Annotated in this window: 58 protein-coding genes and 1 pseudogene (2 of these 59 only partly in view); 35 read left to right on the forward strand and 24 right to left on the reverse strand. The window is 73.0% G+C overall.

The features are described 5' to 3' along the window. Together BM051_RS22785 and mptB are read left to right on the forward strand one after the other, a co-directional pair. Positions 1-1,284 carry the 3' portion of an ATP-binding cassette domain-containing protein gene (locus tag BM051_RS22785; protein WP_424923306.1) on the forward strand. 417 nt of this gene lie to the left of the window's left edge, so 1,284 of the gene's 1,701 nt are visible here — the last part of the coding sequence; its start codon lies beyond the left edge, outside the window; it ends in the stop codon at positions 1,282-1,284. 78 nt (positions 1,285-1,362) lie between these two features. Further along, a complete protein-coding gene (gene mptB / locus BM051_RS22790) occupies positions 1,363-2,940 on the forward strand; it encodes a polyprenol phosphomannose-dependent alpha 1,6 mannosyltransferase MptB (protein ID WP_092534128.1) in 1,578 nt (525 codons plus the stop codon). A 10-nt stretch (positions 2,941-2,950) separates the two neighbouring features. Here mptB and BM051_RS22795 read toward each other — a convergent pair whose 3' ends face one another. Further along, positions 2,951-3,370, reverse strand: coding sequence for a TIGR03668 family PPOX class F420-dependent oxidoreductase (locus tag BM051_RS22795; protein ID WP_092534131.1), 420 nt, complete (start codon positions 3,368-3,370; stop codon positions 2,951-2,953). A gap of 158 nt (positions 3,371-3,528) precedes the next feature. Between BM051_RS22795 and BM051_RS22800 the strand changes: the two genes are divergently transcribed. The 3 genes from BM051_RS22800 to BM051_RS22810 all read left to right on the forward strand — a co-directional run bounded on the left by BM051_RS22800 (position 3,529) and on the right by BM051_RS22810 (position 6,874). Beyond that, positions 3,529-4,341, forward strand: a complete 813-nt coding sequence (locus BM051_RS22800; RefSeq protein ID WP_092534134.1) for an SAM-dependent methyltransferase — start codon at positions 3,529-3,531, stop codon at positions 4,339-4,341. 168 nt (positions 4,342-4,509) lie between these two features. Further along, the gene (locus BM051_RS22805) at positions 4,510-5,649 is read left to right on the forward strand and encodes an MAB_1171c family putative transporter (protein ID WP_092534137.1); all 1,140 of its coding nucleotides are present in this window, start codon (positions 4,510-4,512) and stop codon (positions 5,647-5,649) included. A gap of 22 nt (positions 5,650-5,671) precedes the next feature. Next, positions 5,672-6,874 carry an amidohydrolase family protein gene (locus tag BM051_RS22810; protein ID WP_208326005.1) on the forward strand — a complete coding sequence of 401 codons (1,203 nt, stop codon included), beginning with the start codon at positions 5,672-5,674 and terminating at the stop codon, positions 6,872-6,874. Positions 6,875-7,195: 321 nt separating this feature from the next. On the opposite strand, the gene BM051_RS22815 is transcribed toward BM051_RS22810, so the two are convergent. Next, positions 7,196-8,128, reverse strand: coding sequence for a S66 peptidase family protein (locus BM051_RS22815; protein ID WP_243859729.1), 933 nt, complete (start codon positions 8,126-8,128; stop codon positions 7,196-7,198). Continuing rightward, positions 8,125-10,068, reverse strand: coding sequence for a prolyl oligopeptidase family serine peptidase (locus BM051_RS22820; RefSeq protein WP_092534140.1), 1,944 nt, complete (start codon positions 10,066-10,068; stop codon positions 8,125-8,127). The genes BM051_RS22815 and BM051_RS22820 overlap by 4 nt, the downstream gene beginning before the upstream one ends. 162 nt (positions 10,069-10,230) lie before the next feature. On the opposite strand from BM051_RS22820, the gene BM051_RS22825 reads away from it, so the two are divergent. The 5 genes from BM051_RS22825 (at position 10,231) to BM051_RS22845 (ending at position 14,127) form a co-directional block, all read left to right on the forward strand. Then, positions 10,231-10,806 carry a DUF3090 domain-containing protein gene (locus BM051_RS22825; RefSeq protein WP_092534143.1) on the forward strand — a complete coding sequence of 192 codons (576 nt, stop codon included), beginning with the start codon at positions 10,231-10,233 and terminating at the stop codon, positions 10,804-10,806. Then, a complete protein-coding gene (locus BM051_RS22830) occupies positions 10,803-11,621 on the forward strand; it encodes an SCO1664 family protein (protein ID WP_092534146.1) in 819 nt (272 codons plus the stop codon). Before BM051_RS22825 ends, BM051_RS22830 begins: the two co-directional genes overlap by 4 nt. A 124-nt stretch (positions 11,622-11,745) precedes the next feature. Beyond that, on the forward strand, positions 11,746-12,717 hold the full coding sequence (locus tag BM051_RS22835) for a zinc-binding dehydrogenase (RefSeq protein ID WP_092534514.1): 972 nt from the start codon (positions 11,746-11,748) through the stop codon (positions 12,715-12,717). A 24-nt stretch (positions 12,718-12,741) separates the two neighbouring features. Next, positions 12,742-13,653, forward strand: coding sequence for an aminoglycoside phosphotransferase family protein (locus tag BM051_RS22840; RefSeq protein ID WP_243859730.1), 912 nt, complete (start codon positions 12,742-12,744; stop codon positions 13,651-13,653). A gap of 117 nt (positions 13,654-13,770) precedes the next feature. After that, positions 13,771-14,127 carry a cupin domain-containing protein gene (locus tag BM051_RS22845; protein WP_092534152.1) on the forward strand — a complete coding sequence of 119 codons (357 nt, stop codon included), beginning with the start codon at positions 13,771-13,773 and terminating at the stop codon, positions 14,125-14,127. Between the two features lie 24 nt (positions 14,128-14,151). Here BM051_RS22845 and BM051_RS22850 read toward each other — a convergent pair whose 3' ends face one another. Continuing rightward, on the reverse strand, positions 14,152-14,997 hold the full coding sequence (locus BM051_RS22850) for an NmrA family NAD(P)-binding protein (protein WP_092534155.1): 846 nt from the start codon (positions 14,995-14,997) through the stop codon (positions 14,152-14,154). Positions 14,998-15,203: 206 nt separating this feature from the next. Here BM051_RS22850 and BM051_RS22855 point away from each other — a divergent pair, with 206 nt between their 5' ends. The 7 genes from BM051_RS22855 to BM051_RS22885 all read left to right on the forward strand — a co-directional run bounded on the left by BM051_RS22855 (position 15,204) and on the right by BM051_RS22885 (position 21,842). Further along, positions 15,204-16,016 carry an NAD(P)-binding domain-containing protein gene (locus tag BM051_RS22855; RefSeq protein ID WP_092534158.1) on the forward strand — a complete coding sequence of 271 codons (813 nt, stop codon included), beginning with the start codon at positions 15,204-15,206 and terminating at the stop codon, positions 16,014-16,016. A gap of 107 nt (positions 16,017-16,123) precedes the next feature. After that, complete coding sequence (locus BM051_RS22860; RefSeq protein ID WP_166677820.1) at positions 16,124-16,849, forward strand: TetR/AcrR family transcriptional regulator; 726 nt, start codon at positions 16,124-16,126, stop codon at positions 16,847-16,849. Positions 16,850-16,887: 38 nt separating this feature from the next. Then, complete coding sequence (locus BM051_RS22865; protein WP_092534164.1) at positions 16,888-17,697, forward strand: DUF3097 domain-containing protein; 810 nt, start codon at positions 16,888-16,890, stop codon at positions 17,695-17,697. Positions 17,698-17,779: 82 nt separating this feature from the next. Beyond that, positions 17,780-18,211 (forward strand): NfeD family protein, encoded by a 432-nt coding sequence (locus BM051_RS22870; RefSeq protein ID WP_092534167.1) that lies wholly within the window; start codon positions 17,780-17,782, stop codon positions 18,209-18,211. Positions 18,212-18,332: 121 nt separating this feature from the next. After that, on the forward strand, positions 18,333-19,658 hold the full coding sequence (locus BM051_RS22875) for an SPFH domain-containing protein (protein WP_092534518.1): 1,326 nt from the start codon (positions 18,333-18,335) through the stop codon (positions 19,656-19,658). Positions 19,659-20,065: 407 nt separating this feature from the next. Beyond that, positions 20,066-20,896: a VOC family protein gene (locus BM051_RS22880; protein ID WP_341770830.1), complete on the forward strand. Its 831-nt coding sequence runs from the start codon at positions 20,066-20,068 to the stop codon at positions 20,894-20,896. A gap of 460 nt (positions 20,897-21,356) precedes the next feature. After that, a complete protein-coding gene (locus BM051_RS22885; protein WP_208326006.1) occupies positions 21,357-21,842 on the forward strand; it encodes a DUF1062 domain-containing protein in 486 nt (161 codons plus the stop codon). Here the strand turns inward: BM051_RS22885 and BM051_RS22890 are convergent. The 3 genes from BM051_RS22890 to BM051_RS22900 form a co-directional block, all read right to left on the reverse strand. After that, positions 21,820-22,002: a DUF4158 domain-containing protein gene (locus BM051_RS22890; protein ID WP_279587066.1), complete on the reverse strand. Its 183-nt coding sequence runs from the start codon at positions 22,000-22,002 to the stop codon at positions 21,820-21,822. The two genes, BM051_RS22885 and BM051_RS22890, sit on opposite strands and share 23 nt — an antisense overlap. A 93-nt stretch (positions 22,003-22,095) precedes the next feature. Continuing rightward, entirely contained in the window at positions 22,096-22,911 is an 816-nt protein-coding gene (locus BM051_RS22895) for an SGNH/GDSL hydrolase family protein (protein WP_092534177.1), read from the reverse strand. 29 nt (positions 22,912-22,940) lie between these two features. Then, positions 22,941-23,465 carry a CGNR zinc finger domain-containing protein gene (locus BM051_RS22900; RefSeq protein WP_092534180.1) on the reverse strand — a complete coding sequence of 175 codons (525 nt, stop codon included), beginning with the start codon at positions 23,463-23,465 and terminating at the stop codon, positions 22,941-22,943. A gap of 25 nt (positions 23,466-23,490) precedes the next feature. Here BM051_RS22900 and BM051_RS22905 point away from each other — a divergent pair, with 25 nt between their 5' ends. Next, on the forward strand, positions 23,491-23,670 hold the full coding sequence (locus BM051_RS22905) for a hypothetical protein (RefSeq protein WP_092534183.1): 180 nt from the start codon (positions 23,491-23,493) through the stop codon (positions 23,668-23,670). Between the two features lie 5 nt (positions 23,671-23,675). Here BM051_RS22905 and BM051_RS22910 read toward each other — a convergent pair whose 3' ends face one another. After that, a complete protein-coding gene (locus BM051_RS22910; RefSeq protein WP_092534186.1) occupies positions 23,676-24,770 on the reverse strand; it encodes a tyrosine-type recombinase/integrase in 1,095 nt (364 codons plus the stop codon). Positions 24,771-24,907: 137 nt separating this feature from the next. Here BM051_RS22910 and BM051_RS22915 point away from each other — a divergent pair, with 137 nt between their 5' ends. After that, positions 24,908-25,330: a YciI family protein gene (locus tag BM051_RS22915; RefSeq protein WP_092534189.1), complete on the forward strand. Its 423-nt coding sequence runs from the start codon at positions 24,908-24,910 to the stop codon at positions 25,328-25,330. Between the two features lie 65 nt (positions 25,331-25,395). Beyond that, complete coding sequence (locus BM051_RS22920) at positions 25,396-26,652, forward strand: RNA polymerase sigma factor (protein WP_092534192.1); 1,257 nt, start codon at positions 25,396-25,398, stop codon at positions 26,650-26,652. Between the two features lie 6 nt (positions 26,653-26,658). On the opposite strand, the gene BM051_RS22925 is transcribed toward BM051_RS22920, so the two are convergent. Then, the gene (locus tag BM051_RS22925; RefSeq protein ID WP_092534195.1) at positions 26,659-27,129 is read right to left on the reverse strand and encodes a MarR family transcriptional regulator; all 471 of its coding nucleotides are present in this window, start codon (positions 27,127-27,129) and stop codon (positions 26,659-26,661) included. Positions 27,130-27,200: 71 nt separating this feature from the next. Here BM051_RS22925 and pip point away from each other — a divergent pair, with 71 nt between their 5' ends. Next, positions 27,201-28,157, forward strand: a complete 957-nt coding sequence (gene pip / locus BM051_RS22930; RefSeq protein ID WP_092534199.1) for a prolyl aminopeptidase — start codon at positions 27,201-27,203, stop codon at positions 28,155-28,157. A gap of 18 nt (positions 28,158-28,175) precedes the next feature. Here pip and BM051_RS22935 read toward each other — a convergent pair whose 3' ends face one another. The 3 genes from BM051_RS22935 to BM051_RS22945 form a co-directional block, all read right to left on the reverse strand. Beyond that, the gene (locus BM051_RS22935; protein ID WP_243859733.1) at positions 28,176-28,673 is read right to left on the reverse strand and encodes a hypothetical protein; all 498 of its coding nucleotides are present in this window, start codon (positions 28,671-28,673) and stop codon (positions 28,176-28,178) included. A 298-nt stretch (positions 28,674-28,971) separates the two neighbouring features. Beyond that, on the reverse strand, positions 28,972-29,370 hold the full coding sequence (locus tag BM051_RS29450; RefSeq protein ID WP_208326013.1) for an FAD-dependent oxidoreductase: 399 nt from the start codon (positions 29,368-29,370) through the stop codon (positions 28,972-28,974). After that, positions 29,261-30,217 (reverse strand): NAD(P)-binding protein, encoded by a 957-nt coding sequence (locus BM051_RS22945; protein WP_208326007.1) that lies wholly within the window; start codon positions 30,215-30,217, stop codon positions 29,261-29,263. The genes BM051_RS29450 and BM051_RS22945 overlap by 110 nt, the downstream gene beginning before the upstream one ends. A gap of 60 nt (positions 30,218-30,277) precedes the next feature. Between BM051_RS22945 and BM051_RS22950 the strand changes: the two genes are divergently transcribed. From BM051_RS22950 to BM051_RS22965, 4 genes are all read left to right on the forward strand, one after another. Continuing rightward, entirely contained in the window at positions 30,278-31,099 is an 822-nt protein-coding gene (locus BM051_RS22950) for a helix-turn-helix transcriptional regulator (protein ID WP_243859734.1), read from the forward strand. A 168-nt stretch (positions 31,100-31,267) separates the two neighbouring features. Beyond that, a complete protein-coding gene (locus tag BM051_RS22955) occupies positions 31,268-31,876 on the forward strand; it encodes a TetR/AcrR family transcriptional regulator (protein ID WP_243859735.1) in 609 nt (202 codons plus the stop codon). Continuing rightward, complete coding sequence (locus BM051_RS22960; protein ID WP_092534205.1) at positions 31,873-33,054, forward strand: FAD-dependent monooxygenase; 1,182 nt, start codon at positions 31,873-31,875, stop codon at positions 33,052-33,054. Before BM051_RS22955 ends, BM051_RS22960 begins: the two co-directional genes overlap by 4 nt. 56 nt (positions 33,055-33,110) lie before the next feature. After that, positions 33,111-33,731: a LysE family translocator gene (locus tag BM051_RS22965; RefSeq protein ID WP_092534527.1), complete on the forward strand. Its 621-nt coding sequence runs from the start codon at positions 33,111-33,113 to the stop codon at positions 33,729-33,731. A gap of 114 nt (positions 33,732-33,845) precedes the next feature. On the opposite strand, the gene BM051_RS22970 is transcribed toward BM051_RS22965, so the two are convergent. From BM051_RS22970 to BM051_RS22980, 3 genes are all read right to left on the reverse strand, one after another. Continuing rightward, positions 33,846-34,991, reverse strand: coding sequence for an RNA polymerase sigma factor (locus tag BM051_RS22970; RefSeq protein WP_092534208.1), 1,146 nt, complete (start codon positions 34,989-34,991; stop codon positions 33,846-33,848). Positions 34,992-34,997: 6 nt separating this feature from the next. Further along, positions 34,998-35,405: a YciI family protein gene (locus tag BM051_RS22975; RefSeq protein WP_092534211.1), complete on the reverse strand. Its 408-nt coding sequence runs from the start codon at positions 35,403-35,405 to the stop codon at positions 34,998-35,000. 217 nt (positions 35,406-35,622) lie between these two features. Beyond that, the gene (locus BM051_RS22980; RefSeq protein WP_243859737.1) at positions 35,623-36,174 is read right to left on the reverse strand and encodes a DinB family protein; all 552 of its coding nucleotides are present in this window, start codon (positions 36,172-36,174) and stop codon (positions 35,623-35,625) included. A gap of 275 nt (positions 36,175-36,449) precedes the next feature. Here BM051_RS22980 and BM051_RS22985 point away from each other — a divergent pair, with 275 nt between their 5' ends. From BM051_RS22985 to BM051_RS22995, 3 genes are all read left to right on the forward strand, one after another. Then, a complete protein-coding gene (locus tag BM051_RS22985) occupies positions 36,450-37,598 on the forward strand; it encodes a hypothetical protein (protein ID WP_092534217.1) in 1,149 nt (382 codons plus the stop codon). Positions 37,599-37,722: 124 nt separating this feature from the next. After that, the gene (locus tag BM051_RS22990; protein ID WP_092534220.1) at positions 37,723-38,382 is read left to right on the forward strand and encodes a YdcF family protein; all 660 of its coding nucleotides are present in this window, start codon (positions 37,723-37,725) and stop codon (positions 38,380-38,382) included. Between the two features lie 27 nt (positions 38,383-38,409). Then, a complete protein-coding gene (locus BM051_RS22995; RefSeq protein ID WP_092534223.1) occupies positions 38,410-38,742 on the forward strand; it encodes a YnfA family protein in 333 nt (110 codons plus the stop codon). Between the two features lie 226 nt (positions 38,743-38,968). On the opposite strand, the gene BM051_RS30060 is transcribed toward BM051_RS22995, so the two are convergent. After that, the gene (locus tag BM051_RS30060; RefSeq protein ID WP_243859739.1) at positions 38,969-39,544 is read right to left on the reverse strand and encodes a YdeI/OmpD-associated family protein; all 576 of its coding nucleotides are present in this window, start codon (positions 39,542-39,544) and stop codon (positions 38,969-38,971) included. A 55-nt stretch (positions 39,545-39,599) separates the two neighbouring features. Next, the gene (locus BM051_RS23005) at positions 39,600-40,388 is read right to left on the reverse strand and encodes an NAD(P)H-dependent oxidoreductase (protein WP_092534226.1); all 789 of its coding nucleotides are present in this window, start codon (positions 40,386-40,388) and stop codon (positions 39,600-39,602) included. 698 nt (positions 40,389-41,086) lie between these two features. On the opposite strand from BM051_RS23005, the gene BM051_RS23010 reads away from it, so the two are divergent. The 4 genes from BM051_RS23010 to BM051_RS23025 all read left to right on the forward strand — a co-directional run bounded on the left by BM051_RS23010 (position 41,087) and on the right by BM051_RS23025 (position 44,043). After that, positions 41,087-41,983: an NAD(P)-dependent oxidoreductase gene (locus BM051_RS23010; protein WP_092534530.1), complete on the forward strand. Its 897-nt coding sequence runs from the start codon at positions 41,087-41,089 to the stop codon at positions 41,981-41,983. After that, positions 41,980-42,873, forward strand: a complete 894-nt coding sequence (locus BM051_RS23015; protein ID WP_279587067.1) for an NAD(P)-dependent oxidoreductase — start codon at positions 41,980-41,982, stop codon at positions 42,871-42,873. The genes BM051_RS23010 and BM051_RS23015 overlap by 4 nt, the downstream gene beginning before the upstream one ends. A 97-nt stretch (positions 42,874-42,970) precedes the next feature. After that, entirely contained in the window at positions 42,971-43,561 is a 591-nt protein-coding gene (locus BM051_RS23020) for a dihydrofolate reductase family protein (RefSeq protein ID WP_092534229.1), read from the forward strand. A gap of 56 nt (positions 43,562-43,617) precedes the next feature. Further along, positions 43,618-44,043, forward strand: a complete 426-nt coding sequence (locus BM051_RS23025) for a pyridoxamine 5'-phosphate oxidase family protein (RefSeq protein WP_092534232.1) — start codon at positions 43,618-43,620, stop codon at positions 44,041-44,043. A gap of 205 nt (positions 44,044-44,248) precedes the next feature. On the opposite strand, the gene BM051_RS23030 is transcribed toward BM051_RS23025, so the two are convergent. The 4 genes and pseudogenes from BM051_RS23030 to BM051_RS23045 form a co-directional block, all read right to left on the reverse strand. Then, complete coding sequence (locus BM051_RS23030) at positions 44,249-46,633, reverse strand: ATP-binding cassette domain-containing protein (protein WP_092534235.1); 2,385 nt, start codon at positions 46,631-46,633, stop codon at positions 44,249-44,251. A 143-nt stretch (positions 46,634-46,776) separates the two neighbouring features. After that, positions 46,777-47,113, reverse strand: a pseudogene (locus BM051_RS30720) (VOC family protein); the annotation flags it as partial. A 9-nt stretch (positions 47,114-47,122) separates the two neighbouring features. Then, positions 47,123-47,566 (reverse strand): helix-turn-helix transcriptional regulator, encoded by a 444-nt coding sequence (locus tag BM051_RS23040; RefSeq protein WP_092534238.1) that lies wholly within the window; start codon positions 47,564-47,566, stop codon positions 47,123-47,125. Positions 47,567-47,816: 250 nt separating this feature from the next. Continuing rightward, a complete protein-coding gene (locus tag BM051_RS23045) occupies positions 47,817-48,212 on the reverse strand; it encodes a hypothetical protein (protein ID WP_424923307.1) in 396 nt (131 codons plus the stop codon). Between the two features lie 58 nt (positions 48,213-48,270). On the opposite strand from BM051_RS23045, the gene BM051_RS23050 reads away from it, so the two are divergent. The 3 genes from BM051_RS23050 to BM051_RS23060 all read left to right on the forward strand — a co-directional run bounded on the left by BM051_RS23050 (position 48,271) and on the right by BM051_RS23060 (position 51,471). Next, positions 48,271-49,053, forward strand: coding sequence for a glycerophosphodiester phosphodiesterase family protein (locus tag BM051_RS23050; protein WP_092534244.1), 783 nt, complete (start codon positions 48,271-48,273; stop codon positions 49,051-49,053). Between the two features lie 253 nt (positions 49,054-49,306). Continuing rightward, on the forward strand, positions 49,307-50,731 hold the full coding sequence (locus tag BM051_RS23055; protein WP_092534247.1) for an MFS transporter: 1,425 nt from the start codon (positions 49,307-49,309) through the stop codon (positions 50,729-50,731). 395 nt (positions 50,732-51,126) lie between these two features. Further along, entirely contained in the window at positions 51,127-51,471 is a 345-nt protein-coding gene (locus tag BM051_RS23060; protein ID WP_092534250.1) for an RNA polymerase-binding protein RbpA, read from the forward strand. A gap of 71 nt (positions 51,472-51,542) precedes the next feature. On the opposite strand, the gene BM051_RS23065 is transcribed toward BM051_RS23060, so the two are convergent. The 3 genes in view from BM051_RS23065 to BM051_RS23075 are tightly spaced (at most 12 nt apart) and all read right to left on the reverse strand, a layout consistent with a single transcriptional unit that may run on beyond the window. Further along, positions 51,543-52,322: a polyprenol monophosphomannose synthase gene (locus BM051_RS23065; protein WP_092534253.1), complete on the reverse strand. Its 780-nt coding sequence runs from the start codon at positions 52,320-52,322 to the stop codon at positions 51,543-51,545. 12 nt (positions 52,323-52,334) lie between these two features. Further along, a complete protein-coding gene (gene lnt / locus BM051_RS23070) occupies positions 52,335-53,942 on the reverse strand; it encodes an apolipoprotein N-acyltransferase (RefSeq protein ID WP_092534256.1) in 1,608 nt (535 codons plus the stop codon). A gap of 9 nt (positions 53,943-53,951) precedes the next feature. Continuing rightward, on the reverse strand, positions 53,952-55,290 hold the 3' portion of the coding sequence (locus tag BM051_RS23075; protein ID WP_243859742.1) for an amidohydrolase. It continues 296 nt past the right edge of the window; 1,339 of the gene's 1,635 nt are visible here — the last part of the coding sequence; the start codon falls outside the window, past its right edge; it ends in the stop codon at positions 53,952-53,954.

Raw genomic sequence — 55,290 nt, forward strand, 5'->3', positions numbered from 1 at the left:
GCGCGGGTGGCGGAGCTGCTGCGGCAGGTGGACCTTCCGGCGTCGAAGGCGAGGTCGTATCCGCACGAGCTGTCCGGTGGGCAGAAGCAGCGGGTGATGATCGCGATGGCGTTGGCCTGCCGGCCGCGGCTGATCCTCGCCGACGAGCCGACCACGGCGCTGGACGTGATCGTGCAGAAGCAGGTGCTCGACCTGCTCTCCCGGCTGGTGGCCGAGCACGGCATCGGGTTGATGATGATCAGCCACGACCTGTCGGTGCTGGCCGCGACGTGCGCGCGGATCGCGGTGATGTACCGCGGCGAGATCGTGGAGCTCGGTCCCTCACGCGAGGTGATGCGCGAGCCGCGGCACGAGCACACCAGGGCGCTCGCGGCGGCGTTCCCGACGGTCGGCGACCCGGTGTCGCGGTTCGCGCCGGCCACCAGCACGCCGCTGCCGCCCGAGCCCGAGGTCACCGCCGAGGGCGAGACGGTCGAGCCGCCGCTGCTGGCCGCGCGCAACCTGCGGGTGGTGTTCCGGGACCGGACGGGGGAGCGGGTGCCCGCCGTGGCCGGGGTGGACCTGGAGGTGCGGCGCAGGGAGATCGTGGCGCTGGTCGGCCAGTCGGGTTCCGGTAAGACGACGCTGGCCAGGACGTTGCTCGGGCTGCAACGGCCGACGTCGGGCTCGGTGCTGTTCCGTGATGAGCCGCTGCCGACGTCGACGGCGGGGCTTCGAGCCTACCGGCGGCAGGTGCAGCTGGTGTTGCAGGACCCGACGAGCGCGCTCAACCCGCGGCACAGCGTGTACGAGGCGGTGGCCGAGGGGCCGCGGATCCACGGCATCGCCGGCGCCGACGGTGAGGGGCGCGACGAGCGGGAGATCGTGACGGCCGCGCTGGAGGCGGCCGAGCTGCGACCGCCGGAGTTGTTCATGCCGCGGCTGCCGCACGAGCTGTCCGGCGGACAGCGGCAGCGGGTGGTGATCGCCGGCGCGCTCGCGCTGCGGCCGAGCGTGCTGGTGGCCGACGAGCCGGTGGCGTCGCTGGACGCGTCGGTGCGCGGCGAGATCCTCGCGTTGCTGCTGCGGTTGCGCCGCGAGCTGGGCCTGGCCGCGCTGGTGATCACTCACGACCTGGGGCTGGCGTGGAACATCGCCGACCGGGTGGCGGTGATGTACCGGGGTGAGCTGGTGGAGGTGGGCAGCGTGGAGAAGGTCCTGCTCGACCCGCGGCACGAGTACACGAAGTCGCTGCTGGCCGCGCTGCCCGGCGGCACCGCGGTGCGCGCGGAGACCACGAGCTGAGCACGAGCTGGCTCCGGCCAGACGACCGCTGACCGGCGGCGGCCGTGGCCGCCGCGGTGTGTAGTGTCGTTGCCCGACATGGTGACCAGCACAGACTCCGGGACGGGTGCCGCGGCCCCGAACGCCAGCGGCGCACCGCCGGGCCAGCCGCCGTCCCGCTTCCCGTACCGCACGATCGCGCTGGGCACGGTCGGCAGCACGCTGCTCATGCTGGCCGCGCTCGGCGCCGGCGGGATCCTCATCCGGGACCCGGTGCTCGGGCACGGTCCGCTGTCGTGGATCCGGTACGGCCACGGCCAGGCGCTGGCCACCGCGCTGCTGTACCTGGGGTTCGCGTTGGTGGTGTGGGCGTGGGTGCGGCTGGGCCGGTACGTGCTCGCCGGGCGGGTCGGCACCCGACCGGTGCTGGTCGCCGCGGCGTGCTGGATGGCGCCGCTGCTGGTGTCGCCGCCGCTGTTCACCCGCGACGTGTTCTCCTACCTCGGCCAGGGTGCGCAGCTGCTGCACGGGCTGGACCCGTACGCCGACGGGCCGACCGAGTTGGACGTGCTGCCGGACGTGGTGCTGAACGTGCACTCGCTGTGGCAGACCACTCCGGCGCCCTACGGCCCGCTGTTCCTGTTCGTCGCGCAGGGCGTCGTGGCGGTGACCGGCAACAACGTCATCGCCGGGGTGATCGGGACCCGGCTGGTGCTGCTGGTCGGGTTGGCGATGATGCTGTGGGCGTTGCCCCGGCTGACGCGGCACCTCGGCGGGCGGCTGCCGGTGACGACGTGGCTGGCGGTGGCCAGCCCGATGACGGTGATCCACCTGGTCGGCGGGCCGCACAACGACCTGCTGATGCTCGGTTTCCTCACCGTCGGCGTGGTGGCCGCGCTGGAGCGGTGGCACGCGGTGGCGATCGCGCTGGTCACCGTCGGAATGCTGATCAAGCCGACGGCGGCCGTGGCGTTGCCGTTCCTGGTGTGGGTGTGGGCCAACCACCTGCCCGCCGAGCGGAGCCTGACCCGCCGGTTCTGGCGGGCCGTGCTGCCCGCGCTGGGGATCTTCGCGGTGGTGTTCGTCGCCGGCACCTGGTTGTCGCTGCGCTCGTTCAACCTGGGGTGGATCACCGGGCTGCAGGCGCCGACGCTGATCGCGAACTGGCTGAACTTCCCGACCGGGATCGGCGACATCGTCTACAACGTGGTGCACCTGGTGGTCGACGTCCCGTCGTCGCCGTTCGTGACGGTGGCCCGGTTCCTGGCGTTCGGGCTGCTGGCGGTGGTCGCGGTACGGCAGTGGTGGCTGTCCCGGCACGGCGGCAACGAGGCGATCTTCCGGATGGCGGTGACGTTGTTGGCCGTGGCCCTGCTCGCGCCGCCGACCCTGCCGTGGTACCTCACCTGGGGGTTCGTGATCGCCTCGGCGTTCCCGTGGCGGCGCGCCCACCTGGCGGTGGTGGTCGCGGTGTCGGTGTTCCTGGTGCTGGTCTACTACCCGACCGGCGAGCAGGCGATGTACGACTGGTGGTTCATCGCCGGGGTGGTCGCGGCCAGCGCGTACGCGGCGGCGGCGTTCCTCCGGCCCGACCCGCTGGGTCTGGTCGCCGCGTGGCGCGGGCCCGCCGAGGCGGCGGCCGGGAAGCCCACCGAGGAGTCCACCGAGCGCGCGTGACGGGCACGGGTCAGCCGCCAGCGGTCCAGCCGCTCCAGTGGGTGACGTCGGTGCGGACCACCGCGCCGGTGGGCGGCCGCGCGGCGTACTGGGGGTAGCGGGCGGCCAGCGCGTCGACCGCCGCGCGCCGCCGCTCCGGGTCGTGCACGGTGGTAGCGGTGCCATCGGCGCGGGTCCACCACAGCCGGGTCCAGTCGTCGTCGTAGTGGTCGACCAGGAACGACACCGCGGGATTGGCCGCGATGTTGCGCAGCCGGCGCAGCTCGACGCTGCTCTTGGGCTTGTGGTCGACCGCGAAGACGATCGCGTCGTCCAGCACGGCGAACGTCACCGGGACCAGGTGCGGGACGCCGCCGGGGCCAACGGTGGCCAGCCGGGCGACACGGGCCGCGGCGAAGCGGCGCCGGGCCTCCCGCGGATGCAGTCGCATGCGCCCAGGCTACGGCCGTCCTTCCCGGCCGCGCGCCTTCCGCGGCGGTGCTGCCTCCGGTTCGGCGGAAACGGCGGGCACCGGGGCCTATCGCCGCCCGTGTCGATGTCGCTACAGTTCGGAGCTCGGGCCCCACCGAGCAGAGGAGGATCACCGTTGTGAACCAGCTGTCCGACGAACGGCTGCTCGACACCACCCAACCCTCCATCGCCCGCACCTACGACGCCATCCTCGGCGGCAAGGACAACTACGAGGCCGACCGCGCCGTGGTGCGCGAGCTGGTCAAGGCCGTCCCGACCGCGCCGATGATCGCGAAGGAGAACCGGGCCTGGCTGGTCAGGGCGGTGCGCTGGATGGCGACCGCCGGGATCGACCAGTTCCTCGACTGCGGCGCCGGGCTGCCGACCATGGAGAACACGCACGACGTGGTGAAACGGGTCAACCCCGACGCGACGGTGCTCTACGTCGACAACGACCCGGCCTGCCAGGTGTACGGGCGGGCGTTGCTGGAGAACACCGAGACCAAGACGTTCCTCATCGACGCGGACCTCACCGAGGTGGACGCGCTGTTCGAGCACCATGCCGTCGCGCGGCACCTCGACCTGTCCCGCCCGGTGGCGCTGATCCACTGCGGTGTGCTGCACCACGTGCCGGACGCCGGCGACCCCTGGGGCATCGTGGCGCGCTATCGCGAGCGGCTGCCCTCCGGCAGCGCGCTGGCGCTGACGCACTTCCACGCGCCGGAGGACGAGCGGCTGCACCGGGTGGCGAAGGACCTGGAGATGGCGATGGCCAACCTCGGGTCGGGGTGGTTCCGCAGCCGGGAGGAGATCCAGGCGTTCTTCGGCGACTGGGAGATGGTTCCCCCGGGTCTGGTGTACCTGCACGAGTGGTGGCCCACCGGTCCCCGGGTGACGGGCACCGGCGACGCCGACTACCTGATCCTCGGCGGCGTGGCCCGCAAACCCTGACCCACGCACCTGTGTCCGAGCTCTGTGCACACGTATCGGCTGTCGGTGCGCGTTCGTCCGCGTCGCGCGGCGCGAGCACGTGATCGTGGCGCGCGGACACGGCGACGGTCGGCCGTGTCGTACAGTATCGTCCGCTGCGGCCGGACGAGCGTCAGCGAGGAGTAGGGCATGGGCTTGCTGTCCATGGTGCTCGGGGTGGTGCTGATCGCGGCGTTGGGCTGGAAACTGCACCAGCTCGCCGGGTCGCCGCACGACCGGCCGCTGCGGGCGGTCACGTCCTGCCTCGCCTGCGCGGCCGTGGCGTTCCCGTTCGGGCTGCCGTTCGGGGCGGCGTGGCTGGACGGGCTGACCGTGCCGGGCACCGCGAAGCTGCTGCAGAACGTGCTGCTGCTGTGCACCGTGTACTTCCTGATGTGCTTCTACCTGTACTCGGCGGCCGACCTCGAGCAGGGCAGCCGGCGGGCCCGGTGGGAGCTCGTCCCGCTGGTCGCGGTGATCGTCGTGATCTCGGTGGCGATGTACAGCACGCCCACCGAGCTGCGCGGCCTCAGCTACGGCACCGCGGACATGACCATCACCAGCGTCGCCACGTTCTACTTCGTCGCCGGCTGCTACCTGATCTACGCGCTGGTCGCCGCGCTGTACTGGACGTTGCGCCGGGCCAGCGCGACCCGGCCTCCGGTGTCGGTGGGCCTGCGGCTGGCCGCAGCGGGCATGGCCGGCATGTCGCTGGGCGCCACCGTGCGCGGCGTCGTCGTCGTGATCCGCTGGCTCGGCGGACGGGTGCCGCCGATCCTGCCGGAGGCCGCGGCGGGATTGTTGGCCGTCGCGATCCCACTGTTCGTGGTCGGCATCGCCTACCCGGCCGCGGCGATGCGGCTGGCCGCGCTGCGGGTCTGGTGGCAGCACCGCCGCATCTACCACCGGCTGCGTCCACTGTGGATGATTTTGCAGTCGGCCTACCCGGAGTTCGTGCTGGGCAGGGTGCCGGCCGGCCGATGGCGGGACGCGGTGAGCCTGCGCGGCGTGCACCGCCGCTACTACCGGCGGGTCATCGAGTGCCGGGACGGGTTGGTGCGGATCAGCCCGTACCTCGAGCAGGTGCGCGCCGAGGCCGGCGTCGAGCCGGCGTCGCCGGCCGAGCTGGCCGCGCTGCTGCGGGAAGCGCTGCGGGCGCAGGCGGAGGGCCGCCCGGTGGGTGAGCACGCCACCCCGGTGGCGGTGCCCGTCGACGGTGGCGGTGGCCTGGACGCCGACGTCCGCGAGTTGGTCACCCTGGCCGAGGCGCTGCAGCGGAAACCGACCTGACGCGAAGGGGAACGAGCACATCGTGGAACTGTTGATCTCGGCGGGACAGCTGCTCACCGGGCCGGCCGGCCGGGGCATCAGTGACGGTGCGGTCCTGGTGCGTGGGCCGGAGATCGTCGCCGTGGGTCCGCGGGCCGAGGTGGCCGCGCTCGCCGCGCCCGACGCGCGCCGCATGGACCTGCCCGGGTCCACCGTGCTGCCCGGGCTGATCGACTGCCACGTGCACCTGGCGTTCAGCGCCGGGCCCGACCCGGTGGGCGACCTGAGCGCGACCGACGACGCGACACTGCTGGAGGACATGGCGCACCGGGCCCGCCTGCTGCTTGACCACGGTGTGACCACGGTGCGCGATCTCGGTGACCGGGGTTTCCTCGCGGTGCGGCTGCGCGACGAGATCGGCGCCGGGCGGCGGCCCGGGCCGCGGATCCTCAGCGCCACCGTGCCGCTCACCCCGCCCGAAGGCCACTGCTGGTTCCTCGGCGGCGTGGTCGAGGGCGAGGAGCAGATCCGGGCCAGGGTGCGGCGTAACGCCGAGGCCGGCGCGGACGTGATCAAGGTGATGGCCACCGGCGGGGGGCTGACCTCGGGTGGCGCGGCGACCTGGGAGTCCCAGTTCACGCCGGAGGAGCTCCGCGCGGTGGTCGACGAGGCGCACCGGCTGGGGCTGCCGGTGGCCGCGCACGCCCACGGCACGGACGGCATCGCCGCCTCCGTGGCCGCCGGGGTGGACACCGTCGAGCACTGCACCTGGATGACCCGCGACGGGTTCCGCGCGCTGGACGACGTGGTGGCCGAGATGGCCGCCAAGAACGTCTACGTCTGCCCGGGAGCCAGCCCGAACTGGCGGGCCTTCGCCGCCCGGTTCGGTGAGGACCGCGCCCGGGACGTGTTCGGCCGGCTCCGCTGGATGGCCGAGCAGGGCGTGCCGCTGATCTCCGGTACCGACGCCGGCGTGCCGGGCGCGGTGTTCGACAACCCCGTCGGCAGCCTGGAGTTCTACGCCTACCTCGGCTTCCCCAACGACCAGATCCTGGACATGGCCACCGGCACCGCGGCCACCGCGCTCGGGCTCGGCGACCGGACCGGACGGCTCGCCCCCGGCCTGCGCGCGGACCTGGTCGTGGTGGACGGCGACCCGCTGGTCGACCTGGCCGCGCTGCGCGACCCGAGGCTGGTCGTCGCCGAGGGCCGCACGCACGTGCCCGGCCCGCAGCCGGAGTGCTGAACCACCTCGACACGGCACACCTCACCGTTCGGGCTGGCCTGCCAAGGTCCCGGCAGGACGCGAGGCCGCTCCAGGGACAACACACCCGCGCCGGGTGCGCCTCACCCGGCGCGGGCACCAGGGCTTCCCACGCCGGCTCAAGGCACGCGCCCATAGACAAGGGGCCATCATCCATTCCCCTCCCCACCCCGATCCGAAGCCGCCTTGCGGGCGGGGGTGGCGTGTCAAGGCACGCTTTCCCGCCCTGACACGACGCCGACGACCGTCAACACAATCAGGGCTTCGGGGTGGGGACCCACCACCCGCGACGCGGTGTGGGAGTCAGGACAGTGCGGGCTCGGTGAGGGTGAGCGTGGCCGCGTCGGCGTCGAGCACCGCGGGCACCCCGAGCGGCACGGTGAGCGCCCCGCCGTGGTGGCCGAAGCCGAGCTCCCACACGATCGGCACGCCCAGCGGGCCGAGCCGGTCCAGCATCAGCGCCCGCACCTCGTCCGGCCGGCCGCACTCGGTCCACGACCCCAGCGCGATCCCGGCCACATCGGCGAACCAGCCGGACCGCAGCAGCTGGGTGAGGATCCGGTCCAACCGGTACACGTCCTCGGTGACGTCCTCCAGCACGGCGATGCCGCCACGGGCGGGGCGGTGCTCGGGTGCGCCGATGCTGGACACCAGCAGGCTGAGGTTCCCGCCGACGACCGGCCCCGCGGCCCGGCCGGGCACCAGCGTGGCCGCGTCCGGGCCGCGCAGCACGCGGGTGCGCTCGGGCTCGAACAGGGTGCGCCGCAGGTGCTCGGCGGCGGGCGGGTCGAAGTGCGCGGTGGCCGGCATGGGGGAGAACAGCGTGGTCAGGCCCAGGTGCACCCCGACCGCCTCGTGCAGGGCCGTGGTGTCGCTGGACCCGGCGAACAGCTTCGGCCCCGCGACGCGCAGCGCCGGCCAGTGGACGAGGTCGAGGATCCGCAGGCAGCCGTACCCGCCGCGGGCGGCGAAGACCGCGCGGATGTCCGGATCGAGCCAGGCGTCCTGGAAGTCCCGCGCCCGCTCGGCGTCACCACCGGCGAGGTAGTCGAACACCGGGTTGTCGGCGTGCACCGAGTCGAACAACCGCACCGACAGTCCCCACGACTCGAGCACCCCGACGGCCGAGTCGAGCAGGTGCCGCGGCACCGGCCCGGCGGGCGCGACGATCGCCACGGTGTCGCCGGCCCGCAGCCGCGACGGCCGCACCAGGGCGGCGGTGTCGGCGCGGGTCATCGGCGCAGCTCGATCCGCGGCACGCCCGGGGTGTCGAACCCGAGCACCTGACCGTAGAAGGACAGCTCGGCGGTCAGCGCCGCGACGATCGTCTCCGCCTTGCGGAACCCGTGCTGCTCGCCGGGGAAGGTGAGGTAGGCGTGCGGCACTCCGCTGCCCTTCAGCGCGTCGACGAACCGGTCGGCCTGCTCCGGCGGGCAGATCTCGTCCTCGAGTCCCTGGAGGAACAGCACCGGTCCGGCGAGGTCGGCGGCGTGGTGGAGGGGGGAGCGGTCCCGGTAGCGTCGCGCGGCCTCCGGCAGCGGGCCGACCAGCCCGTCGAGGTAGTGCGACTCGAAGTCGTGGGTCTCGCCGCCGTCCGCGGTCCACGCGTGCAGGTCGAGGATGGGGAACTTGACGGTGCCCGCTCGATAGGTGCGCACCGTCGTCATCGACGCGGCGGAGGTGAACCCGCCGGCGCTGCCGCCGCGCACGGCGAGCCGGTCGCCGTCGGCGACGCCCTCGGCCACCAGCGCCTCCGCCACGGCCACGCAGTCCCGCACGTCGACCACGCCCCACTGCCCACGCAGCCGTTCCCGGAACCGGCGCCCGTACCCGGTGGAGCCGCCGTAGTTCACCGCCACCACGCCGATGCCGCGGCTGGTGAAGTAGGCGAAGTCGAGGTCGAGCACCGGGTGGTTGCGTCCGGTGGGGCCGCCGTGGACGTGCACCAGGAACGGCGGCCGCTCGCCGTCCGGTGCGGAGTGGTCGGGGTTGGCGGGTGGGTAGACGTAGGCCGGGATCGGCGCGCCGTCGGCGGCGGTGAACACCCGCTCCTCCGGGACGGGCAGGTAGGCCGGTCGCGGCAGCCGGTCGGCGCCGGTGGCGGGGGTGAGTTCGGTGAGCGCACCGGTGGCCAGGTCCACGTGGACGACGCTCGCCTCCTGCCGCGGGCCGGCGGCGATGCCGGCCACCCCGGTGCCGTGCGCGGCGAGCGCCGCCGACCATGCGGTCAGCTCCACCGCCGCGGGGACCTCGCGCACGGTGCGGCTGTGCTCGTCGAGCACGGCCAGGCGGCCGGAGTCCAGCACCGCGTGCCGGCCCCCGCCGAGGGGGGTGAACCAGCGGGAGCCGATCCGCCACAGCGCCCCGCCGAGCTCCGCCTCGACCGGCGCGAGGTTGGTCGGCTCGCCCTCCAGCGGGATCCGGTGCAGGTTCCACCAGCCGTCCGGGTCCAGCAGCGCCAGCAGGGTGTCCGCGGACTCCCACTCCAGCTGGCACACCGCGACGTCGGGGCCGCCGGCGAGCACGCGGTGCGGGCCGAAGGTGCCGTCCGGGGCGACCTCGGCGACGCACAAGGACGTGCCGTCCCACGGCATCGCCGGATGGTCCCACCCCAACCACGCGGCGTGCCGGCCGCCGGGGGACAGCTGCGGCGCCGTGAGGAAGTGGTTCGAGGCGGCCAGCACCCGCGGCTCGCCGCCGGTCGAGGACAGCGACACCAGGTCCCGGGTGACGTCGGCCCGGCGGGGACCGGTGCCGGCCTCGCGCACCGCCCAGACCTCGCCGGTGCGGCCGGGCCGGAGGTCGGCATAGCGGACGCCGTGTGGGGTCGCCGGCTCCGGGGTGATCGGCTCCACCGTGCCGGAGCCGAGGTCCCGCCGGTACACCCGCTGGTCGTCCCAGTGGGTGAAGACCAGCGCGTCGCCGGTCACCAGCCACGGGCGGCCGCCGTACTCGTGCACCCGGTTCCGCGCGTTCCACGGCGCGGGCAGCATCTCCTCGACCGTGTCGGCGCGGGCGCGCAGCAACGCGATCCGGCCGCCCTCGTCCGGCCGGGGCTGGGCCCACCAGACGTCGCCGTCCACGACGTCGAGCCACTGGGGACTGCCACCCGCGGCCGCCACGTCCTCGGCGGTGATGGGTGAGCTCCACGTCCCATAGGGCGCAATCCTCGGCATTCCGCCAGCGTAAGCGGCGCTCTCGCGGTCGGGGCAGTCGACGCACCCAGCGCCGCACGGGCTCACGAAAAGCTGACGAAACCCTCATATCCCGCCGACGAGCAGCGGAAACCGGGGCGGTGGATGCCGCAGTGACGCGGTTGGCCTAGGGTCGTAGTTGCCATGGCACGCGTCATTCATGTCTTCCGTCAGCCCGACCGGTTCGTCGCCGGAACCGTCGGCGAGCCCGGCGATCGCACGTTCTACCTGCAGGCGTCGGAGGACGTCCGCACGATCAGCGTGACGATCGAGAAGCAGCAGGTGGCGGTGCTCGCCGAGCGGCTCAGCTCGCTGCTGGAGGAGGTCGCCACCCGGTTCGGCGCGGACATCCCCGAGGAGGTTCCGGACGAGCTGGTCGACGTCGACCCGCTGGACGTGCCCGTCGAGGAGGAGTTCCGAGTCGGCACCATGGGCCTTGGCTGGGACGCCGAGAGCAGCGCCGTCGTCGTCGAGCTGCTGGCGATCACCGAGGGCGAGGTCGACGAGACGGTCGTGCTCGACGACACCGAGGAGGGCCCGGACGCCGTACGGGTGTTCCTGTCCCCGCTGGCCGCCCGCGCGTTCGCCGAGCGTGCCGAGCGCGTCGTCAACGCCGGTCGCAAGCCCTGCCCGCTCTGCGGGGAGCCGCTCGACCCGGCCGGGCACATCTGCCCGCGGCAGAACGGCTACCGCCGGGCCGCGGACCTCGGCGGGGAATGACCGCGGAGGTGGCCGGGCCCGAGTTCGACCCGGCGGACCCGGCGGCGCGGGACCTGATCGCCAAGGGACGGCTCACCGTGGAGGGGCGGCTGGTCGACGCCTCGAACGTGACCCTGTTCTGCTCCGTCGAGTTGGACGGGGTCACCGCGAACGCCGTCTACAAGCCGGTGGCGGGGGAGCGACCGCTGTGGGACTTCCCGGACGGCACGCTCGCCGGCCGGGAGGTGGCCACCTACCTGATCGCCGCGGACTCCGGCCTCGGCCACGTGCCGCCCACCGTGCTGCGGGATGGACCGTTCGGCGAGGGCATGGTGCAGCTGTGGGTGGAGACCACCGACGAGGAGTTGGTGGACGTCCTTCCGCCGGCGCGGCTGCCGGAGGGCTGGCGGGTGGTGCTGCACGCCCACGACCGGTCCGGGGAGCCCGCCGTGCTGGCGCACGCCGACCATCCGGGGATCCGGGAGTTGGCCGTGCTCGACGTCGTGGTGAACAACACCGACCGCAAGGGTGGGCACGTGCTGGCCGGCGCCGACGGCCGGGTGTACGGCGTGGACCACGGGATCTGCCTGCACGCCGAGCCGAAGCTGCGGACCGTGCTGTGGGGCTGGGCCGGCGACCCGCTGCCCGACGACGTCGTGGCGAAGGTCCACCGGCTGCGCCGCGCCCTGGACGGCCCGCTCGGCGACGAGCTCACGCCGCACCTGACCGCCACGGAGTTGCGGGCCGTGGCCGAGCGCGCTGAGCGACTGCTGGCGCACCCGGTGTTCCCCGAGCCGGGCGACGACTGGCGGGCCATTCCCTGGCCATTGTTCTGATCTCCGCTGTCCGGTTCCCCTCACCGAGCGCTTGGTGACCCCCGGCACACCCGCGTGACCTCGACCTTACTCGATGTTCGAGGGTGGGAAGTGGCTGGTTCACGAGGGACGAGGAGTGGTGGTCATGCGGGCGATCCAGGTGGCGGAGTTCGGTGGCCCGGAGGTGCTGGTGCCCGGCGACGTGCCGGATCCCGTGCCCGGCCCGGGGCAGGCGCTGCTCGCGGTCGCGGCGGTGGACGTGCTGTTCGTCGAGACGCAGATCCGGCGGGGTGGCTTCGGCGAGTACTTCGACGTGCGGCTTCCGTACGTGCCCGGTGGCGGGGTGGGCGGCGAGGTGGTCGCGGTCGGCGACCCCGGCGACGCGGACTGGGTCGGCCGGCGCGTCGTCACCCAGGGCGCGGAGTCCGGTGCCTACGCAGAGCGGGCGGCCGCCCCGGTGGGCGGGCTGGTGCCGGTGCCGGACGGGCTGGGGCTGTCGGAGGCCACCGCGCTGGTGCACGACGGTCACACCGCGATGGTGGTGCTGGAGCAGGCGGCCCTGCGGCCCGGCGAGTGGGTGCTGGTGACCGGCGCCGCGGGCGGCATGGGGGTGTTGCTGGTGCAGCTCGCCGTGGCCGCGGGGGCGCGGGTCGTCGCGGCCGCGCGGGGTGAGCGGAAGCTGGCGCTGGTCCGCGAGTTGGGCGCCGAGGTCGCGGTCGACCACACCGATCCCGGGTGGGTGAAGGTGGTGCGGGACGCGACCGGCGGCCGTGGAGCGGACGTGGTGCTCGACGGCATCGGCGGGGAGGTCGGCCGGGCCGCGTTCGAGGCGACCGCGGATGGCGGCCGGTTCTCCGCGCACGGGGCGCCCAGCGGTGAGTTCGCCAGGGTCGACCCGGCGGAGGTGGCCAGGCGCGGCGTGACCCTGCGCGGGATCGACGACGTGCGGGCCGCGACCGGAACGGACGGCCGGCGGTTGGCCGGCGCGCTGGCGGCGGCCGCGGAAGGGCGGGTCCGGCCGGTCATCGGGCAGACCTTCCCGCTGGAGCGGGCCGCCGACGCGCACGCCGCGATCGAGGCCCGCGCGGTGATCGGCAAAACCCTGCTGCTGCCCTGACCGTGCGCGTGCGAGGCTGGCGGCATGACGGAGGGGATGGCGCCGGGCGTGCCGGTGCTCGACGACGCGGCGCGGGAGCGGTTGGTCGACCGGTTCGGACCGGAGGTGCGCGCCTGGTGCGCCGAGTTGCCCGACCGGCTGGCCCGGCTGACCCACCGGTGGCGGCTGCGGGTCGAGTCCGCCCTGCCCGGCGGCACCGGCCGCACGTTCGGCGGCACCGACGCCGGCGGGCGGTTCGTGGTGCTCAAGCTGACCCCCGATCCGGACATCGCGACCACCGAGGCCACCGCGCTGCGGGCGTGGACCGGCAGTGGCGCCGCGGCCGACCTGCTCGCCGCCGACCCCGCGGAGGGCGCGCTGCTGCTGGCCGGGGTGCGCCCGGGAACACCGCTGGCCGAGCTGCCCGGCCGGGAGCTCCCGTGGCCCGCGGTCGGCGCGCTGCTGACCCGGCTGCGGGCGGTCCGGGCCCCGGCCGGTCTCGGCTCGCTGGTCGAGCGGGTCGACGCGATGTTCGCACTCGCCCGGCGGCGCGGGATCCTCGAGTCCCTCGCGCTCGACCCCGCGTTGCTGGAGGCCTCCGTGGCGGCGGCCCGCGCGCTGGCCGAGGACCACGCCGGCCGGCCGGCCCTCGTGCACGGCGATCTGCACCCCGGCAACGTGCTCGACGCCGGGGCCGGGACCGTGGTGGCGATCGACCCGCGGCCCTGCGCCGGCGACCCGACGTTCGACGCGGTGGACTGGGCGGTGCTGCCGGTGCGGGACGGCGGCACGCTCGCCGACGGCGTGGCCGCGGTGTGTCGGGTGGCGCCGGCCGTCGACCCGAACCGGCTGACCCGGTGGTGCCGGGCGATCGCGGTGCTGGTCGCCGGCGCCGAGCTGCGCAAGCACGGCCGCACGCCCTACGTCGACACCCTGCTCGCCCTCGCGCCACGGTGACGGGTTCCGCCCGACGCGCGCGGACCCTCGGCAATCTCCGCGCCCGGCGGCGGGCAGACTGACCCACACCCGTTCCGGCCCGCCGCGGAGAGCCGTGCCGAGAGCCATGGAGGCCAGATGCACCACGTGATCCGCCAGGTCCACCAGCCCGAGGGGCCGCGCAACGCCCGGTTCGAGGGCGAGCCCTACCGTGCCGGGATCTCATTCTTCCTGGTGGACGCCGAGCCCGGCCAGGGCCCGGCCCTGCACCGGCATCCGTACCCGGAGACGTGGATCGTGCGGTCGGGTCGGGCGGTGTTCACCGCCGACGGCGAGGACGTCACCGCCGGCCCCGGCGACGTCGTCGTGGTCGAGGCGAACAGCCCGCACAAGTTCCGCAACACCGGCACCGACCGGTTGGAGCTGGTCTGCGTCCACGCCGCGGAGCGGTTCGTGACCGAGTGGCTGGACGACCCCGACACGCCGCGGCGCTGACAGCGGGGACGACCGTCACCGCCGTTACAGCTCGCTCAGCCGGACGTGCCGGAAGCGGTCGGCGGTGCGCCTGGCCCACTCGGCGAACGTGGTCGGCGGGTGGCCCATGATCCGCTCGAAGTCGCGCTCCGGGATCATCCGCATCTCGTCGCCCCCGGTGAGCAGCCAGTCCGCGGTCTCCTCGTCCACCCCGTGGTCCAGGAGCTGGGCCCGCCCCTGCTCCCGGGTCAACTCCACGTACCGGACCTCCCGGCCGAGCGCCGCGCCGATCGCCCGCACCTTGTCCGGCACGGTGAGCGCCTCCGGCCCGCTCAGCCGCACCGGCCCCGGCGGGTGCTCGTCGGTGCGCAGCAGCCGGGCGGCGATCGCGGCGATGTCGTCCATCGCGATGGGCGTGTCGGTGGCGTTCGGGAACGGCTCGCGCACCACGCCCTCGTCCCGGATCGCCTCCGCCCAGCCGAGGGTGTTCTCCATGAACGCCCCCGGTCGCAGGTGGTGGCAGGTGAACCCGGCGTCCTCGATCGCCCGCTCGATGACGGCGAACGAGCGCGCGTAGTCGTCCTCGGCGTCGGGGTCGGCGAGGATCGACGACAGCGCCACCACCTTCCGCACGCCCGCCGCCCTGGCCAGCTCAGCGAACTCCCGCACCGTCTCCGGCAGCGGCGCGAGGTACACCCGGTCCACCCCGGCCAGCGCCGGCGGCAGCGTCTCCGGGCGACCCAGGTACCCCCTCACCACCTCGACCTCCGCCGGCAGCGCCGCCTTGGCCGGGTTCGTGGTCAGCGCTCGCACCTTCTCGCCGGTGCCGACGAGGTGGTCGACCACCATTCGGCCGATGTTGCCGGTCGCGCCGGTCACCAGGATCGTCATGCCCAAACCCCCAAAACTCAGTACACCGTACGGTCTTTGCCTCAGTCTACTGACCGGGCGAGGTCCTCGCCAGAACCCGGCAGTGTCCTGGCGTCCCGCCAAGCGCGGGTGCCTGGCCGTTAGGGTTCCGGTGTCCGCGGTCGTGCTCGTGCCAGGTGGTCGACGCCGACCTCGTCGGACGTGGATTCACCTCGGAAAGGCAAGGCATGCAACCGTCGTCGTCCTCGGAGCCGGGCACCCGGCAGCCGTCGCCCACCACCTACGGGTTCGTGGGAACGGGTGAGATCACCGCCGCCATCGTCGAGGGCCTCAGCACACGGGGCGACGAGGCTCCCGCGGTCTTCCTGTCTCCACGCGGTCGCGCCGTCGGGCGCGAGCTGGCCGACCGGTTTCCGAACGTGCGGGTGTGCGGCAGTAACCAGGAGGTGCTCGAGAGCGCGACGTCGATCGTGCTCGCGGTGCGGGCACCGCTGGCTCGGGAGGTACTGGCGGAGCTGTCGTTCCGACCCGAGCACGTGCTGCTGAGTGCGGTGGCCGGAGTGCGGCGGGAACGGTTGCTCGACTGGGCCGCCCCCACCGGGCGCGTCGTCCGGACCATACCGCTGCCGCAGGCGGCACGCGGCCAGAGCCTGACCGTGATGTACCCGGACGACGCCGCCGCCCGTGAGCTGTTCGACCGTGTCGGTGGTGTCCTCGTACCGGACGAGGAAGAGACCCTGGAGGCGTTCAGCGCGGCAACGGCCACCTTCGCCGCGCATCTGGACTACCTCGGCACCATCGCGAGCTGGCTGGCCGACCACGGGGTGGACCACGACGCCGCGACCGCCTACGTCGCGCACGTCTTCGGCCAGCTGGGCCAGTCCCTGTCGCGGCACACCGGATCGCTCGCCACGCTGGCCGGCAAGCACACGACCCCGGGTGGGATCAACGAGCAGCTCATGTCCGACCTGCGCCGCGACGGCGTGCCCGGCGCGGTGCGGCGCGCCCTCGACCGGATCCTGGTTCGCCTGCGCGAGTGACGCGCGTGCCGCCGGCCTGGCCCGCGCGTCGGCGAGCGCGGGGCGGTGCTGCGATGACCCTGCTCGGTGATCCCGGCGCGGGTCGGGTGAGCTCTAGGATCTGCCCGGTGAGCGACACGTCCCCCACGCGCGGACTGCGCCTGCTCTGGCTGGGCGACACGGTCCCGCGCCGCGGCCCCAGGCCGGCCCTGCGCCTCGAGCGCGTCGTGCGGGCCGCGATCGAGATCGCCGACGCCGAGGGCCTTCCCGCGCTGTCCATGCGCAAGGTGGCCGACCGGCTCGCGGTCGGCACGATGTCGCTCTACACCTACGTCCCGGCCAAGACCGACCTCGTCGCCCTGATGCTCGACGCCGTCGACGCCGAGGGCGTCCTGCCACACACCGTCGGCGGCTCCTGGCGGACCAAGGTGGAGACGTGGGCCCGCGAGGACTGGGCGCTCTACCACCGGCACGAGTGGGTCCTGGACGCGTCGGCCCGCCGGCCGCTGGGCCCGCACTCGCTCTGCCGCTACGACTCCGCGCTGCGCTCGCTCACCGGGATCGGCCTGCCCGCGGCCGCGGTGGTCGCCGCCACCGAAGCCATCGACGGCTACATCCGCGGCATGGCCCGCCGCTCGGTCGAGACCCGCCGGCGGGAGCGGAACAGCGGGGTCGGGGAAGCCGAGTGGTGGGCCGAGCACCAGGCGCTGCTGCGCACCTACGCCGGCGCCGAGGAGTTCCCCACGATCCACGCGCTGGACGCCGAGGGAGCCTTCGACGGCGCCGGCGACACCTTCGAGTTCGGCCTGCGGCGGCTGCTCGACGGGATCGCCGGGCAGCTCGGCGCGTCGTGACACCACCGCCGCCGCGGGAGGCGCTAGCGTCGAGCCCCGTGCGCTCCCACTCCTACCACGACGTGCTGACCGGCCGGCGCCGGCGCGCGGCGGTACGCGAGGTCGTCGCCGAACCCGGCCTGGTGCTGGAGGATCCGACCAGCGGCTTCTGCGGCGCGCTCGTGCGCCTCGAGCACGGCGCCGCCGTGCTCGAGGACCGGCACGGCCGACACCGGGTCTTCCCGCTGGCGCCCGCCGCGTTCCTGCTGGAGGGCAAGCCGGTCACCCTGGTTCCACCCCGCGCCCAGCCCGACCCGCGAGGCCGGCGCTCGGCGTCCGGCTCGGTCCGGGTCACCGGGCTGCGGGCACGCACCGCGCGCGACTCCCGGATCTGGGTCGAGGGCAGGCACGACGCCGAGCTGGTGGAGCGGGTCTGGGGACACGACCTGCGGGTCGAGGGGGTCGTGGTGGAGCCGCTGGACGGCGTGGACGAGCTGGCCGACCGGGTCGCCGAGTTCGGCCCCGGCCCCGGCCGGCGGCTCGGCGTGCTGGTCGACCATCTGGTCCCGGGCAGCAAGGAATCCCGCCTGGTCGCCGCGGTCCGCGACGACGACGTCCTCGTCACCGGGCACCCGTACGTCGACGTGTGGCAGGCGGTCCGGCCGGCCGCGGTCGGGATCACCGCATGGCCGACCGTGCCGCGGGACCGCGAGTGGAAGGCGGGGGTGTGCGCGGCGCTCGGCTGGGGCGAGCCCGCGGCGGGCTGGCGGCGCGTTCTCGCCGGCGTGCGCAGCTTCCGTGACCTGGAGACCCCGCTGATCGGCGCGGTCGAACGGTTGATCGACTTCGTCACCACGCAGGGGGAGTGAGTTGGACGGTGGCAAGGTCACGCGTAGGTCACGTCCGGTCGTCGACTTCGTGCGAACGGTCACGATCTGACACGATGTCCGCATGACAGCGGCACTCATTTGGCTCGTCGTCGGGATCGCGCTGATCGTCGCCGAGGTCCTCTCCGGCGACTTCGTGCTGTTGATGCTCGGATTGGGCGCCCTCGCCGGTGCGGGGTCCGCCGCGATCAGCGGCAACCCCGTCGTCGACGTCGCCGTCTTCGCGGTCGCCTCGGTGGGCCTGCTGGTGCTGGCCAGGCCAGCGCTGAAACGGAGGTTCCTCGCCGGGCCGGGGGTGAAGACCAACACCGACGCCCTGGTCGGGGCGCAGGCCGTTGTGTTGTCTACAGTAGACGCTCATGGTGGGCAGGTGAAGCTGGCCGGAGACGTCTGGTCCGCCCGCAGCTTCGCCGATGGCCAGGTGATCCAGCCCGGCACCGCCGTCACCGTCGTGGAGATCTCCGGGGCTACGGCTGTCGTGTCGGCGGAGCCGTGACCCGCACCTCGGGAGCACCACTCGCCGACCATTCGAAGGGGAGAATGTCTTGTCGACCGCAGCGCTCATCGTCGTCGCGATAATCGCGCTCTTCGTCATCGTGACGGTCGCGAAAGCGATCATGGTGGTGCCGCAGGCCCAGTCCGCGGTGATCGAGCGGCTGGGCCGGTTCCGAACCGTGGCCTCGCCGGGGCTGAACTTCCTGGTGCCGTTCCTGGACAAGGTGCGCGCCCGGATCGACCTGCGTGAGCAGGTCGTGTCGTTCCCGCCGCAACCGGTGATCACCCAGGACAACCTGACCGTCTCGATCGACACGGTGGTGTACTTCCAGGTCACCGACTCCCGCGCGGCCGTGTACGAGATCTCCAACTACATCGTCGGTGTCGAGCAGCTCACCACCACCACGCTGCGGAACCTGGTCGGTGGGATGAGCCTGGAGGAGACGCTGACCTCCCGTGACCAGATCAACGGGCAGCTGCGCGGGGTGCTGGACGAGGCGACCGGCCGGTGGGGCATCCGGGTCGCCAGGGTCGAGCTCAAGGCGATCGACCCTCCGCCGTCCATTCAGGACTCCATGGAGAAGCAGATGCGCGCCGACCGGGAGAAGCGCGCGATGATCCTGACCGCGGAGGGTCAGCGCGAGTCGGCGATCAAGACGGCGGAAGGCCAGAAGCAGAGCCAGATCCTCGCGGCGGAGGGTTCCAAGCAGGCCGCGATCCTCGCCGCCGAGGCGGAACGGCAGTCCCGGATCCTGCGGGCCCAGGGTGAGCGGGCCGCGCGGTACCTGCAGGCGCAGGGGCAGGCCAAGGCGATCGAGAAGGTGTTCGCCGCGATCAAGGCCGCCCGCCCGACCCCCGAGGTGCTCGCCTACCAGTACCTGCAGACCCTGCCGCAGGTGGCGCAGGGCGACGCGAACAAGGTGTGGCTGGTGCCCAGCGACTACGGCAAGGCGTTGGAGGGTTTCGCCCGCAGCCTCGGCGCGCCCGGCGACGACGGCGTGTTCCGTTACGAGCCGCCGAAGGAGGAGCAGGTCGAGAAGCCGCCGCTGGAGGACGAGGAGGTCGCCAGCTGGTTCGACACCTCGACCGACCCGAAGGTGGCCGAGGCGGTGCGCGAGGCCGAAGCGGTCGCCCGGCAGGAGGTGCCCGGCCCGCTGGCGCCGCCGCGGACCGTGCCGCCGGCGCTGTCCAGCCTGCGCGGCACGCCCAGCCAGGAGGAGGAGAGCCAGCCGGCGGCGCCGCTGCCGAAGCGGTCGCCGGAGCCGCCCGCGCCGGAGTTCCAGCAGCGCCCCGGTGGCGACCAGCCGCCACAGCCACCACAGCCGCCGCAGCAGCAGGCCCAGCCGCCGGCGCCGCCGCGGCCGCCGGCCGGGCCCTACGGCGGTCAGCAGGGTGGCCCCTACCCGCCGCAGGGTGGCCCGTACGGCGGCCCGCCGCGGCAGCAGTAACGACAGTCAGTACGAACCGGGGCCCCGTCGACGTCCGGCGGGGCCCCGTCTCGTCCCGCGGGGCCGACCTGCGCGTTGGGCGGGTGCGGCTCAACGGGGTCGGCCGGGTGCGTGGCGACTCCGCGCGGTGACTACCCGCGCTGCGCTGGCCCGCCAGGCCGGGTGGCCCGCCGCAGGGCGACCGCGCCCACGGCGAGGCAGTCAGGGCTGCTCCCACCCTCCCCGGCACCTCCCGGATCAGGCTGCCCTCAGCTCCTACCGGCCGCTGCGACGGCCGGGCTCACGGCGCACGAAGCCCGCGCTCAACGCCTTCGTGATCGCCTTCGAGGACCGCATCACCCCGAGCGCGAACCAACCCATGCCAAGGCGGACCCACCGTTTGTGGGACAGTCCCGGTCGATGCAGGGATGCCTGGCACGGGGTTCCGGCTGTCGCGGGACCAGCGTGCGGCAGGCGAACGCGGGCGGTTCCTTGATCCGCGCGGGCATAGGATCGGCGGTGTGGCACTGCGGCTTGTTCAGATTGCGATGAACGCTCGGGATGACTCCGCGGTCGGCCGGTTCTGGGCGGAGGCGCTCGGTTGGAGTGTTTCCAGCGAGGAACCCGGCGTGACCAACGTCGAGCCCGCGGGCTTCGTCTATCCCGACCCCGTCGCCGTCTGCGTCGACGTCCTTGCCGTCCCGGAACCCAAGACGGTGAAGAACCGCGTGCACGTCGACCTCGCCACCACCTCTGCGACCCATCAGGCGGACCTGGTCGTGCGCCTCAAGGATCTCGGCGCGACGCCCGCCGACGTGGGCCAAGGCGACGTCCCATGGACGGTCCTGGCCGACCCGGAGGGCAACGAGTTCTGCGTACTGGAGCCTCGCTCGACCTACCGCGACACCGGGCCGATGGCCGCGGTGGTGGTCGACTGCGCGGTACCGCGGGTCATGGCCCGGTTCTGGGGCGAGGCGATCGACTGGACCCTGCACGAAGTCACCGACGATCACGCCACGCTGCGCTCCACCAAGGGCATCGGCCCGTATCTGGAGTTCCTCCGAACGCCCGATGCGAAGACCGTGAAGAATCGAACCCATCTCGACCTCCGGCCGTACCCCGGTGATGATCGAGCAGCGGAGGTGGCCCGGCTGCGGGCCCTCGGCGCCACCGACATCGACCTCGGCCAAGGCGACGTGTCGTGGACGGTCCTGGCCGACCCGGAGGGCAACGAGTTCTGCGTCCTCACCCCGCGCTGACGCGGAGCCTTGCCGACGCTCACCGTTGACACCGGCGACGGCTACCCACCGAGATCAGCGCCATCGGGAGCCTGCCGATGACGGCCAGTGCGAGGAAGGAGAAGGGGCCTTCCCCCACCATGACAACACCTGGGTTGGACAGGGACCACCGCCGCCGAAAAACCGTTTGAGCCTTTCTTCCGGGTTTCCGTAGGTTGCCTGCGGCCCCGTCACAGTGAGGACAGAGGACAAACCGCGTGACCCCGCCTGCTCTCTAGACCTGACACCTTCTTCCGCTCACCTTCACGCCGACTCTTCCGTCGGCGCTGCCGGGCTGCCCGTGCACGCCCGGTCGTACAGCGTTTGAGGCCGCGTGCCCGGCCTCATGTCAGGTCAGAGAGAGATCATGTCTTCACGACCTCATACCGTGCTGCCCTGGGTCGTTCGTCGGACCAGGCTGCCTCTGCTGTCGTTGCGGTGCGTGGACTGCCGGTCGGAGTCGGCGACCACCGGCGAGGGCAGGTTCCGCGTCAACGCCAACGGCAACCTGCTGGACGTGTGGCTGCTGGTCCGGTGCGTGTCCTGCGATCGGACGAGCAAGCTCACCGTGCACGAGCGAGCGCCGGTCAGATCCTTCGATCCGGCCGAGCTCGACGGCTATCACGCCAACGATCCGGAGCTGGTGGCGTCCAGGCTGTTGGATCCGCTGCTCGCCCGGCGCAACCGCCTCACCCTGAACTGGACGGGGGCTTGGCAACTGGACAGCCCGTCGGCATGGCGCGCCGACGCGTGGCCGGTCCGAGTGGAGGTCGTCTTCGAGGATCCGGTACCGGTGCGCCCGGAGCGGCTCATCGCGCAGGGACTCGGCCTCAGCAGGAACGAGGCGCTGCGCCGGATCAAGTGCGACATTCCGCTGCGCCGTCCGACGAGCGCCGGGTTCACCTTCACCGTGATGGCCGGGGACTAGCGGGGACGAGCTCCTCGATTTCCAGCGTGGTCGGCAGCCACCACCCCAGGTACTTCGCCACCAGTCGCAGATGCTCGGTCCGAGTCCTCGCCCGCCGCCCGTAGGACCGCAGCTCGGCCGGGTCGACGCCGAGCTGGTCGGTCAGCCGGGTCACCGCCACCGGCGGCGTCGAGCGCCGGCATGGCCCAGACGTGCCACGCGGGGTCGTCCACAGCGGACGGCCCGCCGGGAGGCAGGTGCTCGGGCGGTGGGCTCAGCGGGCGGTCGCCGCGTCCTCGGCGGCCGGCCGCGACCACTCGACCGGGAGCGGGGTGGGACGCTTGGGGCGCACGGCGTCCCCGGAGGACTGGCCGCGCAGCCGCCGGCCGATCCACGGCGCCGCGTGCTCCCGGGCCCACCGCAGGTTCCGCGCCCGGCGCTCGGCCGCGCTCAGCTCCGACCGGGGACCCAGCTCGACGCCCGGGATCCGGTGCTCGGCACCGAGCACCGCCAGCACGGCCCGCGCGACCGTTGCGTGGCCGTGCGCGTTGAGGTGGATCCGGTCGGCCGCCCACATCCGCCGGTCCCGCAGCTCCCGCATCGCCCACATGTCCACCAGCAGCGCGCCGTGCCGGGCCGCGATCACCCGGGTGTGCTCGTTGTAGATCGCCGTGCGGCCGCGCATCCGCCGGAACAGGGGGTCCGCCACGCCGTCGACGCCGGTGAACAGCACCACGGTGGCGCCGGCGGCGGCCAGCTCGGCCACTGCCGCGTCGAGCAGCTCGGCCAGCGCGTCCACATCCACCCGGGGACGCATCAGGTCGTTGCCGCCCGCGTACAGCGTGACCAGGTCGGGCCGCGCGGCGACGGCCGGCGCCAGCTGCTCGGCCACCACATCCCGTAGCAGCCGGCCGCGGACGGCGAGGTTGGCGTAGCGGAGCTCCGGCTCGTGCCGGGCGAGCTCCTCGGCCACCCGGTCGGCCCACCCGCGCACGCCGTTTGGGTAGGTTGGGTGGTCGTCGCCGACCCCCTCGGTGAACGAGTCGCCCAGCGCGACGAACCGGCGTGGGGCCGGGACGGGTGTGCTCATGACCCCGCACTCTAGGCCGCCGGGGCACCTCACCCCGCCGGCACCCGCCGCCGGCCGCGGTGCTCGGCGACGTGCACCCGGGTCGCACAGCGGGTCGAGCAGAACCGCCGGCGGCCATTGCGCGAACTGTCCACGAACACCGCGGGGCAGCCGGGGCGAGCGCACCGGCCCATCCGGTCCGGCGCGTCGCACACCAGATGGGCCAGGCCGCCCGCGGTGTAGGCGCGTACCCGGGTCACCGCGCCGTCCCGCTCGTCGGCGTAGTGCAGGTGCGGCGGCTTGCCGTCGTGCCGGGAGATGTGCGGCCGGCACGCCGAGTCGGCGAGCAGCCCGTTCACCGCCGCCACCCTGCGGTCGGTGTCGGTCTCCTCGAACACCGCCCGCAACCGACCGGCCCACGCCACCACCTCCTCGGCCTCGGCCGCCGTCAGCCGGGACAGCGACATGCCGTGCGCGCGCATCACGCCGAGCAACTCCGCCGCGGGCGCCGGGCCGAGGGTGACCAGGTCTGCGGCGACCTGGGCGGCCGCCCCACCGTAAGGGTTGAAGTGCATTGACCCATTACACCACGATGACCCCATGGTCGATGGGGATGGCGGAGGCTGCCCGCGCTGCGGATGCCCGGTGCGGGAGCTGTGCCCGGTCGAGCCGGGACACCGGATGTCCCAGGGCAGGCTGACCTACCTGCGGTGTGTGTGCGGCAGTTGGCTGGTGCGGCTCGACGGCACGGTGGTCGCGGCGACGCGGTCGCCCCGGTAGCGGGATCAGCCCCGACGCCGCGCCGCGAGGATCTGCGCGAGGGTGTGCGCCGGCGAGCTGTCCAGCTTGTGCCGGTGCGCGTCGTACCGGTCCCGGGTGGTCCGGATGTCGGCGTGCCCGAGCAGGTCCTGCACCTTCTGCACGGGCACGTCGTGGGCGAGCAGCACGGTGCCCGCGGTCCGCCGGGCGGTGTGCGGGGAGATCGACCCCGCCGCGGGCAGCCCCGCCTGCCGGGCCAGCCGGCGCAGCGTCTCCCAGACGTCTCGTTGCCGCAGCGGCTTTCCCCCTGGCCTGGCCGGGTCGTGCGGGTGCGGCGCGGTCGCCAGCAGCGGACCGGACAGCCGCGCCGGTTCGACGCCGGCGCGGGCGGCGCGCACGGCGAGGTACTCGCCCAGCGGGCGCAGCGCGGGCGCCACCAAGGGCACGACGTCGCGCTGGCCGCCCTTGCCGGTGTAGCGCAGGATCGTGTGCCCGGAGTCGACGTCCAGGTCGGACACCAGGGCTCCGGTCACCCCGGACACCCGCAGGCCGGTGTAGAACAGCAGCGCCACCAGCGCGGCGTCCCGCCACGACGCCTCGGTGCCGTTGCGCCGGGCGCGGGCCTCGGCGTGGTCGAGCAGCGCCGCGGTCGACGCCTCGTCCAGTGCCGGCAGCGGTGACGCCTTCGGCCGTTTGGGCCGGGTGACCGCGCCGATCGGGTTGGTGTCGGTGACGTCGTTGGACTGCAGGTAGCGGTACCAGCTGGACACGCCGGCCAGGGTCCTGGCCACGGTGGCCGGGGCCGCCGGACGCGGGCGGCCGTCGCGACCGGTGACCGTGAGGGTCGCCTTCCAGGCGTCGACGTCGGCGCGGCGGGCCCGCAGCGGGTCGAGCCCGGTGCGGTCGCACCAGGACAGCCACGCGGCGAGGTCGGCGTAGTAGGCCCGGCGGGTGTGCTCGCTCTTGTCCGCGGCCAGCCACAGTGCGGTCACGTGTCGCACCGCGTAGCGGTCGGTCGGGTCGGCCGGCGGCAGCGCGGGCAGCAGCGCGACGGCTTCCACCAGGGCGTCCCGGCCCGCGCCGGACGTGACGAGCGTTCCGGGGAACGGCGAGTTGGTCATCGGCTCCGGATTGTGCCCTGTCCCCGGAGAAAAAGTGGGAAAAGAAGTCGCGGTCGTGTCGATCCGCGTGCTCCCCGCTCGACGCGTTGGTGTCCGACCGCTCGCAGCGAGCGGCACCGAACGGGAAGGAACCCACGATGCGCTACATGATGATCGTCAAGGCCAACGCCGACTCCGAGTCGGGCAGGATGCCCAAGGAGCAGGAGCTGGCCGAGATGGGCACGTACAACGAGGAGCTGGCCAACGCCGGGGTGCTCGTCGACGGGAACGGCCTGCTGCCCAGCTCGAACGGCGCGCGGGTCCAGTTCACCGGCAAGGGCCAGACGACCGTGGTGGACGGGCCGTTCACCGAGACCAAGGAGTTGGTCGCCGGCTACTGGATCATCGACGTCGCCTCGCGGGAGGAGGCGATCGAGTGGGCCAGGAAGGTGCCGTTCGGCCCCGGTGGCGAGATCGAGGTCCGCAAGGTGGCCGAGGCCGAGGACTTCGGCGAGGAGTTCACCCCCGAGCTGCGGGAGCGGGAGGAGCGGCTCCGCGAGCGGATCGGCGGCACGAACTGACCGGCCTACCGGCAGGACCGCGGGTACCGTGTGCCGGCGGGGCCGAGGGTGTTTGATGGGGAGCCGTGACGGCTTCCGAGGCACATCGCACGGTCGAGGCGGTCTGGCGGATCGAGTCCGCACGGCTCATCGCCGGACTGGCCCGGATGGTCCGCGACGTCGGCCTCGCCGAGGAGTTGGCGCAGGAGGCGCTGGTCGCCGCGCTGGAGCAGTGGCCGGAGTCGGACGTCCCACGTAACCCGGGCGCCTGGCTCATGGCCATCGCCAAACGCCGCGGCATCGACCACTTCCGTCGGCAGGAACGGCTCGAGCGCAAGGTCACCGAGCTGGGGCACGAGCTGGACCGGCAGGAGGTGGTCACCCCCGACTTCGTCGAGGAGCCCGACCACATCGGCGACGACCTGCTGCGCCTGGTGTTCACCGCCTGCCACCCGGTGCTGTCGACCGACGCCAGGGTGGCGCTCACCCTCCGCCTGCTCGGCGGCCTGACCACCGAGGAGATCGCCAGGGCGTTCCTCGTGGCCGAGCCGACCGTCGCGCAGCGAATCGTCCGGGCCAAACGGACGCTGGCGAAGAAGAAGGTGCCGTTCGAGGTGCCGCGGGGCGATCAGCTGGCCGAGCGGCTGTCGTCGGTGCTCGAGGTGATCTACCTCATCTTCAACGAGGGCTACTCGGCCACCGCCGGCGACGACTGGATGCGGCCGGGGCTGTGCGAGGACGCGCTGCGTCTCGGCCGCATCCTGGCCGAGCTCGCCCCGAAGGAGCCCGAGGTGCACGGGCTGGTCGCGCTGATGGAGATCCAGGCGTCCCGGATGGCGGCGCGCAGCGGGCCCGACGGCGAGCCGGTTCTGCTGCTGGAGCAGAACCGGGGCCGTTGGGACCGGCTGCTCATCACCCGTGGCCTGGCGGCGCTGGACCGGGCGGAGAGCCTCCCCGGCCCGCCCGGCCCGTACGTGCTGCAGGCCGCGATCGCCGCCTGCCACGCCCGTGCCCGCACCGCCGAGGAGACCGACTGGGCGCGGATCGCCGAGCTGTACCGGGCGTTGGCCGAGCTCACCCCGTCACCGGTGGTGGAGCTCAACCGCGCGGTCGCGGTGTCCATGGCGCACGGGCCGGCGGCCGGCCTGGAGCTGGTGGACGCGCTGACCGCCGATCCGGCGCTGGAGGGCTACCACCTGCTGCCCAGCGTCCGGGGTGACCTGCTGGTCAAGCTCGGCCGACCGGCCGAGGCCAGGGCGGAGTTCGAGCGGGCGGCCGCGTTGACCCGCAACGAGCGGGAGCGGGCGTTGCTGCGCGACCGGGCCGCGGCCTGTGCCGGCTGAACGGTCTCAGCCGGCGGCCAGCCGCGCGGCGATCCGGTCGCGCATCGGGCGCCGGCGCAGGGCGCGCAGTGCCGCGTCCACCACGTCGCTGAGCGGGTAGGGCAGCTCCGCGTCGAGGTCGGCCACGGCCGCGCTGGCCGCCGCCCACTCGATGTCGAGCTTCGGCAGCAACACGCGGGTGCGCTCGGTGAGGTGCACGATCCGCTGGCGGGCGTCGGCGCCCTTCGCCAACCGGACCAGGCCCTGCCGGTGCATCTGCGCGACGGTCTGGCTGGCCGCGGAGTGGGTGACCGACACGGCGCGGGCCAGGTCGTGGATGGAGCTGGGGCCGAGGCGCACCAGCGCCCGGACGAACGGGGTGTACCGGGGGCGCCAGCCGTCCAGGCCCAGCTCGGGGTACAGCGCGGCCAGGTCGCCGTCGAGCAGCTCCAGCAGGTGGCGGAGCCGGGTGCCGAGGAGATCACCAGTGGGGTCCACGGGGAAATTATAACAGCGCTGTTGTATTGTGGTCGGGCGGAGGCAGGGCGCCACCGGCGGAAGGGGATGACATGCGCGAGCTCTACCCGGAGACCGAGCCGTACGACCACGGCATGCTCGACGTCGGCGACGGCAACCGGGTGCACTGGGAGGTCCACGGCAACCCGGCGGGACGGCCGGCGGTGGTGCTGCACGGGGGACCGGGCACCGGGTGCACACCCGGGATGTGCCGGTACTTCGACCCGGACGCCTACCGTGTCGTCCTGTTCGACCAGCGGGGGTCGGGGCGCAGCACGCCGCACGCCAGCGACCCCTCCGCCAATCTCGCGGTCAACACCACGCACCACCTGCTGGCGGACATGGAGCGGCTGCGCGAGCACCTCGGGATCGACCGCTGGCTGCTGTTCGGCGGGTCCTGGGGGTCCACCCTCGGCCTGGCCTACGCCCAGCGGCATCCGCGCCGGGTGACCGGCATCGTGCTGGTCGCGGTCACCACCACCCGACAGGAGGAGATCGACTGGCTCTACCACGGCCTCGGTCGGCTGTTCCCCGAGGAATGGGAGCGGTTCCGCGCCGGCGTCCCGGCCGCCGAGCGAAACGGCGACCTGGTGGCCGCCTACCATCGGCTGCTCAACGACCCCGACCCGGCGGTGCGCGAGCAGGCCGCGCGGGCCTGTTGCGACTGGGAGCTGGCCGCCTCCACACTCGATCCGCACGACCAGCCGGGCCCGCAGTGGGCGGACCCGGCCTGGCGGATGGCGTTCGCCCGGCTCACCGCGCACTACTTCAGCCACGGTGCCTGGCTGGAGGACGGCGAGTTGCTGCGCGGGGCCGGCAAGCTGGCCGGCATCCCCGGCGTAATGGTCCACGGCCGGCTCGACCTCAGCGCCCCGCTGATCACCGCATGGGAGGTGGCGAGGGCCTGGCCGGGCGGCGAGCTCGTGATCGTCCCCGGCGCCGGCCACTCGATCCGGGACCGCGCGATGACCGAGGCCACCCTGGCGGCCACCGAGCAATTCGCGGCCTGAGCGCGGGCACCGGCGCGGTCAGGCCGGCGCGGCGGCCCGACGCCGGGCCCACGGCGTGCGGAAACGGAGCAGGAAGCCGAGCAGCGCCAGCCCCAGCAGCACCGCGCCGCCGTCGGTGACCAGCGTGGGCAGTACGCCGGCGACGCCGAGCTCGGCCGCCGACGCGCGCAGCACCTCGGTCGGCACCAGCACCACCCCGGTCGCCTGGGTCAGGTTCACCACCAGCGCGACCCAGTACACCCAGGCGTAGCCGCGGACCGCGAGCACCCCCACGGCGTTGCCGGCCAGGTAGACGATCCCCACCGCGCGCAGTGTGTCGCGCAGCCCGGGCGCGGCCTGCGCCGCCTCCGGGCGTGACGCCCCCGCCAGCCGCTGGGCGAGCTCGAGCATCGGCAGGTCGATGACGACGAAGGTCTGCACCGCCGTGCCGATCGCGAACACCAGCGAGCACCACGCCGTCACCAGCTGCAGCGGTCTCGTCCAGCGACTGGGCACCAACGCACCGGAACCGCCCATGGTCCACTCCTTCCGCCGACCTCACCCCGCATCGTGACGCACCACCCCTCGCGGGTCGACGGAGTACTCGGGAAAATCGGGCGGAGACGGCTGACCGCACGAGGGAGTTGAAGCAGAACCTGATCGCGGTGCTGATCAGCCACTCCTCCAACCTCGGCCTGACCCGCATGGCCGATGCCCGCGGCATCTCCTACGACATCCCGCCTTGAATCGCCGAGTGGCACGTGCGGGATGAGACGCTGCGCGCGGCGAGCCTGGCGCTCGTCGGCCACCACCAGCGCCTGCCGCTCACCCCGCTCTAGCGCTGGCGCTTGAGCCGGCTGCCCGCCGCGATCACGGGGGTCGCCACAGCGGTGACGGCTGCTCCCAGCGCGGTGTCGGTGGCCAGTATCCAGCGAACGGTTTTCCTGGCCAAGGTCAGGACTTCGCTGCCGCGCACGCGCATGCCCGCCGCAAACTGGCTGATGGCCACGGTGAGGGTGGTGGTGCCGGCAGCGACCTCACACAGGTGCGTGAGCAGGCTGGCGGCATCGCGGATGGCGGCGCCGGCTCCCATGCCAGCGGTCGGTGGGGTGGCGTGGACGGCGTCACCGAGGGCGGTGACGCGACCGGCGGGCCAGGGGGCGAGGTCGCGTGCCAGTGACGAGGCGGCATGGAACCGGAAGGCGGCGACGCTGGCGGGAGCGGCCTGTCCGATGACCTCGAGCGGACGTTCGCTCCACCCGTGGCGGTGGAACTTGGCCAGCAGCGCGGCCTGTAACTCGGCGCCGCTGAGGCCGCGCATCGAGTCGGTCCCAGCGGATTCGGGGAACATCGCGCCCCAAGATGTAGGTGGGACCGCTCGTGATCGCCGCGCGCCGGCTGGGGGCGTCGAGTACGGCATTGCCCACAGGGTCGAGGAAGCCGACGTAGAGTGCCGCCCCCCGAGGGCCGATCGCCAGCCCCGATCGCGGTCCGAGCCGTTGCCGCTCCCGCGGGCTCAGGTCCTCGGCTGTTGTCCTGCCGGAGAAGCCGACGAAACCGGCGGGCTTGTTGGTGGGGCCACCGGCCAAGCGACGGGCAACCAACGAGTGGGTGCCGTCCGCGCCCACCAGCAGGTCGCACCGACGAAGGGACCCGTCGGCGAGAACGACCTGCGGTGTGCCGTCGTCGGTGCGCCCGATATCGGTGACGGTCCGGCCCAGCTGGAGATCGTCGCCGACCGCGTCGGCCAGCAGGGTCCGCAGGGTGACGCGGTCGATGTCCACGCTCGGGCTGTCGGCCAGCCGCGGCCCGCGGCCCAGGAGACGGCCGCGCCGGTTCCAGAATGCGTCCGGGGCCCGCAGCCGTAGCGCCGATGCCGAGGCCAGCAGCTGTTCGACGATCTCCGGTGGGACGAGTTCGCGCAGGGCCGCTTGGGCCCGGCCGTCGAGGGTGATGTGGTAACCCCCCGTCGCCGCGACGTCGGTGTCGCGGTCGAAGACCGCCACGTCGAACCCATGTCGGCGCATCCCGGCGGCCAGCGCCAAGCCACCGATCCCACCCCCGACGACGATGATGCGCATCCTGTGCACGACTCCTCTGGCTGTTCGGACAACGTCTTGCCAGGGACAGTGCCATCAGTAGTGGACATCGAATGGCCAGAACCGGTGCATGATGCGGTCGCGGTGGCCCTGCAGACCGCACCCAGCACCGTCTTCGGACTTGGCGAGGACGCCGCCCGCGCCCTGGACACTCTCCAGCGCGTCGTGCCGGCCAGACTCCGAACGGCCATGGAGTCACTGCGCGTGACCAGGCTGCGGAACGACTGGGAGTTCGCGGCGCCCCCCATCAACCCCGAGACGCTCAAAGCCACCGGAAGCGCGGTACGCCACCGCCAGGTGCTGATCGTCGACACGCTCAGGACCGATGGCACACGTCCGTCCCCGGGCGATCACGACTTCACCCCTGCCCGCCGCGTCGAGCCCCATCATCTGGTGGTCTGGGCCGGACGGTGGTACCTCGTCGGCTACGACCTGGCCGACAACAGCTGGCGGGTGCACCGCCTCGACCGCCTCCACCTGCACCCCCCTACCGGCAAACCCTTCCCTCCCAGAGACCTCCCCGGCGGCGACGTCGCACGCTTCGTCATGACGAGTCACGACCGCGGGGACACCCCCGCCACGTGGCAGTGCACCGGAACCGCACGCCTGACACTGCCGGCCGAAACCGTCGCACGCTGGGCACCTGGCGGATCAGTGGTCGAACACCTCGGTCCTGACCACTGCCGCCTCACGATCGGAGCGTGGTCCTGGACAGGTGGCGCGGGGATCCTCGCGACCTTCGACGCCGGTCTGGACCAGGTAACACCCCCCGAGCTGAGACACGCCTGCCATCAACTCACGCAGCGGTGGCGAGCCGTGGCGGCCCATTCCGACCAGGACATGACCAAGCAGGCGAACGGCTGACCACGGCAACCCCAAGCGGCATTACTGCTGGTCAACCGATATCCGCCCGATGCGCCGAGTACTACGTCCGCCCCCCTCGGGAACATCGAGGCAGCACCCTGGTTACCGGCATGCTACTGTTTGGTCGTACGTCCAAGGCGATTGCCCAAGCCGGAGGGGGAGAACCCGGTGGTCACGACCAGTGAGCGGGGCCGGGAGGTGCGACGCCGGCTGCTTTCCGCGGCCACGGAGCTCATCGCGGAGCGGGGGTGGACGGGGGTGAGCACCCGCGCCCTCGCCGACCGGGCCGAGGTGGCCCCGGGCCTGGTGCACTACCACTTCGCCTCGCTGCGGGCATTGCTCACCGAGGCGGCGATCGAGGCCCTCCGGAACACGGTCGCCGACCTGGACGAGGTGATCACTCCGGCCCGCACCCCGGAGGAGGGCGTCGAGCTGGTGCTGGCGTCACTGGCCCAGTTCAGCGGCACCGATCCGCTGTCCCTGCTGGTCACCGAGACCTACCTGGCCGCGACCCGCGACCCCGAGCTGTGCCGGCGGGTGGGCGAGATCGCCGTGGAGTTCCGCCGCCGGATCGCCGGGTGGCTGGGGCACTGGGGGGTGGCCGACCCGGACCACACGGCCATGGTGGTCGTCGCGACGCTCGACGGGTTGGTGCTGCACCGCGCGCTCGATCCGACCGTGAGCGCCCCGGCCGTCGCGGGCGTGCTGCGCCGCATCGTCGCCCGGCCACGGCGACCAACGGACGGCGGTGTCGGCAGCACGGACGTGTCCGAATGAAGGTGGTGATCTGCGGGGCCGGCATCGCCGGGCTCGCCCTCGCCCAACGGTTGGCCACGCTCGACCAGGAGGTCGTGCTGCTGGAACAGGCGCCGGGGCCGCGCCGGCAGGGCTACATGATGGACTTCTTCGGGCCGGGCTTCGACGCCGCCGAGGCGATGGGCGTGCTGCCGCGGATCCGCGAGGTCGGCTACCAGGTGTGGGGAGCGACCTTCGTGGACTCCGCCGGCCGGCCGCGGGTGGAGCTGCGCTACTCGCGGTTCGCCGATGCGGTCGGCGGCCGGCTGGTGAGCGTCCTGCGCCCGGAGCTGGAACGAGTGCTGCGCGAGTCGCTGCCGGACACCGTCGAGCTCCGGTTCGGCACGAGCGTCACCGCCGTCGACACCGGGCCGGACGGGGTCGACGTCACGCTCACCGGCGGTGACCGGGTCGCGGCCGACCTGCTGGTCGGCGCCGACGGCATCCACTCGGTGGTTCGCCGGCTGGTGTTCGGCGACCAACCGCGACACGTGCGGTACCTCGGGATGCACACCGCCGCGTTCACCGTGACCGACCCCGCGCTGCGGGACGAGGTGCGTGACCGGTTCTGCCTCACCGACTCGGTGGACCGGATGTTCGCCTGTTACGGCCTGCGGGACGGGCGGGTCGCCGCGTTCACCGTGCACCGCACGCCCGATCCCACCCGGCCCGCCGACCCGCACGCCACACTGCGCGGCGTCTACGAACCGCTCGGCTGGATCGTGCCGCGCGCGCTCGCCGGGTGCCCACCGGCGGAGGAGGTGTTCTACGACCAGGTCGTGCAGACCGTGTTGCCCCGGTGGCGCCACGGAAGGGTCACACTGGTCGGCGACGCCTGCCACGCCGTGTCATTGGTCGCGGGGCAGGGGGCCTCGCTGGCGGTCGCCGGTGCCTACCTGCTGGCCGAGCGGCTCGCCCGCGCCCGCTCGATCGACGACGCGCTGGCCAGCTACGAGCGGCGCTGGCGGCCGCTGGTCACCGCCACGCAGCGGTCCGCCCACTCCGGCGTGACGTGGTTCCTGCCCGAGGTGCCGCTGCGGCTGCGGGCCCGCCGGGTCGCGCTGCGCCTCGCCGGGCTACCCGGCGTCGACCGGCTCCTCGCCCGCCGGCTGGCCAACCCTCCGGTGCCGCCGATCACCGAGCTCGCCGCGGCGGACTGAGCAGCCGGCCACGCCGGGCGGTGGTGGCCGCGGCGCGAGCGTGCTTCGATGGGCAGGTGGACCCGCTGGTGCTGCTCGGTTTCGCGGTGGCGTGCGTGGTGCTCAACGCCCTTCCCGGCCCCGGGATGCTGTTCATCCTGTCCCACGGCGTCGCCGGCGGCCGTGCGGCGGGGTTGGCCGCCGCGCTGGGGATGGCCACCGGCACCGTAGTGCACACCGCCGCCGCCGCGCTGGGGTTGAGCGCGCTGTTGCGGGCCGCGCCGGTCGTGCTGGACGTCCTGCGTGTCGGCGGGGCCGCGGTGCTGATCTACCTCGCGATCAGCGCCCTGCGCTCGGCCCGCGGCGCGGCCGAGATGCCCGTGCGGGCCCGCCGCCCCCTGCGGCAGACGTACCTGACCGCGGTGCTGACCAACCTGGCCAACCCGAAGGTCGTGCTGTTCTACCTCGCGTTCGTGCCCCAGTTCGTCACGGTCGGCGGTTGGCCGGCCTCGGTGCAGACGCTGGTGCTGGGCGGCGTGCTGATCGTGATCGGCCTGGTCATGGACGGCGTGGTCGGCCTCGCCGCCGGGACCGCGGCCACGCTGCTGCGCCGGCCGCCGGTCCACCGCTGGCTTCGGCGACTGTCCGCGGCCATCTTCGGCGGGCTGGCCGTGCGGCTGCTGACCGACACCCGCTAGCTCCCGCTCAACGAACGGTGGGCGGCCGTGGCGCAGCGCGGCCGAACGCGGTCCGGCCAGCCAACAGAGTGAGCGGAGGCGCGCCCCCGCCGGGTCGATGACTTCGCCCGCCGCTCAACCGCGCAGCTGCGCGTTCAGCCGTGCGGCCTGTCGGGTGAGGTGGTCGCGTTCGGGGAGGTTGGGCGCTGACCGGGCGGCTTCGGCGTAGAGCCGTGCTGCGGTGACCGGGTCGCCGCCACGCTCGTGCAGGTACGCCGCGACGGCGGTGTGGCGGGGCAGGGCGGGGTCGAGCTCCGCCAGGGCGGCCAGGCCGGCCCGCGGGCCGTCGGCCTCGCCGACCGCGACGGCCCGGTTGAGGCGGGCCACCGGGCTGTCGGTGAGGCGCACCAGTTCGTCGTACCACTCGACGATCTGCACCCAGTCGGTCTCCTCGGCTGTCGCGGCGTCGGCGTGGAGCGCGGCGATGGCGGCCTGGGCCTGGAACTCGCCCAGGCGGTCGCGGGCGAGGGCGGCCTGGAGCACGTCGACGCCCTCGGCGATCAGGCGGGTGTCCCACAGGCCGCGGTCCTGCTCGGCAAGAGGCACGAGCCTGCCGTCGGGGCCGGTCCGTGCCGGGCGCCGGGCGTGGTGCAGCAGCATGAGCGCGAGCAGGCCCGCCACCTCCTCATGCTTGGTCTTGGCCGCCAGCTGGCGCGTGAGACGGATCGCCTCGCCGGCGAGGTCGACGTCGCCGGAGTAGCCCTCGTTGAAGACCAGGTAGAGCACACGCAGCACGGTGGCGACGTCACCGGGCTGGTCGAACCGGACACCCGAGACGGTCCGCTTGGCCCTGCTGATCCGCTGGGCCATGGTCGCCTCCGGCACGAGGTAGGCCCGCGCGATCTGCCGCGTGGTCAGGCCGCCGACCGCGCGCAGCGTGAGCGCGACGGCCGAGGCCGGTGTCAGGGACGGGTGTGCGCACAGGAAGTACAGCTGGAGCGTGTCGTCCACCACCGCGCCCGGGCCGGGCGCGGGCTCGCCCTCGACGCGTACCTCGCGGTGCCGTCGCGAGGTGTCGGCGCGGGCGGCGTCGAGGAACTTGCGCCAGGCCACGGTGACCAGCCAGCCCTTGGGGTCGCGCGGCGGGGCGTCCGGCCACACGCGCACGGCCTCGACCAGGGCGTCCTGCACGGCGTCCTCGGCCGCCGCGAAGTCCGCTCCGCGGCGGCCGAGGATCCCGATCACGGTGGGGGTGAGGGCCCGCAACAAGGCCTCGTCCACCGTGCGTCACTCCGTGATGGTCGGGGACTCGCCGTAGAACGGGCGCACCTCGAGCCACTCGTGGATCGGCTTGCCACCCGCACCCGGAGCCGCGGACAACTCGCCGGCCAGTTCGAGCGCCCGCTCGTAGGTCTCGACGTCGATGACCATCCAGCCGGCGATCAGGTCCTTGGTCTCCGCGAACGGGCCGTCGGTGACTGGCGGCCGCCCCTCGCCGTCGTAGCGGACGAACGTGCCCTCCGGGGAGAGCGCCTGGCTGTCCACGAACTCGCCGGTGCCCTCGAGCCGAGCGGCGAAGTCCTGCATGTACTGCACGTGGGCCGAGATTTCCTCCGGCGTCCACTGGTCCATCGGCACGTCGTTGACCGCCGCCGGCGCGCCCCGGTAGTGCTTGAGCAGCAGGTACTTGGCCATCATGTTCTCCTTGGCGTGGTACGGCCCATTATGGCCGTGTTCACTCCGGGGGACGGAGCCGCGCGCCGGTTCTCGACATCCCACCGCGACATTTCCTGGCGGACTTCGAGGACACCGGTTCCACCGCGCCATGGACGCGGGCGCCTGGACACCGCGGGCGAGCCCGTCCGGCTCACCGCGCCCCGGGCCGACGGGTACCCGGCACCGGGACCCGCGGTCAGCCGGTCGCGGCGCGCAGCAGCCGGAGTTGACCGATCTCGGCGGCGTTCTTCATCAGCTCCGCGTTCACCCAGGCCACCATCTGCGCGACGGTGTGCCCGGAGTCCCGTGGCCAGGGGAATGGCGCGGGCTCGTCCAGGTCGGCGTCGGTGAGCCGGTTCAGCACCGCCAGCCAGTCGCGCCGCAGCCCACGCAGCCACTCCACGGTCGGCGTGCCCGGACCTGGCCAGTCGACGTCGGTGCGCTCGCGTGGCACGCGACCCTCGGCGTGGTCGAGGGTGACCGTCCACCACCAGCCCAGGTGCCAGGTGAGCCACCCAACCGTCGGGACCGGGATGGGATCGGGCTCGCTGTCCGCCCAGTCCGGTACCCACGTCCCGCCGGGGCCCGGACGTACCGTCCAGCACAGCGGCGCGGGCTCCCAGCGGAAGTCCTCCGGGCGGAGCTCGTTCAGGTGCAGGTCCAGCAGCGACCAGGTCAGGTCGAACTGCCAGCGCAGGAGAGCGCAACGGGACTCGGGGGGCTCGGGGGACTCAGGGGATACCGGCACGGGCAGATCGTCGCACCCTGCTCGACTACCGGCCAACCCGATTTCCGCGCGGAGGGCGGCTCGTGCTTTCGGATGCGGCCCGGAGCCCTCCAGCGGGCTTCCTGACCCGCGAGCGAGCCTGGACGCCGCCTTCCCGCCTGAGGAATCCCCTCTTTCGACACCATCCGTTATAAGGGGCATTATCACGGGTTCGTGTTCTGCCATGGTTTCGCTGTATCGCGACACGCGATACCAGTTCCACTATCTCGTGCGCGTAACAAGGTAGGGTGTTCCACATGGCAGAACAGCAGGTCACGGCCGAGGACGAGTACCGCGATGCCGGGTCAGCGGCCGGCGACGCGACCCCAGAACCCGAGGGGGAGGCGCTGTGCGCGCTCGACGGATGCGACAACCCGCTGCCCCCACCCGCGGTGGACGAGCACGGCCGACGCAAGGGCGGGCGACCCTCGACCTACTGCTGCAAGGCCCACGCCGACGCCGCCTCCCGGGCCCGCCGCATCGCCCAAGCGGCGGCCGTGGTGGAGCCGCTGGCGGAGCTGCGCCGCGCGGCCGAGCTGTTCGAGCCGGCCGCCGCGCCCGTGCTCGAGGCGCTGCGGGAGATGTCCAGCCGGCTCGCCGCCGCCGAGCGCGGCGCGCTGGCCCAGGTCCGAGCGGCCGAGCAGCAGGCCGCGGCCGCGCGGGAGGACGCCGAGGAGGCACGACGCCGGGCCGACCAGGCGGAACGGGCCCGCAACCGGGCACTGGCCAGGGCCCGCGACGACCAGGCGGCGCGCGCCGAGGCGGACCGCGCCGCCCACCGCGCGCGGGAGGAGGCCGAGCGAGCCACCCGGGAGGCGTGGGCGCAGGTGGCCGAGCACGAGCGGGCCCGCGGAGCGGCCGAAGCCGCCGGTGCCGCCGCGATCCAGGCCCGTGACGAGCTCACCACCGAGCTCCGCACGCTCCGCGACACCCTCGCCGCGGAGCGGCGGGCCCACCAGCAACTGGCCGGCGAGCTCGACGCCACCCGCCACGACCTGCGGGAGCTGACCGCCGCGCACGCGCTGCAGGAGGAGCGGCTGGCCACCGCCAGGGACCGACTGCGGGCGGCCGAGGCCGCGGCCAGAACCGCCGACCAGGACGCCGACCGCGCCCGGCAGGAGACCGCCGAGGCCCGGGCCGCCGCGGCCGCCGCCCGCGACGACGTGACCACCCTCCGCGCCGAGTTGACCGACCTGCACACCCGGTGGGCCGAGGAGCACACCGAACGGCGGGTGGCCGAGTCCCGCGCGGCGGCGACCGCCGACGAGCTGGCCCACGCCCGCGTCGAGCTCGACCGCACCCGCCAGGAACTGGCCGACGCCCACACCCGGCTCGACCGCCTCCTCGCCGTGGGCCCACCCGCGTCAGGCCCGAGCGCGGACGACCCCGACACCACGCCGTCCTGACGCCACACCGGCCCAGGGCGGGCGTGCGACCACGAGGCGCCGAAGGACCCCGCTGGCCGGCGGCCGACCTCACGCGGGCCGAGCACCCCTGGACCGGATCGGGATCTGGCTAGGGTGGCTCCCCGTGAAGGGGATCGTGACGAGCGCCGGCGCGCTGGTCCTGACTCTGCTGACATGGGGCGAGGTGGAGCACTGGCGGGCGTCCCGGCGCCGGCTCGGCCCCGCCGCACGGCCGGCCGGGACGCGTGAGGTCGTCGTGGTGCTCGGGTACCGCAACCGAGGACGCCGGATCAACGCGGTGAACCGGTGGCGCGTCCGTGCGGGGTTGCGATCGTGCGATCGCGCGGAGACCCGTCTCGTCCTGAGCGGAGGGTCGGTGGATGGTGGGCGGCCCGAAGCGGAGCTGATGGCGGACTACGCCCGCGAGCGACGCGGGTACCGTGGCCCGCTGCTCGTCGAGACCGAGAGCCGTTCCACCTGGGAGAACGTCAGGAACGTCATCCCGTTGATCGAGGACGCGGACCGCGTCAAGATCGTTTCCCACTCCCTGCACGCCGAGAAGGCCCGCGCCTACCTGTGGCGACAGCGCCCCGACCTGGGAGCCCGCCTGGTCCGAGCACGGGACTACCGCCCCGGAGAGTGGCTCGTGGCCAAGCCGGCCCTCGCGCTGCTCGGCCGACGAAACCTGCGCTGCGCTGACCAGGCTCGATCGTCACCGTCCCAGCCCACCGCTCGACCACCCCTGACCGGCGCTCGGGCCGCTGGCGACGAGAATGACCGGTGATCACCACGACCCGAGAGGTGTGGGCCCGTGCTCGTCGTCCGTTCGATCGCGTTGTTCGTGCTCGCCGCGCTCGCCGAGATCGGCGGCGCGTGGCTGGTGTGGCAGGGGGTGCGGGAGCACCGCGGGTGGATCTGGATCGGGGCCGGCGTGATCGCCCTCGGCCTGTACGGGTTCGTCGCGACCGCCCAACCCGACCCGCACTTCGGTCGCGTCCTGGCCGCATACGGTGGGGTCTTCGTCGCCGGGTCACTGGCCTGGGGCATGGTCGCCGACGGCTACCGGCCCGACCGGTTCGACCTCCTCGGCGCGCTGATCTGCCTGGTCGGGGTCGGCGTCATCATGTACGCCCCACGAGGCTGACCGGCCCCACCTACCGGCCCGCCCGGGCGAGGCGGCGGGCCGGTAGGTGGCCAATCTGGCCCACCGTAGCCGGGTGTTCTTCGGCAACCGGGTGGCCGGCCCCGCCGTCACCACCTGGACCCCCGCGCACACCTACCTGCACTGGGCCAACCTGATGGCCCCGGACTGTGCCCTGGTGGACTGGGAAGGGTGGGGACTGGCGCCGGGGGTTCGACGCCGCCACCCTCTACCTGCACACCCTGCTCGTCGGCGAGCTGGCCGACCGTGTGCAACGCAGCGAGCAGGACACGACCGCGGTGCGCGTGCTGGCCGGCGGCGCCGACCGCGACGTCGACCAGATCCGCGGCGAGATCGGTCCCTCGCGCCGGATCAGCGCGCGGGCGGTGCGGGGGCCAGCGCCCGGTCCGCTTGGCCAGGTCGATCTGGGCTGGCCGGCGGGGCGCATGAGGCCCGCGGCGATGAGTTTCTCGGCGCGGGCGCGGTTGACCTGGCTCCAGTTGCTGCGTGGGCGGCGTGGAGTGAAGCGGAGGTAGAAGCTCTCGGCGTCGCGCTTTCTGGCGTGGCTGTCGATCCAGCCGAAGCACAGGGCCTGCTCGACGGCCTCGGGGACGAGGATGCTCGGAGTGGGACTGCGCTTGTGGTAGGTGATCAGCCATACGGCGCGCTGCAAGGCGGCGTGCTCGTCGAGCCAGACGCACCAGTCGGCCGCGGTCCGCGCGTGGAGGGTGGGTTCGCCGTTCATCGCTGCTGCCCCAGGATCTCGACGAACAGCTGGATTCTCGGTGGCCACCAAGTCGCGCATGACGAGCACCTTTCGTGTCACGGCCGGGTCACCCGTATGACGAGCGGGGCCGCGATCACTCATCGGCGCCGGTGAACCCGCCCGCGTAGTGCACGTCGAGCCCGCTCGCGCCGGGCGCCAGCTCCGGGCGCAACACGAGGTCGTCGTCGTAGTCGCCGCCGTTCTGCGTGCGGTAGGGGAGCGGGGCGTCCCGGTCGAGCCCCGCGACCCGCCGCCGCACCAGTGCGGCCGCGGCGGCGTGTTCGTGTGGCCCGACCCGGTCGGCGCCGTACACCGCCACCGGCGGCAACACCGACATCCCGGCGTACCACAGCGTTCCGTGCAGCAACGGGAACAGCACCAGGTCCAGCTGTCCGTTGATGCCCCGGGGCCCGAGTGCCGGCTCCCGGCTTCCGGCGGTGACGAGCACCAGCGCCCGCTTGCCGGCCAGCCGCCCCTGCCCGTAGCGCAACGTCCGGCCGGGCCGCTGGGGGTCGGTGACCCCGTAGGCGTAGCCCTTGACGAACACGCGGTCGAACCAGCCCTTCAGGATGGCCGGCATCCCGTACCACCAGAGCGGGAACTGCAGCACCACCGCGTCCGCCCAGTCGATCTTGTCGTGCTCGGCCCTGATGTCCGCGCCGAGCGTGCCGTCGGCGTACGCCCGGCGAGACGCGGCGCTGAGCGTGTCCCCGCTCGCATCCCCGAGGTCGTCCCGGTCCAGCGTGGCCTTCCACTTCATCGCGTACAGGTCGGAAACCCGGGTCCGGTGGCCGGCGGAGGCGAGGGCAGCCAGCCCCTCGTCCCGCAGCACCCCGCTCAGCGACCCCTGATCCGGATGGGCGAACACCCACAACACGTTCACGCGAGAACCGTCCCTTCCCCCACGTCGTGGCGAACCTGACCACACCAGCCTCGCCGGAGCGGCGGCCCGCCACGAGTGGCCCGCGGGACAACTCACGCAAGGATCGGGCCACGCAGGGAGGAGGCTCGCCGGGGGCACCGGGGCCGCGGCTCCGGTGCCCCCGGCAGCACGGGGAGGTGAACTCGCGCCATCACCTCACCGGGTGGCCGCACCTCCGATCTCGCGTCGTACGGTAATCACATTCCCGCTCGTTTTACCCGCTGATTACCGAATGGCGGATCAGCGAATGTAATACGACGCGATCCGTACACACGCGGGCCGGTTGGGACACCAGGACACCGAGAACCCACTGGGCTCGCAGCGCCGGTTGCAGCGAATGCACCGGTCCGGCGGGGGACAGGTGGTGAGCACGACCTTCGCCCTGGTCCGCACCCGCCGCGCCGCCACCTCCGCGCTCTTGTCGATCACCCTGTTGACGGAGCCGAGAAGACTCATGACACACGCTCCCGGAGTTCGTCCGCGACTGTTTCGGGATAACCACGCCGCCCAGCACACGGCGCCGAGACAAGGATAAATTCCACCATTCCCGACACGAGTCACGAAAACGGGGGATTTTGTGCCGCCCGAAAGACGGTCGGCGCACCGGACCGTGCGTGAACCCGCAGCGAACCGTGCGCGCCGGTCGGCACGGTGGCGACATGACCGACTCCGACAGGACACCGGTGACCGTGCTCGGCCTCGGCGCGATGGGCACGGCGCTGGCCGAGGCACTCCTCGCCGCCGGGCACCCCACCACCGTGTGGAACCGCACCAGGCACAAGGCCGAGCCGCTGGTCGCCAGGGGAGCGCGGCCCGCCACCGACGTCGCCGACGCGATCGCGGCGAGCCGGCTGGTGATCGTCTGCCTGCTCGACCACGCCTCCGTCCACGCCACCCTCGACGGGCACGCCGAACGAGTGCGGGGCCGCGCCCTGGTCAACCTCACCAGCGGAACCCCAGCACAAGCCGAGGAGCTGGCCGCGTGGGCGGCCGCCCACGGCGCCGACCATCTCGACGGCGGCATCATGGCCGTGCCGACGATGATCGGCTCCCGGGAGGCCTTCGTGCTGTACAGCGGCTCCCGGCACGCGTTCCAGGACCACCGCGCCGTGCTGGAGGTCCTGGCCGAGACCCACTACCTCGGCGAGGAGCCCGGGCGCGCCGCGGTGCACGACGTGGCGCTGCTCAGCGGCATGTACGGGATGTTCATGGGCGTGCTCCAGTCGTTCGCCGTGATCCGCACCGAGGGCGTTCCCGCGACCACGTTCGCCCCGCTGCTCGGCCGCTGGCTGTCCGCCATGGCCGGGTTCGTCGATGGCGCCGCCAGGCAAATCGACGAGGGCGACTACACCCTCGACGTGTCGTCCAGCCTCGCGATGCAGGCCGGCGCCTTCGCCGAGCTCCTCCACGCCACCGAGGAGCGGGGGATCAGCACCCGGCTGCTCGCCCCGCTGGGGCGCCTGCTGGACCGGCGGGTCGCCGACGGCCACGGCGACGAGGACATCACCGGCGTCCTCGAACTGCTCACCCTCGACCACCGGAAGGACCCTTCGTGAACGCACCATCAGCGGACCGGCAGGACCGCACACCCGTGACCGTGATCGGCCTCGGCCCGATGGGCCAGGCGATGGTCCGCACCTTCCTGGACCACGGCCACCCCACCACGGTCTGGAACCGGAGCGCCGGCCGCGCCGACGACGTCGTCGCCAGGGGAGCGGTGCGCGCCCCGACCGTGGCGGACGCGCTCGCGGCGAACGAACTGGTGGTCCTCAGCCTGACCGACTACCAGGCCATGTACGACATCCTCGGCACCGCCGAGCGATCGCTCGGCGGACGGGTGATCGTGAACCTGAGCTCCGACACTCCGGAACGCAGCCGCACGGCGGCGCGCTGGTTGGCCGAGCGCGGCGCCCGGCTCGTGGTTGGCGGCGTCATGGTGCCGGCCGAGCTCGTCGGCACGGAGCAGGCGTACGTGTTCTACAGCGGGCCGCGGGCGGACTTCGCGACCCACGAGCCGGTGCTCCGGCTGGTCGGCCGACCCGATTACCTCGGTGAGGACCACGGCCTGGCGCAGCTGTTCTACCAGGCCCAGCTGGACATCTTCCTGACCGTGCTGTCGGCGTACCTGCACGCCACCGCGCTGGTTGGGTCGGCGGGGGTCGACGCGGCGCGCTTCCTGCCGTACGCGAAGGAGAACGTCGACACCCTCTCCTACTTTCTCGACGAGGCCGCGCGGGCGATCGGCGAGGGGAAGTACCCAGGCGACGAAGCCACGGTGCGGATGATGGGCGCGACCGCGGACCACATCCTGGAAACCAGCCGGGACGCCGGCATCGATCTCGACCTGCCCGCCGCGGTGAAGGCGCACTACGACCGCGCGATCGCCGCCGGGCACGGCACCGACGGGTGGCCCAGCCTGTTCGAGGTGATCACCCGCCGCGAGTGACCCGGATCGCGCCGGCCGTCGCACGAGAGCTGGGGGTGACGGCCGGCGCGCTCGGCTACGCTGCGGGGGACACCCGACCGACAGGGGACTGGGGAACATGCGCACGCTGACCTACTTCGTCGCCACGACGATCGACGGGTTCATCGCCGACCCGGCCGGGAACAACCCGGCCGAGCCCGGCGGGATCATGGGCGACGGGGGAGACCACATCGACGCGATCGTGGCCGAATACCCGGAGATCCTGCCGACACCGGCCCGCGAGGCGCTGGGCGTCACCGCGGAGAACCGGCTGTTCGACACCGTCCTGGAGGGGCGCGGGTCGTACGAGATCGGCCTGCGGGCCGGGATCACCAACGCCTACCGGCACCTGCGGCACATCGTCTTCTCCAGAACGATCGCCGAGAGTCCGGACCCGACGGTGGAGATCACCTCCGACGACCCGCTGTCCAGGGTCAAGGAGCTCAAGCAGGAGGACGGCGGTGGCATCTGGCTGGTCGGCGGCGGGCGGCTCGCCCAGGCGCTGCGGCCGGAGATCGACCAGCTGATCGTCAAGCTCAACCCGGTAGCGATCGGCTCGGGCATCCCGCTGTTCGGCGGCGAGTTCCGGCCGCAGAAGTACCGGCTCACCGCGACCCGCGTGTTCGACAGCGGCGTGGTCTTCCTGACCTACGTCAGGGCACCGGGCTGACGTCGAGCCGATCAGGGCGTCTGTTCTTGTCAGACCCGATCGGTAGCGTCAGGCGCATGGCGCTGTCGGTAGAAGAACGCGAACGTTTCCTCGCAGAACCCCATATCGGTGCGCTCTCGGTGGTCGAGCGGCCGGAGCGGGGGCCGCTGACGGTCCCCATCTGGTACCAGTACACGCCGGGCGGTGAGCTGTGGGTGAACACCCCCGCGGGCTCACGGAAGGCACGGGCGATCGACGCGACCGGCCGGTTCAGCCTCACGGTGCAGCGGACCGAGCCGACGGTCCGCTACGTGTCGGTGGAGGGGCCGGTGGTCAGGACCGCGCCGGGGAGCCACGAGCGGTCGTGGGAGATGACCGCACGGTACCTGCCGCCCGAGAAGGTGGCCGACTTCGTGGAGTACGAACGGACTCAGCTCGGCGAACACGTCGTGATCTACATGCGACCGGAACACTGGCTGTCCGCCGATTTCGGTCCGACCTGACAGGGCCCGTCACTCATCTGGTGCGGGGTCCCTCGCCGACCGCGGCGGCGAGGGACCCCGCACCACTACTTGACATAATGTAGCTTATCGGCGCTCTACATCTGCCTCGTGACGAGCGCGGCCGGCGGGCTCGCTTCCCGTCCGGCCTATCCCTCTGGCCACTGACGTCGCCCGCTCCTCGCATGGGTGACCACGAGATCCTCGGTCAGGCACCGACGTACTCCGCGAGGTGCTCACCGGTGAGCGTGGAGCGGTCGGCGACGAGGTCGGCGGGTGTGCCCTCGAAGACGATCCGCCCGCCGTCGTGGCCCGCGCCGGGACCGAGGTCGATGATCCAGTCGGCGTGCGCCATGACCGCCTGGTGATGCTCGATGACGATCACCGACTTGCCCGAGTCCACGAGCCGGTCGAGCAAACCGAGCAGCTGCTCGACGTCGGCGAGGTGCAGGCCGTTGGTTGGCTCGTCCAGCACGTAGACACCACCGTCGGCGCCCATGTGCGTGGCCAGCTTGAGCCGCTGCCGCTCGCCCCCGGACAGCGTGGTCAGCTGCTGGCCGAGGGTGAGGTAACCGAGCCCGACGTCGGCGAGCCGCGCGAGGATCTTGTGCGCGGCCGGGGTCCGCGCCTCGCCGTTACCGAAGAACTCCTCGGCCTCGGTCACCGACATCGCGAGCACCTCGGCGATGTTGCGGCCACCCAGTGTGTAGTCCAGCACCGCGGCCTGGAACCGCCGGCCTCCGCAGTCCTCACACGGTGTCGAGACCGTCTCCATGAACCCGAGTTCGGTGTAGATGACCCCGTTCCCGTTGCACGTCGGGCAGGCGCCTTCGGAGTTGGCCGAGAACAGCGCGGGTTTCACCCCGTTCGCCTTCGCGAACGCCTTGCGGATCGGCTCGAGCAGCCCGGTGTAGGTCGCCGGGTTGCTCCGCCGTGAGCCGCGGATCGCCGTCTGGTCGATCGCCACCACACCGTCCCGCCCGGACACCGAGCCGTGGATCAGTGAGCTCTTGCCGGAACCCGCCACCCCGGTGACGACGACCAGCACGCCGAGCGGGATGTCGACGTCGACGTCTCGCAGGTTGTGCAGGTTGGCGCCGCGCACCTCCAGCACCGCCGACCGGGTCCGCACCGCCGGCTTCACCTTCGCCCGGTCATCCAGGTGCCGCCCGGTGACCGTGTCGCTGGCCCGCAGCCCCGCCACGGTGCCCTCGAAGCAGATGGCGCCGCCCGCCGTGCCCGCGCCGGGCCCGAGGTCGACGACGTGGTCGGCGATCGCGATCACTTCCGGCTTGTGCTCCACGACCAGCACGGTGTTGCCCTTGTCGCGCAGCCGCAGCAGGAGGTTGTTCATCCGCTGGATGTCGTGGGGGTGCATGCCCGTGGTGGGCTCGTCGAAGACGTAGGTGACGTCGGTCAGCGACGAACCGAGGTGGCGCAGCATCTTGATGCGTTGCGACTCGCCACCCGACAGCGTCCCGGACGGACGGTCGAGGCTGAGGTAGCCGAGCCCGAGCTCCACGAACCAGTCGAGGTTCGCCCCGAGCGCCCGCACCAGCGGCGCCACCCCGGGCTCGTCGAGCCCACGGATCCACTCCGCCAGGTCGGTGATCTGCATCGCGCAGAGGTCGGCGATGTTCTTGCCCCTGATCCTCGACGACCGGGCCGCTTCGCTGAGCCGGGTCCCGCCGCAGTCCGGGCAGTCCTCGAAGGTGGCCACCCGCTCGACGAACGCGCGGATGTGCGGCTGCAGCGAGTCGACGTCCTTGGACAGGAACGACTTCTGGATCTTCGGGATCAGGCCTTCGTAGGTCACGTTGATGCCCTTGGCCTTGATCTTCGTCGGTTCCTTGTAGAGGAAGTCGTGCAGTTCCTTCTTGGTGTACTTGCGGATCGGCTTGTCCGGGTCGAGGAGACCCGACTCGCTGTAGGTCCGCACCATCCAGCCGTCGGCGGTGTAGCCGGGGACGGTGATCGCGCCCTCGTTGAGCGACTTGCTGTCGTCGAAGACCTGGGTGAGGTCGATGTCGGACACCGTGCCGCGGCCTTCGCAGCGCGGGCACATGCCACCGTGGTAGACGGCCTCGCGGACGATGGTCTTCTCCCCCGTGGCGCTCGTCAGCACGCCGCTGGCCTTCCGCGCCGGCACGTTGAACGAGAACGCGATGGGTGGACCGATCCGTGGCTCCCCGAGCCTGCTGAACAACACCCGCAGGATCGCGTTGGCGTCGGTCACGGTGCCGACCGTCGATCGGGGGTTGGCCCCCATCCGCTCCTGGTCGACGACGATCGCCGTGGTCAGCCCCTCGAGCACGTCGACATCGGGCCGCGCGAGCGTCGGCATGAAGCCCTGCAGGAAGGCGGGGTAGGTCTCGTTGATCAGCCGCTGCGACTCCGCGGCGACCGTGTCGAACACCAGCGAGCTCTTGCCCGAGCCGGAGACGCCGGTGAACACCGTCAGCCGGCGCTTCGGGATCTCGATGTCGACGTCCTTGAGATTGTTCTCACGGGCGCCGTGCACGCGGATCCGATCGTGGCTGTCGGCAACGTGCGGCGCAGGCGACGGTGTCTCCGCCCTGGTGGCCATACTCATCGTGTCTCCATCTGTTCGGCAGATACCGCCGGTTCGACTCCCTGGCTCCCGGTGTGCCGGGCGGCTCAGCGCAGCTCCTGGATGCGAACCATGTTGCCGGCGGGATCGCGGAGGGCGCAGTCGCGAACTCCCCATGGCTGGTCGGTCGGCTCCTGGACGATCTCGGCGTCACCGGTCTGCACCCGCTCGAAGGTGGTGTCGAGGTCCTTGGTCGCCAGGTTGATCATGGCGAAGGTGCCCTTGGCCATCATCTCGGTGATGACGCGCCGCTCCTCGTCGGTGACGCCCGGGTCGCCACCCCCCGGTGGGTGAATGACGATGGAGGTGCCGGGTTGGTGGGGGGGGACCAACCGTGATCCAGTGCAGGTCGCCGTACTCCACATGGTTGCGGACCTCGAAGCCGAGGGTGTCGCGATAGAAGGCCAGGGAGGCGTGCGGGTCAGCGTATGGGAGGAAGGTCTGGTAAATGGTGATGTCCATGGCGGCAGCTTATGAGTGGCTCACGACCGCCGCTTCTCGATTCCTGATCGGTCGGGTCACCCGTTTCGCCACACACGGCGGCATCCCCGCCGTCGCGTGCGCCGCCTGGTTTCGGTAGACGCTCGGGGGCATACCGACCAGCTCGGTGAAGCGGGTGCTGAAGGTGCCCAGCGACGAGCAGCCGACTGTGAAGCAGACCTCGGTGACACTGAGGTCGCCACGGCGCAGCAGCGCCATCGCGCGCTCGATGCGCCGGGTCATCAGATAGGAGTACGGCGACTCGCCGTAGGCGCGCCGGAACTCGCGGCTGAGATGGCCCGCCGACATGTTCACCCCGCGGGCCAGCGCCTCGACGTTCAGTGGCTGCGCGTACTCCCGGTCCATCCGGTCGCGAACGTGACGCAGCAGCGCGAGGTCGCGCAGGCGCTGCGTCGTGGTTGAACTGCTGCTCATCGGCCAGATCGTGCCATGTCGCGCCGGGCGGCACCACGTCCCATGAGCTCGGTCACGTCCTCCGTGATGGTGGACAGCACACCCGCCTTCCGCGACTTCCTCACACAGGACGACGGCACCGGATGGGCGGCTTCGTCGACCCTTTCGGCACGCTGTGGTGGTTTCCGCCACCCCCCGGCCTGACCTGACCGTGTTCACGGTTCGGCTTCTCGCCTCGGCGCGGTACGCCGTCGCGGTCGCACGCACGTGATCAGCGGAACTGCTCCAGGTCGTGCGCGGCCCTGGCCAGCTCGCTCGCCATGCGGCGCAACTCCTCGGCGCCGGCACCGTCGTCGGCGGCGGTCACCACGTCCTCGGCCGCGCACCGGAGCTGGAACAACCGGTCCTGCAACATCGTCATCTCCGCGTCGGACAGCACGACGGCGTCCTCGGGCAGCCCGCTGCGCTGCACCGCCGCGCGCCGCTCGTAGGCCCGCTGCCGGCACGACTGGCCACAGTACCGCCGCCGGCGCCCCACGCTCCCGCTCTGCTCGAGCCGCCGGCCACACCACCCGCAGTGCCGCCCCCTTCTCCCCTGACCCGTTCCGTCACGTGACGAATCGCGGGTCGAGGTCGTCGGGTCGAGCTGGCGTGTCGCTTCTCTCACGCCGACGACCATAAACGGCCACCGAACGCTCACGTCACGGCCACGCCGGCGAGGCACACTGGAAGGCGTGCACCCCTACCTGACCGGGCCGTTCCCCCGCGCCTTCGCCCATCGGGGTTGGCACCTGGACGACCTGGCGGACCTGGAGAACTCGCTGCCCGCGTTCCGGCGCGCGATCGACGAGGGCTACCACTACCTGGAGACCGACGTCCATGCCACCGCCGACGGTGTGGTCGTGGTGCACCACGACGCGCTGCTCGACCGCACCACCGACCGCACCGGGCCGATCGCGCGGCAGCGGTGGGCCGACGTCCGCAGGGCGAAGATCGGTGGGCGGGTGCCGGTGTCCCGGCTGGAGGACGTGCTCGAGGAGCTGCCGAACGCCTACTTCAACATCGACGTGAAGTCGCCCGCGGCGGTCGGCCCGTTCGTCCGGGTGATCCAGCGGATGCGGGCCTACGACCGGGTCGCGGCCGCGTCGTTCTCCGACGGGCGGTTGGCCCGCCTGCGCCGGCTGGCCGGGCCGCGGCTGCTCACCGCGATGGGGCCTCGGTCGGTGGCCGTGCTGCTGGCCCACGGCTGGGCGCCGTTCCTGCGGCTGCGCCACCTCTGCCGCGGCTGGTTGGCGCAGGTGCCGATCCGGCAGGGCACGGTGACCATCGTCCACGACGGCTTCCTCCGGTCGGCGCGGCTCGCCGGCGCCGAGGTGCACACCTGGACCGTCGACGACGCGGAGCAGATGCGCACACTGCTCGATCGGGGCGTGCACGGCATCGTCACCGACCGGCCGGACGTGCTTCGCGCCGTGCTCACCGACCGCGGCGCCTGGCGAGCGATGTAACGCGGGTCTCGCGCTCCCGGGCCGAGGGTCCGGCGGCACGGCGGCGGGACACCGATCGCGCACCCGCGGGGCCAACGGTCCGGCGGCGCGGGCGGTCACGAGCGGCCTGGGCCGGGAGCCGGCCCACGAGCTCGACCGGGAGCGACGGGAGCTCCGTACCTGCCCTGCCTGCGCCCGCACGGCGCCGTTCGCCCGGTACCCTCCGCTCACCCGGGCCGATCATCGGTCCGGCCGACGCACGATCGGGAGCGCCATGACTGCCACCTCGACCGGTCCGACCCCGGCCGCGGACCCCCGGGAGCGGCGCCGGGAGCAGCGCGGCTGGTACTTCTACGACTGGGCGAACTCGACGTTCTTCACCTCGGTGATCACCGTCTTCGGCGCCCTGTACATGGGCTCGGTCGCCGCCGTCGACGCGCGCACCGACACGGCCCGCAACGGGCCCACCCCGTGCGTCGACGACACCGGCGCCACCAACACCCTGGTGAACTGCGACATCACCCTGTTCGGCCTGTCCTTCCCGGCCGGCTCGCTGTGGGGCTACCTGCTGTCCGTCGCCACCGTGGTCCAGGTCGTGGTGCTGCCGGTCACCGGCGCGATCGCCGACCGCACCCAGAACAAGAAGCGCATCCTCGGTTTCTTCGCCTTCCTCGGCGCCACCGCGTCCGCGCTGCTGTTCTTCATGGCCGACGGCAACTGGCAGCTCGGCGTGCTGCTCTACATCGTCGGCAACATCGGCTACGGAGCCTCGATCGTCGTCTACTACTCGTTCCTGCCCGACATCGCCACGCCGGACGAGCGCGACGTGGTATCCGCGCGCGGGTGGGCGTTCGGCTACCTCGGCGGCGGCATCGCACTGGCCCTGCAGCTGGCGTTCTACCTCGGCCGCGACGCGCTCGGCGTCAGCGAGTCCACCGCGGTGCGGATCTGCTTCCTCTCCTCCGGCGTGTGGTGGGCGGCGTTCACCCTGATCCCGCTGCGCCGCCTGCGGGAGCGCCAGCGGCCGCACGGCAGGGAGCGCGACACGTCGGTGCTCGCCGCGGGCTTCACCGAGCTGTGGGCGACCGTCCGCGCCGCCAGGGCGTTCCCGCTGACCCTGGCGTTCCTGGGCGCGTACCTGGTCTACACCGACGGCATCTCCACGGTGGTCACGGTGTCGGCCCAGTACGGCAAGGACGAGCTGAAGTTCGGCAACGAGGTGCTGATCGCCACCATCCTGGTGATCCAGTTCGTCGCCTACCTCGGCGGTGTCGCGCACGGGCTGATCGCCCGGCGGTTCGGCGCCAAGCGAACCATCCTGGGCAGCCTCGCCTTCTGGGTCCTGGTCATCGGCGCGGCGTACTTCATCGAGGCCGGCCAGCCACTTCAGTTCTACGCCGTGGCCGCCGGCATCGGCCTCGTGCTCGGCGGTACCAACGCGCTGTCCCGCTCGCTGTACAGCCAGATGATCCCGGCGGGCAAGGAGGCGCAGTACTACTCGCTCTACGAGATCGGCGAGCGGGGCACCTCGTGGCTGGGCCCGCTGCTGTTCGCGGCGGTGGGCCACGCCATCGGGTCGTTCCGGTTCGCCATCATCGCGCTGGTCGTCTTCTTCGTGCTCGGGTTCGTGCTCGTCGCGCTGGTGCCGGTGCGCCGGGCGATCGTCGCCGCCGGAAACCGGCCACCCTCCGTGCTCTGATCCGGGCGGCGAGTGACCGTCCCGGCACGGTCGGGCGACGATTGAAACGTCAGTCTCACAACGCTCGGATGGTCGGTCAACTACCGAGTGTCACTACTCTCGGTATTGTCGCCCGGACGGTCTTGGCGATCTTGGAACCCGCTCGGGGCGTCCCGGTCGATCAGGTCTGGCCTGAGTAGCACGCGATAGCCCATCCGAGGGACAAACCCAAGAAGACGAGCGATAACGCGTCACGAGCGGGCCGAAAAGTTGTCCTACTAGAGGAAGCTGTTGCCGAAGGGCGGGTCGCTCGCCGTGAGCCACGACATGCCGGTTCGGGAATCTCCGGACCGCGCCGAACGTTGCTTAGGGTGAGCACTGCCCTGGCTCGACCGAGCCGACTGAAAGGACCCACCATGGCCGACCGTGTTCTTCGTGGAAGCCGGCTGGGAGCGGTCAGCTACGAGACCGACCGTAATCACGACCTCGCTCCACGGCGCACCGTGCGCTACCGGTGCCCCAAGGACCACGAGTTCGAGGTGCCGTTCTCCGACGACGCCGAGGTGCCCTCGGTGTGGGAGTGCCGCCTGCACGGCAGTGAGTCCGAGATCGTCGACGGCAGCCAGCCCGAGCAGCGCGAGGTGAAGCCGCCGCGGACGCACTGGGACATGTTGCTGGAGCGGCGGACCATCCCCGAGCTGGAGGAGCTGCTCAACGAGCGGCTCGCCGAGCTGCGCGGTCGGCGCAGCCGCAGCGCCTGACGGCCGCCGATCCCACCACCCCCGAAGGGCCCCGCGCCAATCCGGCGCGGGGCCCTTCGGCGTGTGGGGCGTCAGCGGCGGAGCAACCGGCGCAGCTGGTCGGCGCGGTGGCGCAGGCCCCAGCCGGCCACCCGCAGGAACGCCTCGCGCACGATGGAGCCGCTCATCTTCGACTCGCCGATCTCCCGCTCGGTGAAGGTGATCGGCACCTCGACGACGGTGAACCCCGCGCGGACCGTGCGCCAGGTCAGATCGATCTGGAAGCAGTAGCCGGCGGAGACGACCTCGTCCAGGGCGAGCTTCTCCAGCACCGCCCTCCGGTAGGCGCGAAAGCCGGCGGTGATGTCGTTGATCCGCACGCCGAGGGTGAGTTTGGTGTAGATGTTGGCGCCGCGGGAGAGCACGTGCCGGCGCGCCGGCCAGTTGACGATGCTGCCGCCGGGCACGTAGCGGGAGCCGATCACCAGGTCCGCGTCGCCGAGCGCGTCGAGCAGCCGGGGCAGGTCCTCCGGCGCGTGCGAGCCGTCGGCGTCCATCTCGACCAGGGTGTTGTACTCGCGCGCCAGGCCCCAGCGGAACCCGGCGATGTAGGCCGCGCCGAGCCCGGCCTTCTCCGTGCGGTGCAGCACGTGCACCCGCTCGTCGTCGGCGGCGAGCTCGTCCGCCAGTTGCCCGGTGCCGTCCGGGCTGCCGTCGTCGACCACCAGCGCGTGGGCGTCGGGCAGGCTGTCGTGCAGCCGGCGCAGGATGGGCGCGAGGTTCTCCCGCTCGTTGTACGTCGGGACGATCACCAGCACCGGGGCGGTGCCGCCGTGCCGGTGCTGGTGATCATCCCGCGGCCCCTGCGCCATGCCTGTCCTCCCCTAGCCGGCGGGCCGTGCCGCCGTGTCCGTTCCGCCGTGTCCTGTGTCGCCACCTGGCGCGCCGGCCCGCCGGCCTGGCGCCACCCCGGCCAGCGCCGCCGCGACGGCGACCCCGACCAGGACGTACTCGGGCCACGCACCGAGTCGATCCGACAGCGTAGTCGCCCGCCGCAGCGGCACCTCGGCGACCAGTGACGCGGCGGTGAACAGGTCGGTGGACCTGGCGACGCCGCCGTCGGGCCGGACGATGGCGCTGACCCCGCTGGTGGCCGCGACCACCACGGCGCGGCCGTGCTCGACCGCCCGCAGCCGGGACATGGCCAGTTGCTGGTAGCTCATCTCCCCCGGCCCGTACCAGGCGTTGTTGGTTGGCGCGGTGAGCAGCTCGGCGCCGGCGCGCACGGCGTCGCGGGCCGGGTAGTCGTAGGCGGCCTCGTAGCAGATGATCGTGCCGACGACGGTGCCGGCCACCCGCAGGGCGGCGGGGTCACCGTCGCCGGGTCGCATGTCGCCGGTGTCGTCGACGAACGGGGTGACCAGGCGGGCGATGGCGCGGGCGGGGATGTACTCGCCGAAGGGCACCAGCTCCTGCTTGGCGTAGCGGGCGCCGCGGCCGGTGTCCGGGTCCCAGACGACGACCACGTTCTGGGGTGTGCCGTCGGGCAGCCAGTAGAGCCCTCCGACCAGGAACGGGACGCCGAAGTCGGCGACCAGCCGGTCCAGCCGGGGGTCGCTGCCGCGGATGTCGGTGGCGCTCTCCGGCCAGACCACCAGGTCGGGTCGCGGGACCCGGCCGGCGCGGACGTCGGCGAGCAGCCGCTCGCTCTCGGCGAGGTGGTTGGCCCGCAACTCGGCGCGCCGGCCCTGCAACGCCAGGCCGACGTCGGGGGCGTTGCCCTGCACGACGGCGACGGTCAGCGTGCCGGACTGGGGCTCGGCGCCGACGGCGGGCCACAGGGCGAGCCCGGCGACGACCGGCAGCACGGTGGCCAGCGCGGGCCCGGCGAGCGCGCGCGGGTGCCGAACCCGCCGCGACCGGGCGAGCAGGATGGCCAGGCCGAAGCCGGCCAGCGTCACGGCGAACCCGACGAGCGGGGCGCCACCGACCGCGGCCAGCGGCAGGAACGCCCCTTCGGGCTGGCTGAACGCGACCCGCCCCCAGGGGAACCCACCGAGCGGGAACCAGGCGCGCGGGGTCTCCAGCGCGATGTACACCGCGGCCATCCAGACCGGGGCGCCGGGCAGCCGGGACACCACGGTGACCAGGCCGCCGGCGAGGCCGAGGTAGGCCGCGAGCGCGACGGAGAGTCCCAGCCAGGGCCACGGGCCGAACTCGGCGCCGAGGAAGTCGTTGAGCCAGACGAGCAACGGGAGGAAGAACACCAGGCCGAACACGAACCCGAGGCCGAGTCCGGCGCGGACGCGGCGGCCGTGCAGGGCCAGCCCGAGCCCGGTGAAGGCCAGCGGCGCCAGCCACCACAGGTCCCGCGGGGCGAAGCTGAGGTAGAGCGCGAGTCCGGAGGCGGTGGCCAGCAGCAGCCGCCCGAGGCGGGGTGGCCAGGCCCGGCGCGGGGCGGCGGCCGCGGTCTCGGGCACGGTGGCGGTCACCCGTTCAGCCTAGGCGGACGAGGAAAGGTCTTCGTGAGCCCGCCCGCTGAGCGCGTCGTGGATCACCCGGCCGGCGCGCACGGTGCGCAGGCACCGCGGCAGCGGCGCGTCGGGGTCGAGGGCGGGCAGCCCTGGCACACCGGAGCGCGGGTCGGTGGACCAGCGTCGCACGCGGGCGTCGGGGGCGGTGACCACGAGAGCGGCGGCGTCCCAGATCGCGTAGTGCGCGGGTGCGCCCGGAACCAGGCTGCCGGTGACGCCGTCGTTCTCGCCGGCGGCGCGGTGCCCGCCCTTGGTGTGCGCGGTGAACGCGGCACGCGGGGACAGCCCGGATGCGGGGGTGCGGTGGTGCATGGCGGCCCGCACGGCCGCCCAGGGGTCGACCGGGGTCACCGGGGCGTCGGAGCCGAAGGCCAGCGGCACCCCCTCGGCGGCGAGCAGGGCGAAGGGGTTGAGTGGGGCGGCGCGGTCGGCGCCGAGCCGGGCGGCGTACATCCCGGCGGGGCCGCCCCACGCGGCGTCGAACAGCGGCTGCATCGAGGCGACGACACCCCAGCCGGCGAGGGCGCGGGCCTGGTCGGCGTCGACCATCTCCAGGTGTTCCAGCCGGTGCCGGCGGGCGGCCAGTGCCCGCCGGCCGACGACCTCCTCGGCGCGGCGGAAGCCCTCGACGACCTCGGCGACGGCGGCGTCGCCGATGACGTGGAAGCCGGCCTGCAGCCCGGCTTCGGTGCAGGTCACGACGTGCTCGGCGATGGCGGTGGCGTCGAGGTAGCGGGCGCCGCGGGTGTCCGGCCGGTCGGTGTAGGGCTGGTGCAGGGCGGCGGTGTGCGAGCCGAGCGCGCCGTCGACGAACAGATCTCCGGCGAGGCCGGGAAGCCCGAGGCGGCGGGCGAGGTCGAGGGCGCCGGGCTCGCCCCAGTAGCCGACGACCTCGGGAAGGTCGGGGTCGGCGGCGAGGGCGAGCAGGTCGGCGAGGTCGGCCTCGCCGGAGATGTCCGGCCCGGCGCACTCGTGCACGCTGACCACGCCCCTGGCGGCGGCGGCGCGCAGGAACGCCAGCTGGGCGCGGCGGCGTTGGGCGCCGGTGACGGCCCGGCGGGCGGCCGCGCGGACCAGGTGGTGCGCGGCCCGGGTGAGCGGGCCGTCGGCCGACCAGCCGTCGGCGGTACGGGCGTCCGGGGCGAGCTCGACCAGCGCGGTGGACACCAGCGCGGAGTGCACGTCCACCCGGCTGAGGTACACCGGCACGTCACCGGCGGCCGCGTCGAGGTCGGCGCGGGTGGGGATCCGGCCACCGGACCAGCGGAACTCGTCCCAGCCGTGCGCGAGGAGCACCTCGCCGGGG

This window comes from Amycolatopsis arida, assembly GCF_900115565.1.
GTDB classification, from domain to species: Bacteria; Actinomycetota; Actinomycetes; order Mycobacteriales; family Pseudonocardiaceae; genus Yuhushiella; species Yuhushiella arida.

Excerpts from the sequence above, each read along its gene's own strand:
- mptB (WP_092534128.1), top strand. The coding sequence starts at position 1,363 with ATGGTGACCAGCACAGACTCCGGGACGGGTGCCGCGGCCCCGAACGCC.
- BM051_RS22795 (WP_092534131.1), bottom strand. The coding sequence starts at position 3,370 with ATGCGACTGCATCCGCGGGAGGCCCGGCGCCGCTTCGCCGCGGCCCGT.
- BM051_RS22805 (WP_092534137.1), top strand. The coding sequence starts at position 4,510 with ATGGGCTTGCTGTCCATGGTGCTCGGGGTGGTGCTGATCGCGGCGTTG.
- BM051_RS22815 (WP_243859729.1), bottom strand. The coding sequence starts at position 8,128 with ATGACCCGCGCCGACACCGCCGCCCTGGTGCGGCCGTCGCGGCTGCGG.
- BM051_RS22820 (WP_092534140.1), bottom strand. The coding sequence starts at position 10,068 with ATGCCGAGGATTGCGCCCTATGGGACGTGGAGCTCACCCATCACCGCC.
- BM051_RS22825 (WP_092534143.1), top strand. The coding sequence starts at position 10,231 with ATGGCACGCGTCATTCATGTCTTCCGTCAGCCCGACCGGTTCGTCGCC.
- BM051_RS22830 (WP_092534146.1), top strand. The coding sequence starts at position 10,803 with ATGACCGCGGAGGTGGCCGGGCCCGAGTTCGACCCGGCGGACCCGGCG.
- BM051_RS22835 (WP_092534514.1), top strand. The coding sequence starts at position 11,746 with ATGCGGGCGATCCAGGTGGCGGAGTTCGGTGGCCCGGAGGTGCTGGTG.
- BM051_RS22840 (WP_243859730.1), top strand. The coding sequence starts at position 12,742 with ATGACGGAGGGGATGGCGCCGGGCGTGCCGGTGCTCGACGACGCGGCG.
- BM051_RS22845 (WP_092534152.1), top strand. The coding sequence starts at position 13,771 with ATGCACCACGTGATCCGCCAGGTCCACCAGCCCGAGGGGCCGCGCAAC.
- BM051_RS22850 (WP_092534155.1), bottom strand. The coding sequence starts at position 14,997 with ATGACGATCCTGGTGACCGGCGCGACCGGCAACATCGGCCGAATGGTG.
- BM051_RS22855 (WP_092534158.1), top strand. The coding sequence starts at position 15,204 with ATGCAACCGTCGTCGTCCTCGGAGCCGGGCACCCGGCAGCCGTCGCCC.
- BM051_RS22870 (WP_092534167.1), top strand. The coding sequence starts at position 17,780 with ATGACAGCGGCACTCATTTGGCTCGTCGTCGGGATCGCGCTGATCGTC.
- BM051_RS22875 (WP_092534518.1), top strand. The coding sequence starts at position 18,333 with ATGGTGGTGCCGCAGGCCCAGTCCGCGGTGATCGAGCGGCTGGGCCGG.
- BM051_RS22880 (WP_341770830.1), top strand. The coding sequence starts at position 20,066 with ATGCCTGGCACGGGGTTCCGGCTGTCGCGGGACCAGCGTGCGGCAGGC.
- BM051_RS22895 (WP_092534177.1), bottom strand. The coding sequence starts at position 22,911 with ATGAGCACACCCGTCCCGGCCCCACGCCGGTTCGTCGCGCTGGGCGAC.
- BM051_RS22900 (WP_092534180.1), bottom strand. The coding sequence starts at position 23,465 with ATGCACTTCAACCCTTACGGTGGGGCGGCCGCCCAGGTCGCCGCAGAC.
- BM051_RS22905 (WP_092534183.1), top strand. The coding sequence starts at position 23,491 with ATGGTCGATGGGGATGGCGGAGGCTGCCCGCGCTGCGGATGCCCGGTG.
- BM051_RS22910 (WP_092534186.1), bottom strand. The coding sequence starts at position 24,770 with ATGACCAACTCGCCGTTCCCCGGAACGCTCGTCACGTCCGGCGCGGGC.
- BM051_RS22915 (WP_092534189.1), top strand. The coding sequence starts at position 24,908 with ATGCGCTACATGATGATCGTCAAGGCCAACGCCGACTCCGAGTCGGGC.
- pip (WP_092534199.1), top strand. The coding sequence starts at position 27,201 with ATGCGCGAGCTCTACCCGGAGACCGAGCCGTACGACCACGGCATGCTC.
- BM051_RS22935 (WP_243859733.1), bottom strand. The coding sequence starts at position 28,673 with ATGGGCGGTTCCGGTGCGTTGGTGCCCAGTCGCTGGACGAGACCGCTG.
- BM051_RS22945 (WP_208326007.1), bottom strand. The coding sequence starts at position 30,217 with ATGCGCATCATCGTCGTCGGGGGTGGGATCGGTGGCTTGGCGCTGGCC.
- BM051_RS22960 (WP_092534205.1), top strand. The coding sequence starts at position 31,873 with ATGAAGGTGGTGATCTGCGGGGCCGGCATCGCCGGGCTCGCCCTCGCC.
- BM051_RS22975 (WP_092534211.1), bottom strand. The coding sequence starts at position 35,405 with ATGGCCAAGTACCTGCTGCTCAAGCACTACCGGGGCGCGCCGGCGGCG.
- BM051_RS22985 (WP_092534217.1), top strand. The coding sequence starts at position 36,450 with ATGGCAGAACAGCAGGTCACGGCCGAGGACGAGTACCGCGATGCCGGG.
- BM051_RS30060 (WP_243859739.1), bottom strand. The coding sequence starts at position 39,544 with ATGCGCGACTTGGTGGCCACCGAGAATCCAGCTGTTCGTCGAGATCCT.
- BM051_RS23010 (WP_092534530.1), top strand. The coding sequence starts at position 41,087 with ATGACCGACTCCGACAGGACACCGGTGACCGTGCTCGGCCTCGGCGCG.
- BM051_RS23020 (WP_092534229.1), top strand. The coding sequence starts at position 42,971 with ATGCGCACGCTGACCTACTTCGTCGCCACGACGATCGACGGGTTCATC.
- BM051_RS23025 (WP_092534232.1), top strand. The coding sequence starts at position 43,618 with ATGGCGCTGTCGGTAGAAGAACGCGAACGTTTCCTCGCAGAACCCCAT.
- BM051_RS23030 (WP_092534235.1), bottom strand. The coding sequence starts at position 46,633 with ATGAGTATGGCCACCAGGGCGGAGACACCGTCGCCTGCGCCGCACGTT.
- BM051_RS23040 (WP_092534238.1), bottom strand. The coding sequence starts at position 47,566 with ATGAGCAGCAGTTCAACCACGACGCAGCGCCTGCGCGACCTCGCGCTG.
- BM051_RS23055 (WP_092534247.1), top strand. The coding sequence starts at position 49,307 with ATGACTGCCACCTCGACCGGTCCGACCCCGGCCGCGGACCCCCGGGAG.
- BM051_RS23060 (WP_092534250.1), top strand. The coding sequence starts at position 51,127 with ATGGCCGACCGTGTTCTTCGTGGAAGCCGGCTGGGAGCGGTCAGCTAC.
- BM051_RS23065 (WP_092534253.1), bottom strand. The coding sequence starts at position 52,322 with ATGGCGCAGGGGCCGCGGGATGATCACCAGCACCGGCACGGCGGCACC.